Origin of the sequence: Luteimonas rhizosphaericola (assembly GCF_029888045.1) — a bacterium.
Lineage (GTDB): Bacteria > Pseudomonadota > Gammaproteobacteria > Xanthomonadales > Xanthomonadaceae > Luteimonas > Luteimonas rhizosphaericola.
In genome coordinates this window covers 1-55347 of record NZ_JARXRN010000015.1, presented here as the reverse complement: position 1 = coordinate 55347, position 55347 = coordinate 1, and the positions used below count along the sequence as shown (strand labels likewise).

Annotated in this window: 53 protein-coding genes, 7 tRNA genes and 1 pseudogene (1 of these 61 only partly in view); 27 read left to right on the top strand and 34 right to left on the bottom strand. The window is 71.6% G+C overall.

Annotation, left to right across the window (positions count from 1 at the left end):
- The 13 genes from QFW80_RS01215 to QFW80_RS01155 form a co-directional block, all read right to left on the bottom strand.
- Positions 1-285 carry the 5' end (the start) of a SurA N-terminal domain-containing protein gene (locus tag QFW80_RS01215; protein ID WP_280599139.1) on the bottom strand. Its footprint begins 1692 nt before the window's first position, so only the first 285 of its 1977 coding nucleotides appear in the window; it begins with the start codon at positions 283-285; its stop codon lies beyond the left edge, outside the window.
- A gap of 215 nt (positions 286-500) precedes the next feature.
- Positions 501-577, bottom strand: a tRNA-Asp gene (locus QFW80_RS01210).
- Positions 578-616: 39 nt separating this feature from the next.
- A tRNA-Val gene (locus QFW80_RS01205) sits at positions 617-691 on the bottom strand.
- Positions 692-712: 21 nt separating this feature from the next.
- The gene (locus QFW80_RS01200) at positions 713-985 is read right to left on the bottom strand and encodes an HU family DNA-binding protein (RefSeq protein ID WP_149104022.1); all 273 of its coding nucleotides are present in this window, start codon (positions 983-985) and stop codon (positions 713-715) included.
- A gap of 226 nt (positions 986-1211) precedes the next feature.
- The gene (gene lon / locus QFW80_RS01195) at positions 1212-3662 is read right to left on the bottom strand and encodes an endopeptidase La (RefSeq protein ID WP_280599137.1); all 2451 of its coding nucleotides are present in this window, start codon (positions 3660-3662) and stop codon (positions 1212-1214) included.
- A gap of 182 nt (positions 3663-3844) precedes the next feature.
- Positions 3845-5131, bottom strand: a complete 1287-nt coding sequence (gene clpX / locus QFW80_RS01190; protein WP_280599136.1) for an ATP-dependent Clp protease ATP-binding subunit ClpX — start codon at positions 5129-5131, stop codon at positions 3845-3847.
- Positions 5132-5236: 105 nt separating this feature from the next.
- The gene (gene clpP, locus QFW80_RS01185) at positions 5237-5866 is read right to left on the bottom strand and encodes an ATP-dependent Clp endopeptidase proteolytic subunit ClpP (RefSeq protein ID WP_280599135.1); all 630 of its coding nucleotides are present in this window, start codon (positions 5864-5866) and stop codon (positions 5237-5239) included.
- 79 nt (positions 5867-5945) lie between these two features.
- Entirely contained in the window at positions 5946-7250 is a 1305-nt protein-coding gene (gene tig / locus QFW80_RS01180; protein ID WP_280599133.1) for a trigger factor, read from the bottom strand.
- A 396-nt stretch (positions 7251-7646) separates the two neighbouring features.
- Positions 7647-7731: transfer RNA gene (locus tag QFW80_RS01175), tRNA-Leu, on the bottom strand.
- A gap of 266 nt (positions 7732-7997) precedes the next feature.
- A tRNA-Lys gene (locus QFW80_RS01170) sits at positions 7998-8073 on the bottom strand.
- Positions 8074-8147: 74 nt separating this feature from the next.
- Positions 8148-8224, bottom strand: a tRNA-His gene (locus QFW80_RS01165).
- A gap of 72 nt (positions 8225-8296) precedes the next feature.
- Positions 8297-8373 (bottom strand) — tRNA-Arg (locus QFW80_RS01160).
- Between the two features lie 35 nt (positions 8374-8408).
- Positions 8409-8485: transfer RNA gene (locus QFW80_RS01155), tRNA-Pro, on the bottom strand.
- A 179-nt stretch (positions 8486-8664) separates the two neighbouring features.
- On the opposite strand from QFW80_RS01155, the gene QFW80_RS01150 reads away from it, so the two are divergent.
- A complete protein-coding gene (locus QFW80_RS01150; RefSeq protein WP_280599132.1) occupies positions 8665-9426 on the top strand; it encodes a Bax inhibitor-1/YccA family protein in 762 nt (253 codons plus the stop codon).
- Between the two features lie 54 nt (positions 9427-9480).
- Here QFW80_RS01150 and QFW80_RS01145 read toward each other — a convergent pair whose 3' ends face one another.
- The 4 genes from QFW80_RS01145 to grxC form a co-directional block, all read right to left on the bottom strand.
- Positions 9481-10797 (bottom strand): Na+/H+ antiporter NhaC family protein, encoded by a 1317-nt coding sequence (locus QFW80_RS01145; RefSeq protein WP_280599130.1) that lies wholly within the window; start codon positions 10795-10797, stop codon positions 9481-9483.
- A gap of 325 nt (positions 10798-11122) precedes the next feature.
- Positions 11123-12130, bottom strand: a complete 1008-nt coding sequence (locus QFW80_RS01140) for an isocitrate dehydrogenase (RefSeq protein WP_280599128.1) — start codon at positions 12128-12130, stop codon at positions 11123-11125.
- A gap of 121 nt (positions 12131-12251) precedes the next feature.
- Positions 12252-12662: a carboxymuconolactone decarboxylase family protein gene (locus tag QFW80_RS01135; RefSeq protein ID WP_280599158.1), complete on the bottom strand. Its 411-nt coding sequence runs from the start codon at positions 12660-12662 to the stop codon at positions 12252-12254.
- Positions 12663-12667: 5 nt separating this feature from the next.
- Complete coding sequence (gene grxC, locus QFW80_RS01130; RefSeq protein WP_280599127.1) at positions 12668-12973, bottom strand: glutaredoxin 3; 306 nt, start codon at positions 12971-12973, stop codon at positions 12668-12670.
- 157 nt (positions 12974-13130) lie between these two features.
- Between grxC and QFW80_RS01125 the strand changes: the two genes are divergently transcribed.
- The 7 genes from QFW80_RS01125 to QFW80_RS01095 all read left to right on the top strand — a co-directional run bounded on the left by QFW80_RS01125 (position 13131) and on the right by QFW80_RS01095 (position 22554).
- Positions 13131-14795: a M48 family metalloprotease gene (locus QFW80_RS01125; RefSeq protein WP_280599125.1), complete on the top strand. Its 1665-nt coding sequence runs from the start codon at positions 13131-13133 to the stop codon at positions 14793-14795.
- Positions 14796-14904: 109 nt separating this feature from the next.
- Entirely contained in the window at positions 14905-15594 is a 690-nt protein-coding gene (gene phoB / locus QFW80_RS01120) for a phosphate regulon transcriptional regulator PhoB (protein WP_280577125.1), read from the top strand.
- A 124-nt stretch (positions 15595-15718) separates the two neighbouring features.
- Entirely contained in the window at positions 15719-17044 is a 1326-nt protein-coding gene (gene phoR / locus QFW80_RS01115) for a phosphate regulon sensor histidine kinase PhoR (protein WP_280599124.1), read from the top strand.
- A gap of 104 nt (positions 17045-17148) precedes the next feature.
- A complete protein-coding gene (gene ppk1, locus QFW80_RS01110; protein ID WP_280599157.1) occupies positions 17149-19197 on the top strand; it encodes a polyphosphate kinase 1 in 2049 nt (682 codons plus the stop codon).
- On the top strand, positions 19197-20732 hold the full coding sequence (ppx, locus tag QFW80_RS01105) for an exopolyphosphatase (RefSeq protein WP_280599122.1): 1536 nt from the start codon (positions 19197-19199) through the stop codon (positions 20730-20732). Before ppk1 ends, ppx begins: the two co-directional genes overlap by 1 nt.
- A gap of 150 nt (positions 20733-20882) precedes the next feature.
- Positions 20883-22031 carry a glycosyltransferase family 4 protein gene (locus QFW80_RS01100; protein WP_280599121.1) on the top strand — a complete coding sequence of 383 codons (1149 nt, stop codon included), beginning with the start codon at positions 20883-20885 and terminating at the stop codon, positions 22029-22031.
- Positions 22009-22554 carry a phosphatase PAP2 family protein gene (locus QFW80_RS01095; RefSeq protein WP_280599119.1) on the top strand — a complete coding sequence of 182 codons (546 nt, stop codon included), beginning with the start codon at positions 22009-22011 and terminating at the stop codon, positions 22552-22554. Before QFW80_RS01100 ends, QFW80_RS01095 begins: the two co-directional genes overlap by 23 nt.
- Before the next feature lie 161 nt (positions 22555-22715).
- On the opposite strand, the gene QFW80_RS01090 is transcribed toward QFW80_RS01095, so the two are convergent.
- The 5 genes from QFW80_RS01090 to creB form a co-directional block, all read right to left on the bottom strand.
- Positions 22716-23600, bottom strand: coding sequence for a carbon-nitrogen hydrolase family protein (locus QFW80_RS01090; RefSeq protein ID WP_280599118.1), 885 nt, complete (start codon positions 23598-23600; stop codon positions 22716-22718).
- A complete protein-coding gene (locus QFW80_RS01085; RefSeq protein ID WP_425603480.1) occupies positions 23597-24220 on the bottom strand; it encodes a GNAT family N-acetyltransferase in 624 nt (207 codons plus the stop codon). The genes QFW80_RS01090 and QFW80_RS01085 overlap by 4 nt, the downstream gene beginning before the upstream one ends.
- 230 nt (positions 24221-24450) lie before the next feature.
- A complete protein-coding gene (creD, locus tag QFW80_RS01080; RefSeq protein ID WP_280599114.1) occupies positions 24451-25815 on the bottom strand; it encodes a cell envelope integrity protein CreD in 1365 nt (454 codons plus the stop codon).
- Between the two features lie 100 nt (positions 25816-25915).
- Positions 25916-27343: a two-component system sensor histidine kinase CreC gene (gene creC / locus QFW80_RS01075; protein WP_280599112.1), complete on the bottom strand. Its 1428-nt coding sequence runs from the start codon at positions 27341-27343 to the stop codon at positions 25916-25918.
- A gap of 4 nt (positions 27344-27347) precedes the next feature.
- Positions 27348-28019, bottom strand: coding sequence for a two-component system response regulator CreB (creB, locus tag QFW80_RS01070; protein ID WP_280599110.1), 672 nt, complete (start codon positions 28017-28019; stop codon positions 27348-27350).
- Positions 28020-28171: 152 nt separating this feature from the next.
- Here creB and QFW80_RS01065 point away from each other — a divergent pair, with 152 nt between their 5' ends.
- The 6 genes from QFW80_RS01065 to QFW80_RS01040 all read left to right on the top strand — a co-directional run bounded on the left by QFW80_RS01065 (position 28172) and on the right by QFW80_RS01040 (position 35341).
- A complete protein-coding gene (locus QFW80_RS01065; RefSeq protein WP_280599108.1) occupies positions 28172-29029 on the top strand; it encodes a 23S rRNA (adenine(2030)-N(6))-methyltransferase RlmJ in 858 nt (285 codons plus the stop codon).
- Between the two features lie 120 nt (positions 29030-29149).
- A complete protein-coding gene (gene mfd / locus QFW80_RS01060) occupies positions 29150-32644 on the top strand; it encodes a transcription-repair coupling factor (protein WP_280599107.1) in 3495 nt (1164 codons plus the stop codon).
- Positions 32645-32872: 228 nt separating this feature from the next.
- Positions 32873-33106 (top strand): putative cation transport regulator ChaB, encoded by a 234-nt coding sequence (gene chaB, locus QFW80_RS01055; protein WP_280599106.1) that lies wholly within the window; start codon positions 32873-32875, stop codon positions 33104-33106.
- Between the two features lie 88 nt (positions 33107-33194).
- The gene (locus QFW80_RS01050; protein ID WP_280599105.1) at positions 33195-33737 is read left to right on the top strand and encodes a SixA phosphatase family protein; all 543 of its coding nucleotides are present in this window, start codon (positions 33195-33197) and stop codon (positions 33735-33737) included.
- 230 nt (positions 33738-33967) lie between these two features.
- On the top strand, positions 33968-34828 hold the full coding sequence (locus QFW80_RS01045) for a pirin family protein (RefSeq protein WP_280599104.1): 861 nt from the start codon (positions 33968-33970) through the stop codon (positions 34826-34828).
- A 72-nt stretch (positions 34829-34900) separates the two neighbouring features.
- Positions 34901-35341 carry a hypothetical protein gene (locus QFW80_RS01040; protein WP_280599103.1) on the top strand — a complete coding sequence of 147 codons (441 nt, stop codon included), beginning with the start codon at positions 34901-34903 and terminating at the stop codon, positions 35339-35341.
- A gap of 78 nt (positions 35342-35419) precedes the next feature.
- Here QFW80_RS01040 and QFW80_RS01035 read toward each other — a convergent pair whose 3' ends face one another.
- From QFW80_RS01035 to QFW80_RS01015, 5 genes are all read right to left on the bottom strand, one after another.
- A complete protein-coding gene (locus QFW80_RS01035; protein WP_280599101.1) occupies positions 35420-35866 on the bottom strand; it encodes a hypothetical protein in 447 nt (148 codons plus the stop codon).
- A gap of 382 nt (positions 35867-36248) precedes the next feature.
- Positions 36249-37109, bottom strand: a complete 861-nt coding sequence (locus tag QFW80_RS01030) for a pirin family protein (protein ID WP_280599099.1) — start codon at positions 37107-37109, stop codon at positions 36249-36251.
- Positions 37110-37224: 115 nt separating this feature from the next.
- On the bottom strand, positions 37225-39456 hold the full coding sequence (rlmKL, locus tag QFW80_RS01025; RefSeq protein WP_280599098.1) for a bifunctional 23S rRNA (guanine(2069)-N(7))-methyltransferase RlmK/23S rRNA (guanine(2445)-N(2))-methyltransferase RlmL: 2232 nt from the start codon (positions 39454-39456) through the stop codon (positions 37225-37227).
- A complete protein-coding gene (locus tag QFW80_RS01020; protein WP_280599097.1) occupies positions 39453-39983 on the bottom strand; it encodes an alpha/beta hydrolase in 531 nt (176 codons plus the stop codon). The genes rlmKL and QFW80_RS01020 overlap by 4 nt, the downstream gene beginning before the upstream one ends.
- 2 nt (positions 39984-39985) lie before the next feature.
- Entirely contained in the window at positions 39986-40486 is a 501-nt protein-coding gene (locus tag QFW80_RS01015; RefSeq protein ID WP_280599096.1) for an MOSC domain-containing protein, read from the bottom strand.
- Between the two features lie 22 nt (positions 40487-40508).
- Between QFW80_RS01015 and QFW80_RS01010 the strand changes: the two genes are divergently transcribed.
- The 4 genes from QFW80_RS01010 (at position 40509) to QFW80_RS00995 (ending at position 44074) form a co-directional block, all read left to right on the top strand.
- Complete coding sequence (locus QFW80_RS01010) at positions 40509-41081, top strand: N-acetylmuramoyl-L-alanine amidase (protein ID WP_280599095.1); 573 nt, start codon at positions 40509-40511, stop codon at positions 41079-41081.
- A gap of 70 nt (positions 41082-41151) precedes the next feature.
- Positions 41152-42048, top strand: a complete 897-nt coding sequence (gene tesB / locus QFW80_RS01005) for an acyl-CoA thioesterase II (protein ID WP_280599093.1) — start codon at positions 41152-41154, stop codon at positions 42046-42048.
- Between the two features lie 6 nt (positions 42049-42054).
- The gene (locus tag QFW80_RS01000; protein ID WP_280599092.1) at positions 42055-42876 is read left to right on the top strand and encodes a putative signal transducing protein; all 822 of its coding nucleotides are present in this window, start codon (positions 42055-42057) and stop codon (positions 42874-42876) included.
- 58 nt (positions 42877-42934) lie between these two features.
- A complete protein-coding gene (locus QFW80_RS00995; RefSeq protein WP_280599090.1) occupies positions 42935-44074 on the top strand; it encodes an RNA polymerase sigma factor in 1140 nt (379 codons plus the stop codon).
- A gap of 140 nt (positions 44075-44214) precedes the next feature.
- Here QFW80_RS00995 and QFW80_RS00990 read toward each other — a convergent pair whose 3' ends face one another.
- On the bottom strand, positions 44215-44868 hold the full coding sequence (locus QFW80_RS00990; protein ID WP_280599086.1) for an EF-hand domain-containing protein: 654 nt from the start codon (positions 44866-44868) through the stop codon (positions 44215-44217).
- Positions 44869-45034: 166 nt separating this feature from the next.
- On the opposite strand from QFW80_RS00990, the gene QFW80_RS00985 reads away from it, so the two are divergent.
- Positions 45035-45757, top strand: coding sequence for an arginyltransferase (locus QFW80_RS00985; protein WP_280599085.1), 723 nt, complete (start codon positions 45035-45037; stop codon positions 45755-45757).
- The gene (locus QFW80_RS00980; protein WP_425603479.1) at positions 45724-46983 is read left to right on the top strand and encodes an endonuclease/exonuclease/phosphatase family protein; all 1260 of its coding nucleotides are present in this window, start codon (positions 45724-45726) and stop codon (positions 46981-46983) included. The genes QFW80_RS00985 and QFW80_RS00980 overlap by 34 nt, the downstream gene beginning before the upstream one ends.
- Positions 46984-47004: 21 nt before the next feature.
- On the opposite strand, the gene QFW80_RS00975 is transcribed toward QFW80_RS00980, so the two are convergent.
- Together QFW80_RS00975 and purT are read right to left on the bottom strand one after the other, a co-directional pair.
- Positions 47005-47397: a hypothetical protein gene (locus QFW80_RS00975; protein WP_280599083.1), complete on the bottom strand. Its 393-nt coding sequence runs from the start codon at positions 47395-47397 to the stop codon at positions 47005-47007.
- Positions 47398-47502: 105 nt separating this feature from the next.
- Entirely contained in the window at positions 47503-48702 is a 1200-nt protein-coding gene (gene purT, locus QFW80_RS00970; protein WP_280599081.1) for a formate-dependent phosphoribosylglycinamide formyltransferase, read from the bottom strand.
- Positions 48703-48946: 244 nt separating this feature from the next.
- On the opposite strand from purT, the gene QFW80_RS00965 reads away from it, so the two are divergent.
- The 7 genes from QFW80_RS00965 to QFW80_RS00935 all read left to right on the top strand — a co-directional run bounded on the left by QFW80_RS00965 (position 48947) and on the right by QFW80_RS00935 (position 52322).
- A complete protein-coding gene (locus tag QFW80_RS00965; RefSeq protein ID WP_280599079.1) occupies positions 48947-49075 on the top strand; it encodes a hypothetical protein in 129 nt (42 codons plus the stop codon).
- Positions 49076-49089: 14 nt separating this feature from the next.
- Entirely contained in the window at positions 49090-49938 is an 849-nt protein-coding gene (locus QFW80_RS00960) for an SPFH domain-containing protein (RefSeq protein ID WP_280599077.1), read from the top strand.
- A gap of 10 nt (positions 49939-49948) precedes the next feature.
- Positions 49949-50290, top strand: coding sequence for a hypothetical protein (locus QFW80_RS00955; RefSeq protein WP_280599075.1), 342 nt, complete (start codon positions 49949-49951; stop codon positions 50288-50290).
- Positions 50290-50472 (top strand): type II toxin-antitoxin system antitoxin, encoded by a 183-nt coding sequence (locus QFW80_RS00950; protein ID WP_280599073.1) that lies wholly within the window; start codon positions 50290-50292, stop codon positions 50470-50472. Before QFW80_RS00955 ends, QFW80_RS00950 begins: the two co-directional genes overlap by 1 nt.
- A 204-nt stretch (positions 50473-50676) precedes the next feature.
- Positions 50677-50847 (top strand): DUF4177 domain-containing protein, encoded by a 171-nt coding sequence (locus tag QFW80_RS00945; protein WP_280599071.1) that lies wholly within the window; start codon positions 50677-50679, stop codon positions 50845-50847.
- Between the two features lies 1 nt (position 50848).
- On the top strand, positions 50849-51265 hold the full coding sequence (locus QFW80_RS00940; RefSeq protein ID WP_280599069.1) for a DUF3887 domain-containing protein: 417 nt from the start codon (positions 50849-50851) through the stop codon (positions 51263-51265).
- A 259-nt stretch (positions 51266-51524) separates the two neighbouring features.
- A complete protein-coding gene (locus QFW80_RS00935; protein WP_280599067.1) occupies positions 51525-52322 on the top strand; it encodes a M15 family metallopeptidase in 798 nt (265 codons plus the stop codon).
- 238 nt (positions 52323-52560) lie between these two features.
- Here the strand turns inward: QFW80_RS00935 and QFW80_RS00930 are convergent, their stop codons facing one another.
- From QFW80_RS00930 to QFW80_RS00915, 4 genes and pseudogenes are all read right to left on the bottom strand, one after another.
- Positions 52561-53235 (bottom strand): DNA-3-methyladenine glycosylase family protein, encoded by a 675-nt coding sequence (locus QFW80_RS00930; RefSeq protein WP_280599065.1) that lies wholly within the window; start codon positions 53233-53235, stop codon positions 52561-52563.
- Between the two features lie 3 nt (positions 53236-53238).
- Positions 53239-53607 carry a DUF423 domain-containing protein gene (locus QFW80_RS00925; RefSeq protein WP_280599063.1) on the bottom strand — a complete coding sequence of 123 codons (369 nt, stop codon included), beginning with the start codon at positions 53605-53607 and terminating at the stop codon, positions 53239-53241.
- Between the two features lie 76 nt (positions 53608-53683).
- Complete coding sequence (locus tag QFW80_RS00920) at positions 53684-54853, bottom strand: polyketide cyclase (protein ID WP_280599061.1); 1170 nt, start codon at positions 54851-54853, stop codon at positions 53684-53686.
- 343 nt (positions 54854-55196) lie between these two features.
- A pseudogene (locus QFW80_RS00915) lies at positions 55197-55265 on the bottom strand (DNA-binding response regulator); the annotation flags it as partial.
- Positions 55266-55347: the final 82 nt, after the last annotated feature.

Here is a 55347-nt window from a genome sequence, read left to right as displayed (position 1 = left end):
GAACCGCTCGCCCTCCACCTGCCGCCGCCGCTGGCGCTCGTTCTCGAACGCCTCGCGGAACTCCTCCGGCGTGACTTCCACCGACTCCCAGGCGAACTTGCGCACCAGCCACCAGTCCGGCGCCGAACGCCACCACGATGGCTGCACCTCGACCTTGGCCGCGTAGTTGGAGCCGCTCTGGAACAGGTACTGCTCCATGCCGAAGAAGGCGAACGGGATGGCGAGGAGCGCGACGATGACGATCGCGATCCAGCCGGACATCTTTTCTCGCAGGGTCTGCAGCATGGGCGAGGCGGCTGTGGGACGTAGCCGCACAGTTTAACCGCATGGCGGCAGGCAGGCGCGGCGGAGCGCCAGGCCAGAGCCGGGGAGCGGCCGCGGCGAATGGTCCGGACGGCGCTGCCGGAGGGGCCGTCGAAAGCCGCGACGGACGGCAAACCGGGTCGACGCCGGACAAAAAAAAGCCCCGCATTTCTGCGGGGCTTTTTGCTTTTATCCAATGGCGGAGCGGACGGGACTCGAACCCGCGACCTCCGGCGTGACAGGCCAGCATTCTAACCAGCTGAACTACCGCTCCGCGCCTTGAAACCTGTGTGCGGTTCCAGCGTCCCCCCGATGGTGGGTGCTGAGGGTTTCGAACCCCCGACCCTCTCCGTGTAAAGGAGACGCTCTACCGCTGAGCTAAGCACCCGCGAGGGAACTCAGGAGCCGATCAGTTTACAGCATCCTTCAGCGCCTTGCCAGCCTTGAACACCGGATTGTTGGAGGCCGGGATCTGCAGCGGTTCCTTGGTCCGCGGGTTCAGGCCGGTCCGCGCCGCGCGCGCCTTGACCGAGAAGGAACCGAAGCCGACCAGGTTGACGGCATCGCCGCGCTTGAGGGCCGCGGTGACCGCATCGATCATCGCGTCGAGCGCGCGGCCCGCGTCGGCCTTGGACAGTCCCGCCTTGTCGGCGACCTGGTCGATCAATTCACTCTTGTTCACTGGCATTTGGACACTCCGTGTGCGGGCGCGCGGCCCGCCTTGCTGGGAGACCGGAATCGTCCACGGGGAATCCCGCGACGTCGTCCGGCCTGAGGATGAATGCACGAATCCGCCGCATTTTACGCGCAGCGGCTTCCGAATACGACCTCGAAACGCGGAATCGCCCCGCGGCCGGCCGCCGCCGGCGCGGGAGGATTGCGTTTCGTGAGATCTGCGTGAAACGGGCTCAGTGCTTGACGTCGGTTCCCGACGGCGCCTTGTCCTTGCGACGGCGCACCACGGCGCCGCGCGTCGCCCGTGGCGCCGCGGCGGGCCGCGTCCCGTTTCCCGTCAGCGGACGCTCGAGCGCGAGATCGAGCACCTCGTCGATCCACTTCACCGGGACGATCTCGATGTGGTCGGTGACGTTGGCCGGAATGTCCGCCAGGTCCTTGCGGTTCTCTTCGGGAATGATGACCGTGGTGATGCCGCCGCGCAGCGCGGCAAGCAGCTTCTCCTTCAGCCCGCCGATCGCGGTCACCTTTCCGCGCAGGGTGATCTCGCCGGTCATCGCCACGTCGGCCCGTACCGGCACCTTGGTCAGCGTCGACACCAGGGCGGTGGTCATCGCGATGCCCGCGCTGGGGCCGTCCTTCGGCGTCGCGCCATCGGGCACGTGCACGTGCACGTCCTGCTTCTGCAGGAAGTCCACGTCGATGCCGAGGCGCTCGGTGCGCGCGCGCACCACCGACAGCGCCGCCGATGCGGATTCCTTCATCACGTCGCCGAGCTGGCCAGTCAGGATCAGGTTGCCCTTGCCCGGCACCAGGGTGGACTCGATCTGCAGCAGGTCGCCGCCGACTTCCGTCCACGCCAGCCCGGTGACCATGCCGATCTCGTTGTCCTGCTCCGCGCGACCGAAGTCGAACCGGCGCACGCCGAGGTACGCATCCAGGTTGTCGGAATCGACCTTGATCGTCTTCGGCTTGGCCTTGCCCTTGAGCGGTCCCGCAAGCGCGATCTGCTTGACCACCTTGCGGCAGATCTTCGCGATCTCGCGCTCCAGGTTGCGCACCCCGGATTCGCGCGTGTAGTAGCGCACGATGTCCTGGATCGCCCCGGCCGCGATCGCCAGTTCGCCTTCGCGCAGGCCGTTGGCCTTGACCTGCTTGGGGACGAGGTAACGCGTGGCGATGCTGATCTTCTCCTCCTCGGTGTAGCCGGGGATGCGGATCACCTCCATGCGGTCGAGCAGCGGGCCGGGGATGTTGAGCGAATTGGACGTGGCGACGAACATCACCTCGGACAGGTCGAGGTCGACCTCGAGGTAGTGGTCGTTGAAGGCGTTGTTCTGCTCGGGATCCAGTACCTCGAGCAGCGCCGAGGACGGATCGCCGCGGAAGTCCATCGACATCTTGTCGATCTCGTCCAGCACGAACAGCGGATTCTTCGTCCCGGTCTTGTTGAGGTTCTGCACGATGCGGCCAGGCATCGAACCGACGTAGGTACGGCGGTGGCCGCGGATCTCGGCCTCGTCGCGCACGCCGCCCAGGCTCATGCGCACGAACTTGCGGTTGGTGGCCTTGGCGATCGACTGGCCAAGCGAGGTCTTGCCCACGCCGGGCGGTCCGACCAGGCACAGGATCGGGCCCTTCATCTGGCGCACGCGCGACTGCACCGCGAGGTATTCCAGGATGCGGTCCTTGACCTTCTCCAGGCCGTAGTGGTCGGCGTCGAGCGTGTCCTGCGCGGCCTTGAGGTCCTTGCGCACCTTGCTGCGCTTCTTCCACGGCACGCCCAGCAGCCAGTCGAGGTAGTTGCGCACCACCGCGGCCTCGGCCGACATCGGCGACATCTGCTTGAGTTTGTTGAACTCGTTCTTCGCCTTGGTCTCGACCGCCTTGGGCATGCCGGCCTCCGCGATCCTGCGCGCGAGTTCCTCGACGTCGTTGGGCGCGTCGTCGATCTCGCCCAGCTCCTTCTGGATCGCCTTCATCTGTTCGTTGAGGTAGTACTCGCGCTGCGACTTCTCCATCTGCGACTTCACGCGGCCGCGGATGCGCTTCTCCATCTGCTGCACGTCGATCTCGCCGTCGACCAGGCCGACCAGCAGCTCCAGGCGTTCGGCGGTGTCCACGGTCTCGAGCAGGCGCTGCTTCTCGGCCAGGCGCACGCCCAGGTGCGCGGAGACGATGTCGGCCAGCCGGCCCGGTTCGTCGATGCCCGACAGCGTCTGCATCAGCTCGGGCGGCAGCTTGCGATTGGTCTTGACGTACTGCTCGAACAGCGACACCAGCGAACGCGCGATCGCCTCGGTCTCGCGCGGCTCGCGGCTCTCGACCGGGTCGACCACGTGGCCGACGCCGGCGAGGGTACCGTCGACCTCGCGCACCTGCGAGACGGTCACGCGCGACACGCCTTCCACCAGGACCTTGATCGTGCCGTCGGGCAGCTTCAGCAGCTGCAGCACCTGCGCCAGGGTGCCGATGGCGTACAGGTCCTCGGCCTCGGGATCGTCGGTCTCGGCGGACTTCTGCGCGACCAGCAGGATGCGCTTGTCGGCCTCCATGGCGATGTCGAGCGCGCGGATCGACTTGTCCCGGCCGACGAACAGCGGGATCACCATGTGCGGAAATACCACCACGTCGCGCAGCGGCAGGACGGGCAGTTCGAGCGATTCGCTACGGGGTCGGGTCATGGCAGGGGTCCAGGGCAGCAGGTGGGCGCCGCACGCCAGGCGCGGGCCGGATTGGGTCCGTTATGGGGCCCGGCAGCGGACGATGCAAGCGCCGGACCACGAACGCAGCTTTCCGGCGCCAGGCGGCGGCGGAAAGGGTTCAGCCGGGGGCTGCTGCGGGCGCCCGGGCGGGCGCCGCGGGATCACTCGGCGGACGCGACCTTGGGCGCGGGCGCCGGGGTCTGGTAGATCAGGTAGGGATCGGACTTGTGTTCAATCACCGACTCGTCCACCACCACCTTGCTCACGTTCTCGAGCGAGGGCAGTTCGTACATCGTGTCGAGCAGCACCGACTCGACGATCGTGCGCAGGCCGCGCGCGCCGGTCTTGCGCTTGATCGCCTTCTTGGCGATCGCGCTGAGCGCGTCGGGGCGGAACTCGAGCTCCACGCCTTCCATCTCGAACAGCTTGCGGAACTGCTTGCTGATCGCGTTCTTGGGCTCGGTGAGGATCTTGATCAGCGCCGCCTCGTCCAGTTCCTCGAGCGTGGCGACCACCGGCAGGCGGCCGACGAACTCGGGGATCAGGCCGAACTTGATCAGGTCCTCCGGCTCGACCTGGGCCAGCACCTTGCCGGTCTCGGTCTTGCGTTCGGAGCTCTTGAGCTTGGCGCCGAAGCCGATGCCGCTGGCATCGGTGCTGCGCTGCTGGATGATCTTGTCCAGGCCGGCGAACGCACCGCCGACGATGAACAGGATGTTGCGGGTCTCGACCTGCAGGAATTCCTGCTGCGGATGCTTGCGCCCGCCCTGCGGCGGCACGCTGGCGGTGGTGCCCTCGATCAGCTTCAGCAGCGCCTGCTGCACGCCCTCGCCGGACACGTCGCGGGTGATCGACGGGTTCTCGGACTTGCGCGAGATCTTGTCGATCTCGTCGATGTAGACGATGCCCTGCTGCGCCTTCTCGACGTCGTAGTCGCACTTCTGCAGCAGCTTCTGGATGATGTTCTCGACGTCCTCGCCCACGTAGCCGGCCTCGGTCAGCGTGGTGGCGTCGGCGATTGTGAACGGCACGTTGAGCAGGCGCGCCAGGGTCTCGGCCAGCAGCGTCTTGCCCGACCCGGTGGGGCCCACCAGCAGGATGTTCGACTTCGCCAGTTCGACGTCGTCGTTCTTGCTGCGGCTCTCGATGCGCTTGTAGTGGTTGTAGACGGCGACCGCCAGCGTGCGCTTGGCGCGCGTCTGCCCGATCACGTACTGATCGAGCACCTCGAGGATTTCCTTGGGCTTGGGCAGCGAGCTGCGCGCCGACTGGGCCTTCTCCTCGAGCTCCTCGCGGATGATGTCGTTGCACAGCTCGACGCACTCGTCGCAGATGTACACGCTCGGGCCCGCGATCAGCTTCCGAACCTCGTGCTGGCTCTTCCCGCAGAACGAGCAGTAGAGGATCTTGTTGCTGTCGCCGGTACGGCCCTGACGGTCTTCGCTCATGCCTGGATCTGTCTTGCTGCTGCGGTTACGGATCGAGAATAGCACAGCGCCCGGCGGCGCAAGCCCTGCCCCACCGGAACACCATTTTCGTTTTCAATCAATTGCTTAGGCCGGCTGGATCGACTCTTCCGGACGCCGCTCCAGGACCTGGTCGACCAGCCCGTACTCACGGGCGGCCTCCGCGCTCTTGAAGTTGTCGCGTTCGGTGTCGCTGGCGATGGTCTCGATCGACTGGCCGGTGTGGCGGGCCAAGATCTCGTTCAGGCGCTGCTTCATCGACAGGATCTCACGGGCGTGGATGTCGATGTCGGTCGCCTGGCCCTGGAAGCCGCCCAGCGGCTGGTGGATCATCACCCGCGAGTTCGGCAGCGCGTAGCGCTTGCCGGCCGCGCCGGACGCCAGCAGCAGCGCGCCCATGCTGGCCGCCTGGCCGACGCAGATCGTGCTCACGTCGGGCTTGATGAACTGCATGGTGTCGTAGATCGCCATCCCCGCGGTGACGATGCCGCCGGGCGAGTTGATGTACAGGTTGATGTCCTTCTCGGGGTTCTCCGCCTCGAGGAACAGCAGCTGGGCGACGATCACGTTGGCCATGTAGTCGTCGATGCCGCCGACCAGGAAGATCACGCGCTCCTTCAGCAGCCGCGAATAGATGTCGTAGGCGCGCTCGCCGCGGCTGGTCTGTTCGACCACCATCGGAACGAGGTTGAGGGCCTTGGTGTCGTAGCTGCTCATGGGGTCTTGGTTCCTGCTCTCGTGACGCGGGTTGGACGCCTGGACCGGGCGGGCGGTTCCCGGCGGACCGGGACCCGGCCTACGGGGAGATGGCTTCCTGGAAGCTCAGCTGCTGCCCGGTATGCTGGGCGCGTTCGGCGATCCAGTCGATCACCTGCTCCTCCATCACCCGGTTCTGCAGTCCCGACATCAGCTGGGGGTCGTTGCGGTACAAGTCAATGACCTGCTGCGGCTCCTCGTAGGTCGAGGCGATCAGGCGCAGGTGCTCGTTCAGGCGCTTGGGGTCCAGGCGCAGCTCATTGCGGCGCGCGACCTCGCCCACCAGCAGGCCGACCAGCACGCGCTTGCGCGCGGCGTCCATGAAGTTCAGGTGCGCGTCGGCCGGCACCTCGCCCGGGTTGCGCCCGGCGCGGCGGGCCTGCTCGACCTGCTGCGACAGCATCCCGCGGGCCTCGGCCTCCACCAGCTTCGGCGGCAGCTCGACGTGGGCATAGGCCGCCACCAGCTGCTCGCCGACCTCGCGGCGCAGGCGGTTCATCAGCGCCCCCTTGAGCTCGCGCTCGAGGTTGGTCCGGATGTCGGCGCGGAACTGGTCCATCTCGCCGCTCTTGACGCCGAAGCTGCGGATGAAGGTCGCATCGACCTCCGGCAGCTGCTGCTCGGACACGCGCTCGGCCTTGACGTGCACGGTCGCGGTCTTGCCGGCCAGGGCCGGTACCCGCCAGTCGGCCGGGAACGTCACCTCGACGGTCTTCTCGCCCCCGGCTTCGATCCCGACCAGGGCATCCTCGACGTCCTTGAACATGCCGCCCGACCCGAGCACGGTCGCGCCGCGCTCCACGCCCTCGGCGGGCAGGCGCTGGTCGCCGACCTGCGACCAGGTCTCCACGTCGACCGCGTCGCCGGCCTGCGCCGGGCGCGTGACCGCGCTCCAGCTGCGGCGCTGCTGGCGCAGGTTCTCGATCATCCGGTCGATGTCTTCCTCGGTGACCTCGGAGGTGTGGCGCACCACGCTGAGGCTGGAGACGTCGATCTCGCCGAAGTCAGGCACCACTTCGAAGGTGGCCACGTAGGCCAGTTCGCCCTCGTCCTTCTCCTCGCTGGGCTCGATCCGCGGCTGCCCCGCCAGGCGCAGCTCGTTGCTGCGCACGGCCTCGTCGAAGCCCTCGCGCAACAGGCCGTCGAGGACCTCCGCGCGGACCTGCTGGCCATAGCGCTGCTCGATCACCTTCGCCGGCACCTTGCCGGGACGGAACCCCTTGATGCGGGCGGTGCGCGCGATCTCGCGCAGGCGGCCGCCGACCTGGGTTTCGAGCCGCTCCGAGGGCAGGCGGAACGTCAGGCGGCGCTCGAGGCTGCCAAGGGATTCGACCGACACTTGCATTTGACTTCGACTCCTGCCGCGCGGCGCGGGCCGCGACTTGTGGTTCCGGATGGTGGGCCGGACGCGTCCCATGGCCTGCGACGCAGGCCGGGCGTGGCCGGCAGAACGGGATATTTTGGCCGAATCACGGGCGCGGTGCCAGCGCGAGCGGCCGATGCGGCCCGCGGCGGCCCCTTGGACGCCGCCATCCCGGGTCGAGCGGGCGGTGGAGGCGGCATCCCGACCCAGGCTGGGTCTTCCCATGACAGTCGCTGAAGCTGCGCCGGCACGAGGCGGACTGGCGCCCCGGCCAGCGCGAGGGCTGGCGGTCCGCCCGGTTCTGCAGCTCCCGAAGGTCCTGCGCTCGCCAGCGCTCGCGAGCTGGTCGCGCCGCTGACCCCTTTGCGCGGGCTGGGCTGGTGCGAAAGGGGGGACTCGAACCCCCACGCCTTGCGGCACTGGAACCTAAATCCAGGGCGTCTACCAATTCCGCCACTTTCGCGCGCCGCAATCTTAACGCCGCGATGCGCCGGCGGCCGCGCCGCGGGCCGCACCAACGAAAACGCCCGGCCGAAGCCGGACGTCTCGTCGAACTGGTGGGCCGTCAAGGGTGAGCCGGGGCGCTGGCGAACCGCAGGTTCGCGACCCGGGGAACGCCACGCGCCGTGCGCGTGGCCGGGCCTGCGCAGCAGGCGAACCGCAGGTTCGAATCCCGCGGCGCATCCGCATAACGAAAACGCCCGGCCGAAGCCGGGCGTCTCGTCGAACTGGTGGGCCGTCAAGGATTCGAACCTTGGACCTATTGATTAAGAGTCAACTGCTCTACCAACTGAGCTAACGGCCCGCAAAACGGGTGCACATTGTAACAAACATGTGCGCTCCGGCAAGCACCCGAAGGCAACCGCCGGAGGGGTGAAATGGGGTGGCTGAGGGGACTCGAACCCCCGACATCTGGAATCACAATCCAGGACTCTAACCAACTGAGCTACAGCCACCACAGGAACTACACAGGATACCCGAGTCCCGCCTCCGCGCCTGCCCCCGCACGCTGCTGCATGCGAAACGCCTGGCGCGCCCGGCAGGACTCGAACCTGCAACCACCGGCTTAGAAGGCCGGTGCTCTATCCGGTTGAGCTACGGGCGCCTGCGCGCATGATAGCCGTCCCGGACGGGACACGATGGTCGGGGTAGAGGGATTCGAACCCCCGACATCCTGCTCCCAAAGCAGGCGCGCTACCAGACTGCGCTATACCCCGGCCGGTGACGAGCGGTCGTTCGATCCGAACCCGCGCCGGCCCTGTGGTCCAGCGGGGTGGGCCATTGTCCGGAGGGGGTCGAGCGGTGTCAACGCGCCGCAGCGCCCCGTCCCCGGCGCCGCGGGCGTTCACGGCGGTGTATCCTGAAGTCCGGCTCCATCGTCCAGGTGCAGGCACCCATGCGCAGCGGCAATCCGGTTCTCAAAGAATCCACCTTCCTCGACCTCGGCAGCGGCGCCGTCGTCTCGCGCGACGGCGAGGCGATGACGCTCAACGGGACGGTCAACAAGACCGGCTTCCTGCTGTTGCTGACCGTCATGACCGCCGCGTTCGCCTGGACCCAGGCGCTCGGTCCGGACGGCACGCCCGCGCCGGGCTTCTCGGTGTACGTGTGGGGCGGCGCGATCGGCGGGCTGGTGCTGGCCATCGTCACCGCGTTCAAGAAGGAATGGTCGCCGGTCACCGCGCCGCTGTATGCGCTGGTGGAGGGCTTCTTCCTCGGTGCGATCTCGGCGCTGTACAACCACCTGTACGAAGGCATCGTGATGCAGGCGGTGATGCTGACCTTCGGCACCCTGTTCGCGCTGCTGTTCGCCTACCGCACCGGCCTGGTCAAGGCCACCGAGAACTTCAAGCTGGGCGTGGTGGCGGCCACCGGCGGCATCGCCCTGGTCTACCTGGCCACGATCGTGCTGGGCATGTTCGGCATCCAGATCCCGCTGATCCACGAAAGCGGCCTGGTCGGCATCGGCTTCAGCCTGTTCGTGATCGTGATCGCGGCCCTGAACCTGGTCCTGGACTTCGATTTCATCGAGAGCGGCGTCGAGCACGGCGCGCCGAAGTACATGGAGTGGTACGGCGCGTTCGGCCTCCTGGTGACCCTGGTGTGGCTGTACATCGAGTTTCTGCGCCTGCTGGCGAAGCTGCAGTCGCGCGACTGAGGCGACTTTGCGGCAGGGGTGATGGGAAGGGCGCCAATGGCGCCCTTCCCTGTTTCAGGCCTGCCCTTCCGCAGCCAGCGCCCTGCGCGGCCAGGCGATGAAGGCGATCGCGACCAGCGCCAGCAACCAGCAGTACCAGACCCGACCGGCCAGCGCGAACGACGACACGCCCGCCAGCGACGCGGCCAGCAGCAGTTGTGCGCCGTAGGGCAGCAGCCCCTGCGGCACGCAGGCGAAGATGTCGAGCACGCTCGCCGCGCGCCGCGGGCTGATGCCGTGGCGCCGGGCGATGTCGCGCGCCACGCTGCCGCCGACCAGGATCGCGACGGTGTTGTTGGCGGTGAACACGTCGGCGGTGCCCGCCAGCGCGGCGATGCTGAATTCCCCGGTGCGGCGGCCGCGGTGTCCGCGCGCGAACCGCGCGATCGCGCCCGACAGCCAGTCGAGGCCGCCGGCCGCCTTCATCAGCGCGCCGAGCCCCCCGACCAGCAGCGACAGCAGCAGGATCTCGGTCATGCCCTCGAACCCGGTCCAGATGTCGGCGGCCAGCCCGGCGGCACCGTAACCAGGCGCCAGGCCGAAGCCGAACGCGGCCGCCGTCACGATGCCGATCGACAGCACCAGCAGCACGTCCAGGCCCGCCAGCGCCAGGGCCAGCACCAGCAGGTACGGCACCGTGAGCCACGGCGTGGTCGAGCGGACCGGCTCCACCGGCGCGGGCTCGCCTGCCAGACCGAGTAGCACCATCGTCGCCAGCGCGGCCGGCAGTGCGATGCGGAAGTTCTCGCGGAATTTGTCGCGCATGCGCGCGCCCTGGGTGCGCGTGGCGGCGATGGTGGTGTCCGAGATCACCGACAGGTTGTCGCCGAACATCGCGCCGCCCACCACCGCGCCCACCACCAGCACGCGGTCGAGCCCGGCGGCGTCGGCCACGCCCACGGCGATCGGCACCACGGCCGCGATCGTGCCCATCGAGGTGCCGATGGCGAGCGACACCGCGCCCGCGACCGCGAACAGGCCGGGCAGCAGCAGCGCCGGCGGCAGCGTGTTCACGCCCAGGGCGACCACGGCGTCGACCGCGCCGATCGCGCGCGAGACCTGCGCGAACGCCCCCGCGAGCAGGAAGATCAGGCACATCAGCACGATGCCCGGATCGCCCATGCCGCGCAGCAGCGTCTCGACCGCCCCGAGCCGGCGCCGCCAGGCGATGAACGCCGCCAGCGCCAGGGCCGGCAGGATCGCGACCGGCGCGCGCAGCTGGTAAAAGCCCATGGCCTCGCCCTGACCGGTGAAGTACAGGCCCGCGCCGAAGAACAGCGCGAGGAACAGCAGCAGCGGCGTCAGCGCCAGCGCGCCGGAACGGTCGTCCATCGGGAACCCAGCGGAAAAGAGGGGCTGATTGTGCGACGCCGCGCGAAAGACGTCATGCCCGCAGCCGGCATGAGGCCAGTCCGGACGGGCATGAAGCGGGGATGCGCACCACGCGGGAGGCGCTCCCGGCAGGCGCCAGCGCGGCGGACAGCGCCCCGGCCCCGCCGGCACCACGACCGTGGCCGGCGCGACGGCCCGGCGCTTCATCGGTCCCGCGACCGCACCGCCGCAGCGGGCCCGGCTCGCGCCGCGTTCGCGTGACGCCCGACCGCAACGCGGACGGGGCGCCGAAGCGCCCCGTCCGTGTCCGATCCGGAACCGCCGGTCAGGTCCTGCCGGCGATCGCCTTGGCGAACGACATCGTGGTGCCGGTGCCACCGAGATCGGGGGTCAGGTTGTCCTGCGCCTCGAGCGTGGCCACGATCGCCTTGCGCAGGCGCGTGGCATCGTCCGGCTTGCCGATGTGGTCGAGCAGCTGCGCCGCGCCCAGCAGCAGCGCGCAGGGATTGGCCTTGCCCTGGCCGGCGATGTCCGGCGCGGTGCCGTGCACGGCCTCGAAGATCGCCGCGTCCTTGCCGATATTCGCGCCGGGCGCCAGGCCCAGGCCGCCGACCAGTCCCGCGCACAGGTCGGAAATGATGTCGCCGAACAGGTTGGTGGTGACGATGATGTCGAACTGCTCCGGGCGCATCACCAGCTGCATGCAGGTGTTGTCGACGATCATCTCGTTGCATTCGATCTCGGGGTACTGCGCGGCCACCTCGCGCGCCACCTTCAGGAACAGGCCCGACGTGGTCTTGAGGATGTTGGCCTTGTGCACCACGGTGACTTTCTTGCGGCCGGTGCTGCGGGCCAGGTCGAACGCGTAACGCACGATGCGCTCGGAGCCCTTGCGGGTGACCTTCTGCAGCAGGGTCGCGGTCTCGCCGTCCTCGGTGATCGTCTGGCCTTCGCCGATGTAGGCGCCCTCGGTGTTCTCGCGCACCGTGATCAGGTCGACCCCGCTGGGGAAGCGCGATTTCGTGTTGGGGAACGACTTGGCCGGGCGCACGTTCGCGTACAGGTCGAAACGCTTGCGCAGCTCGACGTTGATCGAGGAAAAGCCTTCGCCCACCGGCGTGGTGAGCGGGCTCTTGAGCGCGATGCGGGTGCGGCGGATCGAATCCATCGTCGCCTGCGGCAGCAGCTCGCCGTGCTTCTCCAGCGCCACCAGGCCGGCATCGGCCTCTTCGTAGGCGAGGCCCACGCCCATCGCGTCGAGCACGTACAGGGTGGCGTCCATGATCTCCGGGCCGATGCCGTCGCCGCGGATGACCGTGATTGTCTGCGTCATGTAGGGGAGTTCCCTGCGGAAAGACGCCGCGCGAGTGGCGCGGCGTGGAAATAGTTCAAACTGAAATTATGCCCGAAACCGGGCCGGCACCCCAGCCGGGCTCCGCCGGCGCGCGCCCGCGTCAGCCGCCGGCGTGGTCGTGCGGCACGGGCGCGTCGCCCTCGCCCTGCTCGAGCCGGTCGAGGAAATCGACCGCGCGCCGCAGGTGCGGGATCACGATGCTGCCGCCCACCACCAGCCCGACCGAGAACGTCTCGAAGAATTCATCGCGGCGCACGCCCGCCTCGCGGCACTGGGCCACGTGGTAGGCGATGCAGTCGTCGCAGCGCAGCACCAGGGACGCGACCAGGCCCAGCAGTTCCTTGGTCTTCACGTCCAGCGCCCCGGCCTGGTAGGTCTGGGTGTCGAGCGCGAAGAAGCGCCGCACCACCTGGTTGGGCTCGGCCAGGATGCGGTCGTTCATGCGCTTGCGGAACTCGGTGAATTCGCGCACGCGGTCGGCGTCGCCGGCATCCGGGGCATCGGAGTCCATCGCGCTCATGCGTCGCGTCCATCCGTGGCCGGCTGCAGCAGGGCGTCGAAACGGCCCGCGCGATGCAGCGCCATCATGTCGTCGTAGCCGCCCACATGAACGTCGCCGACGAAGATCTGCGGCACCGTGCTGCGTCGCGTCCGCGCGACCATGCGCTCGCGTTCGGCCGGGTCGAGGTCGATGCGGACCTCGTCCCATTCCAGCCCGCGGCTGCGCAGGAAGGTCTTGGCGGCCACGCAATAGCCGCAGATCGCGCTCGTGTACAGGGTGATGGGGGGCTGAGCGGTCCCCGGCGCGGTGTCCTGGTCCATCGTCGGGAACCTCGAGTGCGAAGATGGGTCGAATGGTGGCCGCCGCCGCGCCGCTTTTCCACCTCCACGGACGAAACGCTGCGGCCGATTAACACCGGATTCACTCGCATGCGGGGGCCGCCCTGCATGCTTGCCCGACTGCCCGCCCGAGCCGCCCATGCCCCTGCGCATCGCCCGTCACGCCCCGCTGCTGCTCACGGCCCTGCTGTTGGTGCTGGTCGCCAGCGTGAGTGCTCCCGCGCAGGAGAACCGCCTGCCCGACATCGGTTCGTCCGCCGGCAGCGTGCTCGGGCCGGCCCAGCAGTCCGAATACGGCCGCATGATGCTGGCGCAGCTTCGCCATTACGGCTACGTGCTCGAGGACCCGCTGGTGGACGGCTGGCTGCAGGCCACCGGCACCCGTCTGGGCGCAGCCAGCGACGACCCCGAACAGCGCTTCACCTTCTTCATGATGAAGGACCGCAGCATCAATGCCTTCGCCACGCTGGGCGGCTACATCGGCATGAACGCGGGGCTGGTGCTGGCGGCCGAGACCGAGGACGAAGTGGCGGCCGTGCTCGGGCACGAAGTGGCGCACGTCACCCAGGCGCATGTGCTGCGCAGCGTCGAGCGCGCCCAGCGCGACTCCATCCCGATCCTGCTGGCGATGCTGGGCGCGATCGCGGTCGCGCAGAGCGCCGGCGGCAACTCGTCCGACGACGCGGCGATGGCCGCGGTGGCCAGCGCCCAGGGCCTGATGGCCCAGCGCCAGATCAACTACACCCGCTCCAACGAATCGGAAGCCGACCGCATCGGCATCCGCACCCTCGCGCGCAGCGGCTACGAACCCATCGCCATGGCCAGCATGTTCGAGCGCATGCAGGCGGCCTCGCGCACCAACCAGGGCGGCGCACGCGAGCGCCTGCCCGACTACCTGCGCACCCACCCGGTCACCACCACCCGCATCAGCGAGGCCAAGGACCGCGCCGAGCGGCTCCCCGGCGGCTCGGTGACGGGCACGGTCTCCACGCCCGGCGCGCGACGCACCGAACGCATCCCGATTGACGGCGTGGTGGTGCCCGATGGGCTGCGCGCGGGCGACAACCCCCTCCTGCCGACGGGGCTGAGCCTCGGCGGCGGCGGATTCGACCCCGGCCAGCGCCGCGTCTTCGGCTGGGCACGCGAGCGCCTGCGCGTGCTCAGCGCGAACACGCCCGATGCGGCGATCCGCGAATACGAGCGCCTGGCTACCGCCGGCCCGCTCGACGACGCCCAGCGCTACGGCCTGGCGGTCGCGCAGGTGCGTGCCGGCCGCGGCGAGCCGGCGGCTCTCGCGCTGGCGGACCTGCTCGAGCGCCACCCGGGTGACGTCTGGCTCGAGATCGGCCTGGCCGAAGCCGAAGCGCACGCCGGGCGGCACGCCGCCGCCGACCGTCGATTCGAGGCGCTGCTCGACCGGATGCCGCGCCACCCGGCGGTGGCCCTGGGCTACGCCGACATCCTGGTGGCGCGCAACACGCCCGAGGCCGGGCGCCGGGCGCAGGAAGTGCTGCGTCCGCTGATGTCGGGCAGCGGCAGCGAACCCGCGTTCCAGCGCACCTTCGCCCGCGCCAGCGAGATCGCCGGCGACCCGGTGCGCGCCGGCGAAGCCTGGGCCGAGGCCGCCTACCTGAGCGGGCGCGAAGAACAGGCCCTGGTCCAGCTCAACACGCTCAAGAAGCGCGAGGACCTGGACTACTACGCCCGGGCGCGGATCGACGCCCGCATCGCCCAGATCACCCCGGTGGTGCTCGAACTGCGGCGCCAGGGCATCCGCGATCCGGACCTGCACCGCCGGCGCTGACCGCCGCCCAAGCGCCACGGGGCGCGCCCGGAGCGGGGTCACAAACCGGTCATAAAACTGTCGTCTAATGCGGTGAGCGGCCGACGTGGCCGGCACCGCAGGACGAAACGTGCAGAAGCGCATCCTGATCGTCGACGACGAACCCGCGATCCGCGAAATGGTGGCCTTCGCCCTGCGAAAGGGCGATTTCGAACCGGCCCACGCGGGCGACGCGCGCGAGGCCCAGTCCTCGATCGCCGACCGGGTGCCGGACCTGATCCTGCTCGACTGGATGCTGCCGGGCACCAGCGGCCTGGAGCTGGCGCGGCGCTGGCGCAAGGAGACGCTGACCCGCGAGGTGCCGATCATCATGCTCACCGCCCGCGGCGAGGAGAACGACCGCGTCGGCGGGCTTGAGGCCGGCGTCGACGACTACGTGGTCAAGCCGTTCTCGGCACGCGAGCTGCTGGCGCGGATCCGCGCGGTGATGCGGCGTTCGCGCGAGGACGACGAGGACGGCAGCGTCAGCGTCGGCCGCCTGCGCATCGACGGCGCCGCGCACCGGGTGTTCGCCGGCGACGAACCGGTCAGCATCGGTCCCACGGAGTACCGCCTGCTGCACTTCTTCATGACCCACCCCGAGCGCGTCTACAGCCGCACCCAGCTGCTGGACCACGTCTGGGGCGGCAGCGTGTACGTGGAGGAGCGCACCGTCGACGTGCACATCCGGCGCCTGCGCAAGACGCTCGAGCCCGCCGGACTCGACGGCATGGTGCAGACCGTGCGCGGGTCGGGCTACCGCTTCTCCGCTTCGGTCTGACGGGGCGCGTCCACGCCCCGCTCCGCCCCGGACCTGACGGGGCGCGCGCCGGCAGCGGATATCATCGAGCGCTTACACCCCTCCGCCACCGCCACCGGCCATTCCGATCGCCCGATTCCACGCCATGCCGCCCCGCTCCCGATCCGCGTGGACCCGCACCCTGGGCCAGCTCGCGCTGGTGCTCGCGGCGGCGCTGTTCACCGGGCTGGTGCTCGGCCAGGTCTGGCTGGCGCTGGCGCTGGCCGCGCTGGGCGTGGTCGCCTGGCACTACTGGCGCCTGCGCCGGGTGCTGGCGCGGCTGACCTCGCGCCAGCGGCAGCCGATCGCCAGCGGCGAGGGGGTGTGGAACGAACTCGAGCGCCAGCTGCGCGCCAATCAGGAGAACATGCGCGCGCGCAAGCGCCGCCTGGTGGCCATGTTGCGCGCCTACCGCGCGGTCGCCGCCGCCCTGCCCGACGCGGTGGTGGTGGTTGAACGCAACACCCAGCGGGTGCAGTGGTTCAACGCAGCGGCCACCGGGCTGCTCGGCCTGCGCTACCCGCACGACATCGGCCAGCCGCTCGGCGAGCGCCTGCGCACCCTGCAGATCTCGCATTGGCTCGCGGCCGGGCGCAACGCCGAGCCGCTGCTCGATGCCACCTCGCCCGCCTCGGCCGACATCCGCCTCAACCTGCGCCTGATCCCGTATTCCGAGGACCTGTGGCTGGTGGTCGCACGCGATGTCACCAAGATGATGCGGCTCGAGCAGGTGCGCCGCGACTTCGTCGCCAACGTCTCGCACGAACTGCGCACCCCGCTCACCGTGGTGCACGGCTACCTGGACATGCTCGATCCGCAGGAGCACCCGGAATGGGCGCCGATGCTCTCGGAGATGCAGCTGCAGTCCCAGCGCATGACCCAGCTGGTGGAGGACCTGCTGACCCTGTCGCGGCTCGAAGCCCAGGAGGGCATCGACAGCGAGACGGTGGCGATGGGCTCGATGCTGTCCACCCTGCGCCGCGAGGCCGAGGCGCTCAGCCAGGGCCGACACGTGGTGACGGTGGAGGACGCCGCCGGGGTCGACCTGCGCGGTTCGACCAAGGAGCTGCACAGCGCGTTCTCCAACCTGGTCAGCAACGCGGTGCGCTACACGCCCGCGGGAGGCACGATCACGATCCGCCTGGCGCGCGAGGGCGACAGCCTGGTGCTGTCGGTGCGCGACAGCGGCTTCGGCATCCCCGCCGCGCACCTGCCGCGGCTCACCGAGCGCTTCTACCGGGTCTCGACCAGCCGCTCGCGCGAATCCGGCGGCACCGGGCTGGGACTGGCCATCGTCAAGCACGTGCTGAACCTGCACCACGCACGGCTGGAAATCGCCAGCGAAGTGGGACGCGGCAGCCTGTTTTCCTGCCATTTCGGCGCCGAGCGGATCGAATCGCGAGACGCAGCCACATCCGGAGCCATGCCGTGAACCGACCCGCCGATGGTGCGGACACCCCCGCCACGACCCGCGGCCGCGGCGCGCGACCCGCGCGCACGGTCGCGGCGGCAGCCGACGCCGGCGACGACGACCCGTTGCGCGACCCGGCGCTGTACTTCAACCGCGAACTGTCGCAGCTGGACTTCAACTTCCGCGTGCTGGCCCAGGCGCAGGACGATGCGGTGCCGTTGCTCGAGCGGCTGCGCTACCTGTGCATCTCCTGCACCAACCTCGACGAATTCTTCGAGATCCGCGCCGCCACCGTGCGCCATGCGCAGGATTTCGGCACCGTTCCCACGCCGCCGGACGGTCTGGCACCGGCGACGGTGCTCAAGCGCATCCACGACCGCGCGGCCGAACTGGTCGATGCGCAGTACCGCTGCTGGAACGAGGTGCTGCGACCGGCGCTGACCGACAAGGGCGTGCGCGTGCTCGGCCGCGCACAGTGGACGGCGCGCCAGACCCGCTGGCTGCGCGCCTATTTCCGCGACGAGATCATGCCGGTGCTGTCGCCGCTGGGGCTCGATCCCGCGCATCCGTTCCCGAAGATCCTCAACAAGTCGCTCAACATCGTGGTGGTGCTCAAGGGCCGCGACGCGTTCGGGCGCGTGGGCAACCTGGCGATCGTGCGCGCGCCGCGCTCGCTGCCGCGCATCATCCAGCTGCCCGAGCGGATCTCCGGCGGCGAGTACGACTTCGTGTTCCTGTCCTCGGTGCTGTCGGAGTTCGTGCACGAGCTGTTCCCCGGCATGGAGGTCAAGGGCGCCTACCAGTTCCGGGTGACGCGCAACTCCGAGCTGATCGTCGACGAGGACGAGGTGGAGAACCTCGCCCTGGCGCTGCGCGACGAACTGCAGGGGCGCGGCTACCTGCGCGCGATGCGGCTGGAGATCGCGGCCACCTGCCCCAAGCCGATCGTGCGCACGCTGCTGCAGAACTTCGAGCTGCCGGAGAACGCGGTCTACCGCATCGACGGCCCCGTGAACCTCAACCGGGTGATCCAGGTCTACGACCTGGTGCAGCGGCCGGACCTGAAGTTCCCCGCGTTCCAGCCGCGGCTGCCGAAGAACAGCGACGCCATGTTCGAGCTGGTGTCCGAGGGCGACGTGCTGCTGCACCACCCGTTCGACGCGTTCGCGCCGGTGCTGGAACTGATCAAGCAGGCGGCCGAGGACCCGAACGTCCTCGCCATCAAGCAGACGCTCTACCGCACCGGCAAGGATTCGCCGATCGTCGAGCACCTGGTGCAGGCCGCCCGGAACGGCAAGGACGTGACCGTGGTGGTCGAGCTGCGCGCGCGCTTCGACGAGGAGGCCAACCTCGGCCTGGCCGACCGGCTGCAGGAGGCCGGCGTGCAGGTCGTCTACGGCGTGGTGGGCTACAAGACCCACGCGAAGATGCTGCTGGTGGTGCGGCGCGAGGGCCGCAAGCTCCGGCGCTACGTGCACCTGGGCACCGGCAACTACCACTCGGGCACCGCGCGCGTGTACACCGACTTCGGCCTGATCAGCGCCGACCCGGACATCGGCAACGACGTGCACCTGATCTTCCAGCAACTGTCCGGGCTGGCGCCGGCGATATCGCTGAGCCGCCTGCTGCAGTCGCCGTTCACCCTGCATGCCGGGATCCTGGCGCGGATCGAGCGCGAGACCCGGCACGCGCAGGCGGGCCGCCCGGGGCGCATCGTCGCCAAGATGAACGCGCTCAACGAGCCGCAGGTGATGCGCGCGCTGTACGCGGCCTCGCAGGCGGGCGTGTCGATCGACCTGATCGTGCGCGGCGCGTGCTCGCTGCGTCCAGGCGTGCCGGGCGTGTCGGAGAACATCCGCGTGCGCTCGATCATCGGCCGCTTCCTGGAGCACCACCGCGTGTACTGGTTCGGCAACGACGGCCAGCCCGAGCTCTACTGCTCGAGCGCCGACTGGCTGGAACGCAACCTGCTGCGGCGGGTGGAGACCTGCTTCCCGGTGCTGGATCCGGAGATCGCCGCGCGCGTGCGCGAGGAGGCGCTGGACAACTACCTGGCCGACAACCTCAACGCCTGGGAATTGCACGAGGATGGCGTTTACCGCAAGCTGGCGCCCCTCGGCGACACCATGCCGCATTCGGCGCAAGCCTCCCTGCTGGCCAAACTCTGCGGATGATGGATGCGCTTGCCCGTGCGGGATCCCTGACCTCGCCCCTGCGCGACGGCGACATGCTGGCCGCGATCGACCTGGGCTCGAACAGCTTCCACATGGTGGTGGCCAGCTACACGCTCGGCCAGCTGCGCATCGTCGACCGCCTGCGCGAGACCGTGCGCCTGGCCGAGGGCCTGGACGGCAAGGGTGGCCTGTCGCTGGACGTGCGCCAGCGCGCGCTCACCTGCCTGGCGCGCTTCGGCCAGCGCATCCGCGACATCCCGCCGCAGCGCGTGCGCGCGCTGGCCACCAATACCGTGCGCCTGCTGGCCGCGCCGCAGTCGTTCCTGGTGCCGGCCGAAACCGCGCTCGGCCACGGCATCGAGGTGATTTCCGGACGCGAGGAAGCGCGCCTGATCTACCTCGGTGTCGCCCATGCGCAGCCGCCCAAGGCCGGATGCCTGCGGCTCGTGGTCGACATCGGCGGCGGCTCCACCGAGTGCATCATCGGCCGCGGCTTCCAGGCGATCGAGCGCGAAAGCCTGCAGGTGGGCTGCATCGCCACCACCCGGCGGTTCTTCGGCAACGGCAAGCTCACGCGCAGGAAGTGGCGCGAGGCGGTGATCGAGGTCGGCTCGGAGTTCCAGCAGTTCGCCAACGCCTATCGCGCGCTGGGCTGGAACGAGGCCATAGGGGCATCCGGCACCTGCAAGGCGATCGGCGAGATCTGCGCGGCGATGAAGCTCACCAAGGGCGCGGTCACCGCCGAGGCCCTGCCCCAGGTGCGCGACCGGCTGCTGCAGGCCGGTTCGATCGAGGCCATCGACCTGCCCGGCCTGTCCGACGACCGCCGGCCGATCATCGCCGGCGGCGTGCTGGTGCTGGAAGCCGCGTTCGATGCGCTCGGGCTCGCGCGCATGGCGGTGAGCAAGGCGGCGATGCGCGAGGGCGTGCTGTACGACATGCTCGGCCGCGGCGGCGAAGACGACCCGCGAGAAGCCTCCATCGGCGCGCTCACCCAGCGCTACGGCATCGACGTGGCCCAGGCCGCGCGCGTGGAGGCCACTGCGATTCGGCTGTTCGAACAGGCCGCACCGGCATGGAAGCTCGATTCCGACGACCTGCTGATGCTCGCCTGGGGCGCGCGCCTGCACGAGCTCGGCCTGGCGATCGCGCACAGCCAGTACCAGGTGCACGGCGCCTACGTGATCGAGCATTCGGACATCGCCGGCTTCTCGCGCCAGGAGCAGCAGTTCCTCGCCGCGCTGGTGCGCACCCACCGCCGGCGCATCCCGAAATCGGCGTTCGACGCCCTGCCCGACCGGCTGCTCGGCGCGGCCCGGCGCACGGCGGCGCTGCTGCGGATCTCGGCCCTGCTGCACCGAGCGCGTGATGGCGACGAGATTCCGCGCCTCGAGCTGGAGGTCGAGGACAGCCGCATGACCCTGCGCCTGGCCCGCCGCTGGCTGGAAAACCGGCCACTGCTGCGCGCGGACCTCGAGGGCGAACCGGCCGACATCGCGCCGCTCGGCGTGCAGCTGGCGATCGCCGCCGACTGAACGGCCGCGCGGTCTCCGCCCAGCGGCCGGCCCGCCGGTCCGGTCTCATCCCGAGGACTCAGCCGATGCGGCCCGCGTCATCGCGCCGTCATGCGCCTGCCATGGGCACTTCATGCCTGCGCGGCAGCATGCGCCGAACGCGGAGGCCGCATGCATTACGCCATCGTCACCGAGACCTACCCGCCCGAGGTCAACGGCGTCGCGCTGACCGTCAGCTCGCTCGAGACCGGACTGCGCGACCGCGGGCATATGGTGTCGGTGATCCGGCCACGCCAGGACGACGGCGCCGCGCCCGGTGCCGGAGAACTGCTGGTGCGGGGGATCGCGCTGCCGCGATACCCCGGACTGCGCGCGGGCCTGCCCGCGACCGCCACCCTGGCGCGTGCATGGCGCGACGCGCGCCCCGACGCGGTCTACATCGCCACCGAAGGCCCGCTCGGCTGGTCGGCGCTGCGGGCCGCGCGCCGGGCCGGCATTCCCGTCGCCACCGGCTTCCACACGCGCTTCGACAGCTACATGCGCGACTACCGCCTGCCATGGCTGGAGCCGGTGGCGCTACGCTGGATGCGCCATTTCCACAATCGCGCCGACGCCACCCTGGTGCCCACGCAGGAACTCGAAACCTTCCTGCGCACGCGCGGCTTCGCACGCGCGCGGCTGCTGCGGCGTGCGGTGGACACCGGCCTGTTCGATTCCGCGCGCCGCGACGCGGCCCTGCGCGAGTCGATCGGCGTCGCGCCGGACGCCCCGCTGGTGATCCATGTCGGCCGGATCGCGCCGGAGAAGAACCTGGGCCTGGCGGTGCGTGCCTTCCGCGCCCTGCAGGCAAGGCGGCCCGGTGCGCGCTACGTGTGGGTCGGTGACGGCCCGATGCGCGGGACGCTGCAGCGTGACAACCCTGATTTCGTGTTTGCCGGCGTGCGCCGCGGCGAGGCGCTGGCGCGGCTGTTCGCCTGCGCCGACCTGTTCGCGTTCCCGAGCCTGAGCGAGACCTTCGGCAACGTCACCCTGGAAGCGATGGCCAGCGGGGTCGCCGTGGTGGCCTACGACTACGGCGCCGCGCGCGAGCACCTGCGCGACGGCCGGCACGGCGCCGCGATCCCGCCGGGCGATGCGGACGCGTTCGTGGACGCGGCCGTGCGCATCGGCACCGTTCCGGAGGCGATGCGTGCCATGGGCGCGTCCGCGCGCCAGGCGATGCTCGGCCTGTCGCCGGCGCGCGTGGCCGCCGACTTCGACCACCTGCTCTCGCACCTGTCCGGGAAGGAGCCTGTCCATGTCGACCGCGCCGCAGCCTAGCTGGTGGGCCCAGAACGATTCGGGCTGGTGCCTGCGCGCCAACCGCGCGGGATCGCGGCTGTCGATCCGGCGCTACTTCGCCGCGATCAGCCGCCTTGGCGACGGGGTGTTCTGGTACACGCTGATGGCGGCGATGGTGCTGCTCGATGGACGGGACGGCCTGCTCGCCAGCCTGCACCTCGCGGTCACCGGCGTGGCCGCGCTGAGCCTGTACAAGGCCCTCAAGCGCTGGACGCGCCGACCGCGGCCGTTCGCAGCCGACGGACGCATCCGCGCCTGGATCGCGCCGCTGGACGAATTCAGCTTCCCGTCCGGCCACACCCTGCACGCGGTCGCGTTCACCGTGGTGGCGCTGGCGCACTATCCGTCGCTGGCCTGGCTGCTGCTGCCGTTCACCGCGAGCGTGGGGATCTCGCGCGTGGTGCTCGGGCTGCACTACCCCAGCGACGTGCTCGCGGCCACGGCGATCGGCGGCGCGCTTGCGGGCGTGTCGCTGTGGGCGGGGATGCCGCTGCCCGTGTAGCCGCGGCACGGAGGACGGGCACCGGCGCACCGGTCCCCGCGCCGGCCCGGACCACTCGCCGACGCACGCGTGCGCTGGTCGAGGCGGAACGCGATCACCGGCGTGGCGCGCGCCTCGCCGACGGCGGCCGGACGCTCCGCCCCCGTGGCGGCGCATCGCGTTCAGGCGAAGGTGTCTACACGCGCCGTCGCCAGGGCCGGCAGGTTCTGTCCATGCCAGTCGCGGTCGTTGGCTACCTGGGCCGCAGCGCGGCTGGCCTCCAGCACCGCCACGTCGACGTCGGCGAACGCCCAGTCGGCATCCTCGTACGCGCCGGCCAGCACGCCGTCGTCGGGAAAGCCCACGTCCATCGGCGCGAACACCGCCGCCTGCCCGGTATTCACGTCCAGCGCCGGGCTCCACGACGCCTCGCCGGCGGTCACCGCCTGGGCGACGAAGCAGCGGTTCTCCAGCGCGCGCGCCAGGCAGCCCGTGCGCACTCGGGTGGCGCCGGCCGCGGTGTCGGTGCAGCTGGGCACCAGCAGCAGCCGCGCGCCGGCCGCGACCTGCGCGCGCACCGGCAGCGGGAACTCGATGTCGTAGCAGACCGCGACCCCCAGCCGCAGGCCTTCGAACGCGAACACCTTCAGTGCGTCGCCGCGGTCGATCACGCCGGCATGGCGCTCGAACCCCGTCAGCTGCAGCTTGTCCTGCCAGGCGTGGCCGCCATCGGGGTGGAACAGGTCGCAGCGGTTGCGGTAGCGACCGCCGCCGGTGTCCAGCAGGAACGTGCCGGCCACCACCAGCAGGCCGGTCCCGCGCGCGAGGTCGGCGAACAGGTCGACCCAGCGCGGCCGATACTGCTGGATCGCCGCGAGGGAGGCGTGCAGGTCGCCGGCGACGGGCGCATCGAACGTCGCCGCGAGTTCCAGCGACAGGTACTCGGGCAGCACCGCGATGCGCGCGCCGTTCGCCGCGGCCTCGCCGAGCATCCGCCGCTGCCGCGCCGCGAACGCGTCGAAGTCGGTCGGCTGGCCCACGGTGTAGCGCGCGACCGCGATCCTCATGCCGGCTCCAGCGCGCGCAACCACACCTGCAGCGTGTGCGCACACGGCCCGCGCCCGGGCTCGGACCATTCGAGCTCCAGCGCCAGGCCCGGCCGCGGGGCATAGCCGCGACCGCGCCAGAACGCGTCGTGGCTGCGCGGGCGGGCGGGACGGCGCGGATCGTCCGGGCTGCGCTCCACCGCCGCGAAAGCGGTCCAGGCGAACCCGCCCAAGGCGCGCGCATGCGCCTCGCGCCCGTCGAAGAACGCATGGCCGACGCCCTGGCCCCGCCATTCGGGTAGCAGCACCGACTCGCCGAAATAGAACACCTGCGCCGGGTCCGGTCCGTGTTGTTCGAAGGGCGCGCGGAAGGCGGGCGCCTCGTCCGCGAGCGGGACGCCGGTCGCCACGCCGACCACCTCATCGCCCGCCAGCGCCAGCACGAACACGCTGCGTGGCGAGGCGGCGTAGGCGGCGAGGTACTCGCGTTCGTACGCCTCGTCGCCCGCGTACAGGTACGGCCACTCGCGGAACACGGCCATGCGCAAGGCGGCGATACGCGCGAGATGGGCGGTCGCCTCCGGACCGGTCGCGATCTCGATCCGGCAGGCGTCGGCGGAGGCGGGGCGTGGATCCGGCATCGTCGGCCGCTGGACGGGGCGCTCCATGATGCCGTCGGCCGCGCCGGCGTGCACGCGCCGCAGAGGCTCCACAGGCACGCGCCGGATGAGCCCATGCCCCGCCCCGCGTGCGCCAGGCGATGCGGCGTTCCATGTCGAGGGCGACGCCGGGTTGCCATCCGCCGCGGCGGCGAAGCCTGTGCTCCGCCGCCATCGGCGCGACCGCGGCCCTGCGCCAGGGCACTCTCGCCTCACGGCGCGCGTGGCGCGGCCCCCGCGGACAGCTGGTACCAGTCCACCCGGCGCGTGACCACCATGATCGCGGCCAGGATCAGGAACAGCAGGCCCGAGCCCAGCACCAGGGCGTTGTCCTCGGAGACCAGCAGGCCGTACAGCGCGGCGTAGAGCGTGGCCAGCATCAGCGCGAAACCAACGCCGCGCGCGCGGCTGCGCAGCACGTGGGACAGATAGAAGCCGAGCAGGCCGATGCAGGCGGTCGCGGCGGCCAGGTAGGCCCAGCCGAAGGGGATGTGTTCGGACAGGCTGACCAGCAGCAGGAAGAAGATCGCCAGCGCCAGCCCCACCAGTCCGTACTGGATCGGGTGGATGCGCAACTGCTTCACCAGTTCCAGCATGAAGAAGCCCACGAAGGTCAGCAGCACGAACAGCAGCCCGTACTTGGTCGCGCGGTCGGCCTGGGCATAGCCGTCGACCGGCTCGACCAGCGAGAGCGCGATCGCGTCGAGTCCGGCATCGATGCCCTCGCCCAGCTGCACGACCGACGCCGACGAGAGCGACGCCCCGCCGCGGTACTGGGCCTGGGCGTTGGTCGCGAGCGACGAAACCTGCCAGGTGGCGCGGAAGCCGTCGGCGCCGATCTCGTGCCGGGTCGGCAGGAAGGCGCCGTTGAAGCGCGGATGCGGCCACGTCGAGGCCAGCGTGACCCGTGTCTGCTGCGCCAGTGGCGCGATCGCGAGCGATTCCGCGCCGGCCAGTTCGAACGCCAGCTGCGTGTCCAGCGCCACGCGTGCGCCGGCAGCGGGCGCGGCCAGGCGCACGTGCACGCCCGGGGCATCGCGATGCCCCAGGCCCTGCAGCAGCGGCGTCTCCGCGCCGTCGACCTGCAGCCGCGGCGCGCCGCGCAGGCCGCGCACGTCGGCCAGGCCCCAGGCCAGCCAGGGCTGGCCGATGCGCCGCGGCAGCGCGGGGTCGGCATCGCGCGGGATGCGGGCGTCGAACGTGGCCGACAACCGCCCCTCCAGCGCGTACATGCGCACTTCGTGCAGACCGAGCCGGCGCGTGTACGGCGCCAGGGTGCCGTCGAGCGCCATCGCATCGGGGAAGAACAGCCACTGCCCGCTTTCGCCGTCGCGCCGCACCCGGCGGACCACCTCGCCGCGCGCGTCCTTCTCCTCCACCTCGACCACCTCGGTCCACGGCACCACCAGCACCGGGCCGGCGATGCCCTGCGCCCCCGCCTCGCTGCGCGCGATGCTCTGCACCGCCTGCGCGCGGTGCGACTGGCGGTCGTGGATCACGCCGCGCACCATCACCAGCGGCACCAGGATCGCCAGGGTCATGCCCAGCACCATCAGGATCTTCAGCCACAGCCGCATCGCACCGCTCCTCGTGGGTTGTCGGTGCGCAGCGTGGCGCGCGCCTGCGAGGCGACGATGGCGCGATGGTGAGGCGAAGGTGAAGCGGGCGCCGGCGGGCCTAGGCGGCGGGCAGCGTCACCACCGCGACGGCGCCGCCGCCCGGCCGGTTGTCCAGCGTGGCCCCGCCCCCGTGCAGGGCGGCGACCTCGCGCACGAAGCCCAGGCCCAGGCCGCTGCTGCGCGCGCCGGTACGCGGCCGCGGGAGCGAGTAAAAGCGTTCGAACACGCGCCCGGCGGCGTAGTCGGGCAGGCCGGGGCCGCGGTCGTCGACCTCGAAGCGGACCCGGTCGCCATCACCGACCGCAGCCAGGCCGACCACGCCCCCTGCGGGGGAGAAGTCGATCGCATTGTCGACCAGGTTGCCGAGCATCTGCCGCAGCAGGAAGCGGTCGCCCCGCAGGGACGGCAGCGCGCCCCCGACCCGGCTTTCGATGCGCACGCCGGCCTCGGCCGCGCGCATCGCCGCGTCCTGCACCACTTCGTCCAGCAGCGTCGGCAGGTCGACCGGCTCGGGCTGCTCGATGCGCTGGCGGTGCTCGACCGCCGCCAGCGCCAGCAGCTTGTCGATGGTCCGGGCCAGGCGCTCGGCCTGATCGCGCACGGTGGCCGCGAAGCGGGCGCGGTCGTCCTCCGGCAGCGGGCGTTCGAGCAGTTCGGCGGCGCCGCGGATCGCGGTCAGCGGCGACTTCAGTTCGTGGGTCAGGCCGTGCACGTACTGCTCGACGTACTGCTTGCCCTCGAGCCGGTCGCGCATGGTCTCCAGCGCTTGGCCGAGCTCGCGGAACTCTCCGGCCGATCGCGGCGGCACCGCGCGCTCGCCTTCGGTCACCGCGCGCGCATAGCGCTGCAGCCCGCCCAGCTGGCGCGACAGCCACCACGCCGCCAGCAAGCCGATCGCCAGCGCCGTGCCCAGCAGCACCAGGCCCCAGTTGCGCACGATGCGCTCGCTGCGCTGGATGAACGGCTCGATCGTGCGGTTGGGCTTGGACACCGTGAGCACGCCGACGATCCGCTCGCCGTCGCGCACCGGCGCGGCGACGTACATCACCGACGAGCCGTCGTCGTCCGGGTCGCTGCGGGTCGAACGCGCGCCGTAGCGGCCGCGCAGCGTCAGGTAGACGTCGTTCCAGCGCGAGTTGTCGCGGCCCACGTCCAGCCCCGCCGAATCGAAGACCACGATGCCGGCGGCATCGGTGACGGTGATGCGGTAGCTCACCGCATCCTTGTCGAAGTCCCAGATGCGCGCGCCGAGGTCGCGCTGGCGCAGGTTGGCGATGCGCGCGGCGAAGCGGCCGTCGGCGATGCGCCCGGCGAGCAGGTCGTCGGCGGCCAGCTCGGCCAGCACGTTGGCGGTGTCGGCCAGCGTGTCCTCCATCGCCTGGCGCACGCCGGGCTTGACCTCCTGCACGAACACGCGCAGCAGCAGGAAGCCCGCCAGCGCGACGATCACGAAGTAGCCGAGCAGGATGCGCAGGCCGATCCGCATCGCGTCAGTCCGCGTCGATCGAGTAGCCGAGCCCGCGGTGGGTGCGGATCGGGTCGGTGTCCGGGGCGATCGCGTGCAGCTTGGCGCGTACCGTCTTGACGTGGGTGTCGATGGTCCGGTCGCCGGTCTCGAGCGCATCGCCCCAGACCCGGTCCATCAGCTGGGCGCGCGACAGCACCGCGCCCGGCCGCGCCAGCAGCGCGGCCAGCAGCCCGTATTCGTAGCGCGTCAGTTCCAGCAGGCGGCCGCGGTAGCGGATGCGCAGGCCGTCCGCATCGTGCTCGAAGCCGGCAGCCTGGCCGGCGCGCGCGTCGCCGCCGGCGCGGCGCAGCACCGCGCGTACCCGGGCCACCAGTTCGCGCGGCGAGAACGGCTTGGGCACGTAGTCGTCCGCGCCGAGCTCGAAGCCACGGATGCGGTCGGCCTCCTCCTGGCGCGCGGTGAGGAAGATCACCGGCAGGTCGCGTCCTTCGCGCAGCTTCGCACACAGCGCGAAGCCGCCGAGGTCGGGCAGGCCGACGTCGAGGATCGCCAGGTCGAACGCATCCGCGTCCGCGGCGCGCAGCGCGTCGCCCGCGGTCAGGCAATGGGTGGCCGCGTGGCCCTCCTCGCGCAGGGCATAGACGACGGTGTCTGCGATCGCGCGCTCGTCTTCGACCAGGAGGATGCGGGCCATGGCGGGGTGTCGGGGTGCGGGACGCGCCCGGAGCGGGCGTGGCAAGCGTACTGGTTCATCGCCGCCGGCGCAGCGCGCACGCGCCAGGGCAGATGACATTTGCCGGGCCTGCCCCCATCCTGCCGGCACTTCCGCGCCGCTGCCCGCCCACGATGAACTACCGCCACGCCTTCCACGCCGGCAACCACGCCGACGTGTTCAAGCACGCCGTGCTGCTCGCGCTGTGCGACGCGCTGGTGGCCAAGCCTTCGCCCTGCTTCGCGCTGGACACCCATGCCGGCCGCGGCCTGTATCGGCTCGACGATCCCGAGGCGCAGCGTACGGGCGAAGCCGTGGACGGTGTCGAGGCGGTGATGCGCTGCGCCCGTGTGCCGCCCGCGCTGGATCGCTACCGCGACGCGATCGCCGCCTGCCGCGCCGTGCACGGCGATACCGCCTATCCCGGTTCGCCTTGGCTGCTGGCGCACGCGCTGCGCGCGCAGGACCGCATCGCCTGCTGCGAACTGCAGGCCGACGAGGCCGCGGCCCTGAAGCGCGAACTGGGCGCCGATCCGCGCATCGGCGTGCACCAGCGCGATGGCTACGCGGCGGTCGGCGCGCTGCTGCCCCCGAGGCCCGAGGGCGTGCGGATCGGGCGCGGCCTGGTCCTGGTCGACCCGCCGTACGAGGCGCAGCGGGCGGAATTCGACCCCGCGCTTGCCGCGCTGCGCGAGGGCCTGGGGCGCTGGCCGCAGGGCATGTTCGTGCTGTGGTACCCGATCAAGCAGCGCGCGACCGTGCAGCCGTTCCTGCGCCGGGCCGCGCACCTGCCGGCGAAATCCGTGCTGTGCGCCGAACTGATGGTGGCCGAGGAATCGGCGCTGCGCATGAGCGGCAGCGGCCTGCTGCTATGCAATCCACCCTGGCGGTTCGACGCCGGGCTCGAAACACTGCTGGCGGCCCTGCGGTCCGTGCTCGCGCCGCGCGGCGGCGCCCACCGCGTGCAGTGGCTGCGCGCAGCGGACGCGTGAGGCCCCGCCGGAACGCGTGAGAACCACGTCCACGCACGCGCGGTAAAATCGCCGGCCCGCACGCGGGCGACGCAGGTTGCCGGCGCCGTCGTGCTTTTCTTCCGGACACCCCCGCCCGCCATGCCCGCAGACTCCACTGCCCCGCCGCTGCCGCGGCCCGGCCAGCCCCGCGCCTGGTGGCGCGCCCCCGCCAGCCGCAGCGCGCTGGCCTGGCACGCCGCGCAGGCGGCACGCGCGCACGGCGCGCCGGTTCTGCTGATCGCACGCGACAACCACGCCGCGCACCAGCTCGAAGCCGACCTGCACACGCTGGCGGGCACGGACGCGACACTGCCGGTGGTCGCGTTCCCGGACTGGGAAACCCTGCCATGGGACCGCTTCAGCCCGCACCCGGACATCGTCTCCCAGCGCCTGGCCGCGCTGCTGCGGCTGCCGTCGCTCGCCGGCCCGGCGCTCGTGATCGTGCCCGTGCAGACCCTGCTGCAGCGGCTGCCGCCGCTGCGCCACGCGGTCGGCAGCGCCTTCGACGTGCGCGTTGGCCAGGTGCTCGACCTCGATGCCGAGAAGCGCCGCCTCGAGGGCGCCGGCTACCGCAACGTGCCGCAGGTGTTCGATCCGGGCGAGTTCGCCGTGCGCGGCGGCCTGCTCGACGTCTATCCGATGGGCGCCACCGAGCCCTACCGGGTGGAACTGTTCGACGACAGCATCGAGTCGATCCGCGCCTTCGATCCCGAAACCCAGCGCTCGCTCGACCGGGTCGAGGCCGTGCGCATGCTGCCCGGCCGCGAGGTGCCGACCCATCCCGAGGCCCTGGCCGCGGTGCTGGACGCGCTGCGCGACCGCTTCGACGTCGACACCCGGCGCAGCGCGCTGATGCAGGACCTCAAGGCCGGCATCGTCCCGGCCGGCATCGAGTACTACCTGCCGCTGTTCTTCGCCAGCACCGCGACGCTGTTCGACTACCTGCCGCCCGGCACGCTGCCGCTGGTGGACGAAGGCGCGCTCGAGGCGGCGGACCACTTCTTCCGCCAGGCGGGCGAGCGCTTCGAGCAGCTGCGCCACGACATCGAGCGCCCGATCCTGCCGCCGGGCGAGCTGTGGATCGCGCCCGACGCCCTGCGCGAGCGGCTGAACGCCGGCGCGCGGATCGAGGTCTGCGGCGCCGCGCACGCACGCGTCGACCAGGCGCGCGCGCTCGGCGACCAGCCCGCGCCGGCGCTGCCGCTCGCCCTGCGCGACAGCGAACCCGGCCAGGCGCTGAAGACCTTCCTCGCCGGCTACGCGGGTCGCGTGCTCGTCGCCGCCGACTCCGCCGGCCGCCGCGAAGCGCTGCTGGAGATGCTCGACGCGGCGGCGCTCTCGCCGACCGTGCTGCCCGACGTCGCCGCGTTCCTGGCCGACGGCGGCGCGAGGTTCGCGATCGCCGTGGCCCCGCTCGACGACGGCTTCGCGCTCGACGCTCCGCGGATCGCGGTGCTCACCGAGCGCCAGCTGTTCCCCGAACGCGCCGCGCAGCCGCGGCGCCGCAAGCGCGCCGGCCGCGAGCCCGAGGCGATCATCCGCGACCTGGGCGAGCTCAGCGAAGGCGCGCCGATCGTGCACGAGGACCACGGCGTCGGCCGCTACCGTGGGCTGGTCACGCTGGAGGCCGGCGGCCAGGCCGGCGAGTACCTCGACATCGAATACGCCAAGGGCGACCGGCTGTACGTGCCCGTGGCGCAGCTGCACCTGGTCAGCCGCTACTCCGGCGCCTCGCCCGAGACCGCGCCGCTGCACAGCCTCGGCGGCGAGCAGTGGACCAAGGCAAAGCGCAAGGCCCAGGAGAAGGTGCGCGACGTGGCCGCCGAGCTGCTGGAGATCCAGGCCAAGCGCCAGGCGCGGGCCGGCCTGGCCCTGCCGCTGGACCGCGCGATGTACGAGCCCTTCGCCGCGGCGTTCCCGTTCGAGGAGACGCCGGACCAGCACGCGGCGATCGAGGCGGTGATCCGCGACTTGGGGTCCAGCCAGCCGATGGACCGCGTGGTCTGCGGCGACGTCGGCTTCGGCAAGACCGAGGTCGCGGTGCGCGCGGCGTTCGTGGCCGCGGCCGCCGGCCGCCAGGTGGCGGTGCTGGTGCCGACCACGCTGCTGGCCGAACAGCATTACCGCAACTTCCGCGACCGCTTCGCCGACTGGCCGCTGCGGGTGGAAGTGCTGTCGCGCTTCAAGAGCACCAAGGAGATCAAGGCCGAGATCGGCAAGATCGCCGACGGTTCGCTGGACGTGATCGTCGGCACCCACCGGCTGCTGCAGAAGGACGTGAAGTTCAAGGACCTGGGCCTGGTGATCGTGGACGAGGAGCAGCGGTTCGGCGTGCGCCAGAAGGAGGCGCTCAAGGCGCTGCGCGCCAACGTGCACCTGCTCACGCTCACCGCCACGCCCATCCCGCGCACGCTCAACATGGCCATGGCCGGCCTGCGCGACCTGTCGATCATCGCCACCCCGCCGGCGCACCGGCTGGCGGTGCAGACCTTCGTCCACGCCTGGGACGACGCGATGCTGCGCGAGGCCTTCCAGCGCGAGCTCTCGCGCGGTGGCCAGGTGTACTTCCTGCACAACGACGTCGAGAGTATCGGCCGCATGCAGCGCCAGCTGCAGGAGCTCGTCCCCGACGCACGCATCGGCATCGCCCACGGCCAGATGCCCGAGCGCGAGCTGGAACGGGTGATGCTCGACTTCCACAAGCAGCGCTTCAACGTGCTGCTGTGCTCGACGATCATCGAGTCGGGCATCGACATCCCCAACGCCAACACCATCATCATCAACCGCGCCGACCGTTTCGGCCTGGCGCAGCTGCACCAGCTGCGCGGACGCGTCGGCCGCTCGCACCATCGCGCCTACGCCTACCTGGTGGTGCCCGACCAGCGCTCGATCACCGGCGACGCGCAGAAGCGGCTGGACGCGATCGCCTCGATGGACGAGCTCGGCGCCGGCTTCACCCTGGCCACGCACGACCTGGAGATCCGCGGCGCCGGCGAGCTGCTCGGCGAGGACCAGAGCGGGCAGATGGCCGAGGTCGGCTTCAGCCTGTACACCGAACTGCTCGAGCGCGCGGTGCGCTCGATCCGCCAGGGCAAGCTGCCCGATGCGGACGAACCGCTGCACCGCGGCGCCGACGTCGAACTGCACGTTCCCGCACTGATCCCCGAGGACTACTTGCCCGACGTGCACACGCGGCTGACGCTGTACAAGCGCATCAGCTCGGCGCGCGACGCGGCGGAGCTGCGCGAGCTGCAGGTGGAGATGATCGACCGCTTCGGCCTGCTGCCGCCGGCGGCCAAGCACCTGTTCGCGATCGCCGAACTGCGGCTGGACGCGACCGCGCTGGGCATCCGCAAGCTGGACCTGGGCGAGGCCGGCGGGCGGCTGCAGTTCGTGGACAAGCCCGGCGTCGACCCGATGGCGGTGATTCGCCTGATCCAGGGCCAGCCGGCGCACTACCGCATGGACGGGCCGGACAAGCTGCGCATCACCCTGGCGCTGCCGGATTTCGAGACCCGGCACAAGGCCGCGCGCGGGCTGCTGATCGCGCTCGCGCCTTCCGGCGCGCAGCGTGCCGACGACCGGAAACGCTGAGCGCGCCGGCCGCAGAGCGCAGCGGCGCGACGGAACGGGCAGCACGCGCGGCCTCGAACTGGCGGCGTCGGGCACGCCGCCGCATCGTTCGGTGACCATCCCGCGGCGGCCGTGCCCGTCGCCTCCGGGGATGCCGGTGACACCCGCACCTTCCGCGCGTTCACATCCAAGTCACCGCATGGTGACGCGTCCGGCGCTAGGGTCGCAGGCCCGCCCGGAGCGTCTCCAATGCCCTACGACCGCATCAGCGACCTGCCCGACTCGGTCCGCGACAACACGCCCAAGCACGCGCAGGAGATCTACAAGGAAGCCTTCAACAGCGCCTGGGACCAGTACAAGGGTCCCGACGACCGCCGCGGCGATACGGGTCGCGAGGAAACCGCGCACCGGGTGGCCTGGGCGGCGGTGAAGGAAAAGTACGAAAAGGGCGACGACGACATGTGGCATCCGAAGACGTCCTGACCCGCCGGGGCCGCGCATCCGGCGTCCCCCGCCGCCGCACGGGGCCCGGGACCCGTTCGTGCTCGACCGCTTCGCGCACAATGGCGGAATGACAGCACGCCTTCGTCCGGGATTGACCGCCCTGCTCGCCTTCGTGCTGATCGGCTGCGCGGGCGCGCGCGGCGACGTGACCGCCGGCCAGGGGCCGACCTTCATCGTCGTGCGCCACGCAGAGAAGCTGGCGGCGCCGGCCGATGATCCGGACCTGGACACGCGCGGCCAGGCGCGCGCCGAGTCCCTCGCGCGCCTCCTGGCCGGCACCCGGCTCGCCGCGATCTACGCCACCGGCTACCGCCGCACCCGCGCCACCGTGGCGCCGGTGGCGGCACGCCAGGCCCTGACCCCGCGCACCTACGACGCCCGCCTGCCCGCGTCCGCCTTCGCCGCGCAGCTGCGCGGCGCGCATCCGGAGGGAACCGTGCTGGTGGCCGGCCACAGCAACACCGTGCCGGACATCGTCGCCGCGCTGTGCGGGTGCGAAACCGAGCCGATGCCGGAAACCGAGTACGACCGCGTCAGCGTGATCCGCTCCGGTCCGGACGGCCCGGTGCTCGAGGTGTCCCGCTACGAGGCAGCTGGCCCACGGCCGTAGCGCCGGGCCCGGGCAGGCGCGCGCGTCGTTGCGCCCTGGGCGGTACGCGATTGCGTTGAAGATCCTCCCGCCGGGCGGCGTGACCACCCTTCCGCGTTCCGGCACCTGCCGGTTCGACAGGCGCCGGCGCGCAGACCGGGCCGGGGACGGAACGGTGCGTTGCCGTCGGCTCCGGCTGCCGCGCGCGGGCGCATGCGATGCTGCCGGCCAGCCCACCGCCGGATCTCCGCATGACCACCATCATCGCCCCGCGCGAGCACGACATCGGCAACATGGTCGTCCGCCGCGCCGTGCCGACCCTGCAGGCGCGCAGCGTGGGCCCGTTCGTGTTCGTCGACCACATGGGCCCGGCGGTGTTCGAGCCCGACGTCGGCGTCGACGTGCGGCCCCATCCCCACATCGGCCTGGCCACGGTCACCTTCCTCTGGTCGGGCACCATCCGCCATCGCGATTCGCTGGGCTCGCTGCAGGACATCAACCCGGGCGACGTGAACTGGATGACCGCCGGTCGCGGCATCTCCCATTCCGAACGCACGCCTGGCGAACTGCGCGGCGGGGGCCAGCCGCTGCACGGCATGCAGACCTGGGTGGCGCTGCCGAAGGCGCACGAGGAGACCGCGCCGGCGTTCCACCACCACGCCGCGGCAACCCTGCCGCACCTGCGCCATCGCGGCGCGCACCTGCGCGTGATCGCCGGGCGCGCGTACGGCGAGCAGTCGCCGGTGGCGGTCTTCAGCGACACCCTCAACGTGGCGATCGACCTCGATCCGGACGCAGAAATGCGGATCGAGGCCAGCCACCCCGAGCGCGCGCTCTACATCCTCGAGGGCGAGGCGCAGCTGGACGGCCACGACCTGCCCGCCCGCCACCTGGTACTGCCCACGCCGGGCGCGCCGGCGGTGCTGCGCGCGAAGACCCCGGTACGGGCGCTGCTGTTCGGCGGCGAGCCGCTCGACGGTCCGCGGCACCTGTGGTGGAACTTCGTGTCCTCCTCGAAGGAGCGCATCGAGCAGGCCAAGCGCGACTGGGAGGCCGGGAATTTCGGCACCATCCCGGGCGAGACCGAGTTCATCCCCCTCCCGGAAAGATGACGCACTTCAAATTTTGTGCATTGCATCATGCAGCCGTCCATGGCACTGTCGGGACACATCGGGGGATCTGTCATGACCATGAAGCATTGGCTCGCAGCCGCTGCCCTGTGCCTGCCCGCAGGCGCCTTCGCCCAGTCCGCCGGCCGCTGCCCGGAGTTGCCGGCCGGGAGTGGCCTGGCCTGGGAAACCGCGGCGGGCGATGATTTCCTGTTCTGCAAGGCGATGCGCGAAGACGGCCAGCAGGCGTTTTCGGTGATGTTGCGCGCGGAATCTCCGTTCCGCGAGCGCTTCAGGCTGCGCGAAGAGGAGGCGGTGATCGACGGCCACGAGGTGCGCTGGTACCGCGGCGAACTGGCGGTGCAGAACGCGCTGGTGCGCGAAACGCTGGTCGAACTCGACGACGAGCTGACCGCGCACATCATGGTGCGGGTGGACAATGAGCAGCAGCTCGCCGACAGCCTGCGCCAGGCCGAGGGCCTGCGCTTCTCCGATACCCGGATCGGCAGCAACTGAGTCGCGACGCCGGGCGCGCGCGAGTGGCGCGCCCCGTGTTCTAGGCCCACCCGCAGGGCGTTGCCGGCAGCGCCGGAGTCAGTCGCCGCCGACCGCGCCGTCGCGGAAGCGCAGACGCTCGGCGAGCTGGCGGTTCTGCGCCAGCAGGTCTTCCGAATCGGCCCGCACCACGATGTGCGCCTGGCTGCGCCGCCCCAGCTCCACCAGCGTCTCGCGCACCAGCACGTTCTGGCGGGTGGCGACGTCGGCGCGATACCAGCGCACGTCGTGGCCGTCGATCTCGGCCTCCTCCTCGCGCAGGTTGCGGTCGGGCCGGAACGGCGAATCGCGGCCCAGCATCACCGAGAACGCCTGGGTGCCGTCGCTGGCCCGGATCGCCTTGCAGAACACGAAGTCCGGACCGTTCACCACGTCCCAGCCCAGGTCGGCGCCGGCGGGAAGTTCGGGGCAGTTTTCGGCAGCGGATTGCGCGACCGCATGGCCGGACCACAGCAGGCCGGCCAGCAGCAGGTACATCGGCTTCATTGATCTCACTCCATGTAGCGAAGGGACCACGAGGTCACAGCCCTGCATGGGGGAAGTGCTGCACCGCAACAGCGTCGTGGGCAATTCATCGATGCCGCAAGGGGGATGAATTCCGTTTCGCGGCCACTATACCCAAACCGGCCGCGTGTCCAAGCACGAGTCGTGCTGCAGCGCCGCACGACGCGACATGCGGCACGTGGGATGCGCTGCGAATGCCGCGGTCGCACGTTGCGGTACACGCGGTGCTGGCGCCCGGCGTTCGCGGTGCGCAGCCATCGCAGCATCCGGCAACTGCACGCGCGAAGGCCGCCGCATCCGTGTTGGATGCGACGGCCCCGCGCATGCGTCTGCCACGTCCCCGCGAACACGGGGACCGCCGCCGTCAGAAGCGGCCTTCCTGGAAATCGACGAAGGCCTGCATCAGCTCCTGGCGCGTGTTCATCACGAACGGCCCGTGGCGCGCGACCGGCTCGCGCAGCGGACGGCCGGCGACCACCAGCACCCGCGCGCCACCCTCGCCGGCGCGCAGCGCCAGCCACTCGCCGCCGCCGAGCACCGCCATTTCCTGCGTCGCGAGGTCGCGCGCATCCTCGCCGTCGCCGAGCGCGACCGCGCCTTCGAAGGCGTATGCGAACGCGTTGTGCCCGTCCGGCAGCGCGTGCGACCAGGCCGCCCCCGGCGCCAGGGTGACGTCGAGATAGATCGGGTCGGTCGCCGGCTGCGCGATCGGCCCGCGCACGCCGTCGACTTCGCCGGCCACGATCTTCACCGACACGCCGTCCGCCGGCTGCACCACCGGCAGGCGATCGGGCGCGAACTCCTGGTAGCGCGGCTCGACCATCTTGTCCTTCGCCGGCAGGTTCACCCACAGCTGGAAGCCGCGCATGCGGCCGGCTTCCTGCTCGGGCATTTCCGAATGCACCAGGCCGCGGCCGGCGGTCATCCACTGCACGCTGCCGGAGACCAGCAGGCCCTCGTTGCCGTGGTTGTCCTTGTGCCGCATGCGACCGTCGAGCATGTAGGTCACGGTCTCGAAGCCGCGGTGCGGATGGCTCGGGAAGCCGGCCAGGTAATCCTCCGGGCGGTCGGTTCCGAACTCGTCGAGCAGCAGGAACGGATCGAGGTCGGGCAGTTCGCCGCCGCCGATCACCCGGGTCAGGCGCACGCCGGCGCCGTCGGAGGCGGGCGTGCCGCGGACCTTGCGGGCGATGCGGGCGTAGCGGACCGGCGTGGTGGCGTTCATGGGGCACCCCTTGGTTGGACAGGCCCACAATATGCGCCCGGCCAGGCGTGGCCACAGTGGCATTTGCGGAACGCTACTTGCCAGCCGCGCACGCCTTCCGCCGCGCGGCCTCCGCTCAGGCCATCCTGCGCCGCAGGCGCCAGGTGCGATGGATGCGCGGATTGCGCGCGAAGTCCGGCGGCAGGGTGTCCGCGCTGATCTCCTCGACCTCGGCGAAGGCCGACACCGCCGCGGCGTCGAGCCGGAAGCGGCGGTAGTTGTTGGAGAAGTACAGCACGCCCGCGGGCGCCAGCCGCGCCACCGCCAGCGACAGCAGTTCCACGTGCGCGCGCTGCACGTCGAAATCGTCGGCGCGCGCGGAATTGGAGAACGTGGGCGGGTCGCAGAACACGAGGTCGTACTCGCCCCGGTCCGCGCGCAGCCAGGCCAGGGCGTCGGCCTGCGCGATCCGGTGGCGGGTGCCGCCGATGGCGTTCTCGCGCAGGTTGTCGGCCAGCCATTCGAGGTACGTGGCCGAGAGGTCGACGCTGGTGGTCTGCGCCGCGCCGCCGACCGCGGCATGCACGGTGGCCGCGCCGGTGTAGCAGAACAGGTTGAGGAAGCGCCCGCCCTGCGCCTCGCGCGCGATCCGCAGCCGAAGCGGGCGATGGTCGAGGAACAGGCCGGTATCGAGGTAGTCGAACAGGTTCACCTTCAGGCGCGCCTCGCCCTCGCGCACGGTGAGCAGTTCGCCGCGGTGCGAGAGCTGTCCGTACTTGCTGCCGCCCTTGCCGCGCGCGCGGGTCTTGGTCGCGATGCGCTCGCGCGGCACCTCCAGCGCCTCCGCGGCGCCGGCCAGCAGTTCGCCGAAGCGGCGGCGGGTGACCGCTTCGGGAATCTCCGCGGGCGCGGCGTACTCCTGCACGTGCAGCCAGCGCTCGCCGCCCAACGCGTCGGTGTAGACGTCGATCGCGGCGGCGTACTCCGGGAGGTCCGCGTCGTAGGCGCGGAAGCAGTCCACGCGCTCGCGCGCGCGCCAGGCCTTCGAGGCGCGCAGGGTCTTGCGCAGGCGGTTGGCGACCATGCGCGCGCCATCGGAAAGTTCGCGGGGTCCGGAGGGGCCGCGCGCCGCCGGCTGGATCGGGTCGCACACCAGCAGCGTGCATTCCAGCGCCCCGTTGAGCACCTGGTAGTGCCTGCGCGCGCGCAGGCCGGTGGCGAAGCCGAGCTCGCGGTCGCCGCACAGCAGGCTCGCGCGCCACTCCGGCGCGACGCGCCGCAGCGCATCGCCGAGCGCGCGGTAGAGCGCGGCATCCGCCGCGAGGCGGGCGTCGTAGGGCGGGTTGCAGACCACCAGGCCCGGCGCGGTCGGGGCCCCGCGCGCGGCGCCCGGGTCCGCGCTGCCGTCATCGTCCGGCAGCGGGCCCCCGGCCCCTGGCCCAACCGCCGGCTCCAGCCGTGCCGGCAACTGGTGCAGGCGGTCGACCGGGCACACCTCCCAGGCGATCGCGTCGCGCAGGCCGGCCGCCGTCGCGTTCTCGCGCGCGGCGGCGATCGCCCGGGGATCGGCGTCGCTGCCGGCGAATGCGGGCCGCAGCGCGGCGCGGCCGGCACGCTCGCGCGCCAGCGCCTCCTCGACCAGCGACTGCCAGCGCGCGCGATCGAAGCCATGCCAGCGACTGGGCGGCGCGTCGCCATGGCGCAGCAGGCCCGGGGCCACGTCGGCCGCCATCAGCGCGCCCTCGATCAGCAGCGTGCCGCTGCCGCACATCGGATCCAGCAGCGCGCCGCCCTGCGCGTACAGCGCCGGCCAGCCGCCGCGCGCCAGCACCGCCGCCGCCAGCGTCTCCTTCAGCGGTGCCTCGCCCTGGGCACGGCGCCATGCGCGCCGGTGCAGCGGACCGCCGCCGAGGTCGACCGACACGATCGCGCGCCCCTTGCGCACCACCAGGTTCAGGCGCAGGTCCGGCGCCTCGACGTCGACGTCCGGGCGCGTGCCACCGTGCTCGCGCAACGCATCGACCACCGCGTCCTTGACCCGCAGCGCGGCGTATCGGGCATGCGTGATCGCCTCGCCCGACACGTGGGCGTCGACCGCCAGGGTCATGCCCGCGTCCAGGTGATCCTGCCACGCCACGGCACGCGCGCCGTCGTACAGTGCGTCGACGTCCGGGCAGTCGAACTCGACCAGCGGCCACAGCACCCGGCTCGCCAGTCGGGACCACAGCACCGCGCGCTGCGCATCGGCCGCGTCGCCCTCGACATTGACGCCGGCCACCGCCGCGGTGGCGCGCGCGCAGCCGAGCGCGACCAGCTCGTCGGCCAGCAGGTATTCCAGCCCCTTCGCGCAGGAGGCGAAAAACCTCATCGCGCCAGGCTGTCGAGCAGGCGTCCGAACGCCTGCGCCGAGGCATCGACATGGTCGGCCAGCCGGTGCTCGTCGTCGACCATCAGCAGCGTGGCGCTGCGCGCGCGCGCCCATTCGACCACCGACATCGCCTGGATCAGCTCGTCGTGCCAGCCGTGCACGATCGACACCGGCACGTCTGCCGCCTGCAGCGGCGGCGCGTCGCCCATGCGCGTGGGCGGCGCCATCAGGAACAGCGCCCGCACCGGCACCCGCAGCGACACCTGCCCGGAGATCCACGCGCCCAGGCTCGAGCCCGCCAGCACCAGCGGGCGCCGGTGGGCGGCCTCCACGGCCAGCGCGTGCAGCCGCTCGACGCGTGCGTGCACGTCGCCCAGGCTGCTGACATCGGTACGCGCGTCCAGGTCGGTGTAATCGGGCCGCTCCTCGCTCCAGCCCATGCGCCGGGCGACTTCCGCCAGCGCGGCCACCTTCGTCGCCGACGGCCCGCTCTCGAAGCCGTGCGACAGGATGCAGTGCCCGCGCACGCTCACGCGTCCACCCACTGCACCGCATCGCCCACGCGCACGAGGCCGCCTTCGAGCACGCGCGCGCACAGCCCGCCCATGCCGCGCAGCGCGTTGTAGCCACCGGGACCGAGCGCGGTCTCCATGCGCGAACAGGGATCGCAGCTGTCGGTGCCTTCCAGCAGCGCCTCGCCGACGCGAAAGCGCACGCCCTTGAGCGCGATGACCGGGATGCCGGAGACCAGCAGGTTGCGCCGCAGGGTCGCCGGCGCCACGACGGCGTGGCCGGCGAGCGCCGCGATCGCCGGCAGGTGCTCGGCCTGGATCAGGGTGACGCCGCGCTTGCCGCTGCCGCCGCGATAGCGGTCCCCGGCCAGGCCGCCACCGGCGGAGGCCTGCGCGGAATCGACCTCGCGCATCGGCACGTCGCGCGCGGGCCGCAGGCCGATCCAGCGCACCTGTCCGGCGCGCGGGAAGCGGGTCATGAGCCGGTGCAGGTCGCTTCCGGGCGGCGGCAGTTTCATCGCCCAATGCTAGCATCGCCGCATGCCGCGACCGCCCGGCGACACGCCGATCCACGTCGACCACCTGCCCTACGTCGAACGCCTGGACGCACGCCCGGCCGACGCGGTGGACCTGGTCGTCATCCACTGCACCGAACTGCCCGACCTCGCCACCGCGCGCGCGTACGGCGAGCAGGTGCGGTACGCCGACAGCGGCACCGGCAACAGCGGCCACTGGTACATCGACCGCGACGGCCGCATCGTCGAATACGTGCCGGCGACGCGCATCGCCCACCACGTGCGCGGCTGCAACCCGCGTTCGGTGGGGATCGAACTGGTCAACCGCGGCCGCTACCCGCGCTGGCTCGACGCCGGCCACCAGGCGATGGACGAAGCCTATCCCGACGCCCAGATCGAGGCGCTGGTGGCGCTGCTGGCGCACCTGCAGGCTACCCTGCCGGCGCTGCGCCACATCGCCGGCCACGAGGATCTCGACACCGCGCTGGTCGCGGCGGAAGACGATCCCGCGCGCCAGGTGCGGCGCAAGCGCGATCCGGGCCCGCTGTTCCCGTGGCCGCGCGTGCTCGCCGCCACGTCGCTCGCGCGCCTGCCCTGACGCCGCGCGCCGACCGCGGCCGTCCCGTGCCGGCCCGTATAATTCCCCGCACGTTCCCGCAGCCTCCGCCATGCCCTCGCCCGTTTCCGAACTGATCGAACTGCTGTCGCTGGAACGGCTCGAGGACAACCTGTTCCGCGGCCAGAGCCGCGACATCGGCACCAAGTACGTGTTCGGCGGCCAGGTGCTGGGGCAGGCGCTGTCGGCGGCCCAGGCGACCATGCCCGAGCCGCGCGCCGCGCACTCGCTGCACGCCTACTTCCTGCGCGCCGGCGACATCGAGCATCCGATCGTCTACGACGTCGACCGCACCCGCGACGGCGGCAGCTTCTCGGTGCGCAGGGTGACGGCGATCCAGCACGGCAAGGTGATCTTCTTCTGCGCCGCCTCGTTCCAGGAGGCCGAGCGCGGCGTCGAACACCAGCCGCCGATGCCGCAGGTGCCCGACCCGGACGACATCGCGCCCGCCGACCCGATCCCGCCGGAAGTGCTGGCCACGCTGCCGACCAAGGTGCAGCGCTGGCTCGACCGCGCCGGGCCGTTCGAATTCCGCCACGTGCATCCGCGCAACGACCTGCGCCCCGCCAAGCAGCCGCCGTTCAACCAGGTCTGGTTCCGGCTCGGCGAGCGCGTAGGGGATGGCCCGGAGCTGCACCGCGCACTGCTGGCCTACGCGTCCGACTTCCACCTGCTGGGCACCACGACCTTCCCGCACGGGATCAGCTACTACCAGCCCGACGTGCAGATGGCCTCGCTCGACCACGGTCTGTGGTTCCACCGTCCATTTCGCGCCGACGAATGGCTGCTGTACGCGATCGACAGCCCCAGCGCCCAGGGCGCGCGCGGGCTGGCCCGCGGCCAGGTGTTCAGCCGCGACGGGCGACTGGTGGCGAGCACGGTGCAGGAAGGCATGATCCGCGTGGTCGACGACGCGCGCGTGGCCGGCACCGTGCCGGCGAAGGACTGAGCGGCGATGCGCCAGGTCTTCAGCAGCGCCCGCCCCGAGAACGCCGAAGCCGTGGCCCGGCTGCTGGAAGGCGAGGGCATCGAGGTGCGGATCGAGAACGGACGCACCTTCCGCAGCAGCATCCGCGGCAGCTTCAGCTATCGCGAACAGCCCGGCGCGGGCCCGCGGGCAGCGGTGTGGGTCGTGCGCTCGGACGACCAGCCGCGCGCGCGCCAGCTGCTGCGCGAGGCCGGGCTGCTGGAGGCCACCGCCGCCAATCCGGGCAATTTCCTGCCCAATGTCGGCCATGCGGCGCGCCTCAATGCCGACTCGCCCACGCGCCGCGCCCGGCTGCGGCTGGGCCTGCTGGTGGCGGCGGTGATCGCGCTGGCGCTGTGGCTCAACCAGTTCCGCAATCCCGGCTGGGACCTGCCTGAACCCGCGGCCGCGCCCGCGGCGCCGGTGACGCTGGACCCCTCGCTGCTGCCGGTCGTCACCGATACCGGCGCCACCTATCGGCTCCCCACCCCGCCCGCGCTGGCCGCGACCCTGGCCGCGCGGGAACGCGAGACCGCGCCGGACGCCCCGCTGTGCCTGTCGGTGGATGGCGACGATCCGGGCGAATCGGTGCTCGCCGCCGCGCGCGCGGCCGGCCTCGCGCCGCTGCCGGCCTCCGCCTGCCCGGCCGACGGCGCACCGCTGCGGGTGGCCGTGGCCGACTACCGCACCGACGGCTCGGGCACCGGCACCGTGTCCGTATCGACCGCCCGCGGCGACGATGCGCCGCAGCCGCGCGAGCTCGCCGTGCAGCGCGACGAGGACACCTGGCAGGTGCTCCCCGTCCCCTGACCGGTCACATCCGCCCCACCGCGCGCGTCACGTCCCGACTTCCCACGCTGGCCACCGCATGCCGAACGACGCCATCGACCTGCTGATCAAGCGCGAACTGCCCGCCGCGGTGCGCGGCGACCGGGATGCCTACGGTCGCATCATCATGGCCAGCCAGAACACGGTGACCGCGGTCGCGCTCGCGATCACCCGCGACGTGCACACCAGCGAGGACATCGCCCAGGAAGCCTTCCTGTCGGCCTGGCACCACCTGCCGCGGCTGAAGAACGCCTCGAGTTTCCTGCCCTGGCTGCGCCAGATCACCCGCAACCTCGCCCACGACCACCTGCGCGGCCGGCGCAACCGGATGCTCGACGGCGAAGCGGCGGACCTCGCGATCCAGCACGCCGCAGACCCCGACGGCTGTCCGCTGCAGCAGGCCCTGGATGCCGAGCGCGACGCGGTCGCCGCCGACCTGATTTCCGAGCTGCCCGAGGAGAGCCGCGAGGCGCTGCTGCTGTACTACCGCGAAGGCCAGAGTTCGAAGCAGGTGGCGATGCTGCTGGGGCTGTCCGACGCCGCGGTGCGCAAGCGCCTGTCGCGCGCGCGCCAGAGCGTGCGCGACGACCTGCTCAGCCGCTTCGGCGAGTTCGCGCGCAGCAGCGCGCCGTCGGCGGCGTTCGCGGTCGGCGTCACCGCCGCGCTCGGCTTCAGCAAGCCGGCGGCGGCCGCGGGCCTGGGCATCGCCACCAAGTCGATCGCCGGCGGCCTGTTCGCGCGCTTCGCGCTCGGCTTCGCGGGCGCGGCCTCGGGCGGGCTGCTCGGCGGCCTGGTCGCGGCCTGGTTCGCGCGCGGCGTCATCCTCGACTACGCCGACACGGTCGAGGAACGCGACACGCTGCTGCGTTTTTCCCGCCGCTACATCGTCCTGTCGCTGGTGCTGATCGCGGCGATCATCGGCACCCACCTGGCGTTCGGCGACGAGCGCCACACCTTCGTCGCGATCGCGGTCGCGCTGCTGGCGATGAACTGGCAGCTGCTGGTGATGCTGCCGCGGCTGATGAACCCGCTGCTGGCGCGCGACGCGAAGCGCGACCCGGTCGGCGCGCGCCAGCGCCTGCTCGCCTATCGCCTGACCTGGGGCCGCGGCGGCGTCATGATCAGCAACGTGATCGTGATCGGTTCGCTGGTCATCGCGCACTTCCATCTCGGCGGCTGAGGACGGGCGCGCGGCCAGCGATCCAGGGCCGCAGGGCCTCCGATCCGGGCCGTACGGGTCGTGCAGCGCTGCGCATGAGGCGGACGCAATACAGGAAGGCCCGCGTCCTGCGACGCGGGCCTCCGGTCTTCCGGCAGGGATCAGCGGCGCTGCGGCGGCTGCAGTTCGGCGCGGCTCAGGAAGCCGTCGCGGTTGTCGTCCATCCAGGCGAAGCGCTTGGCCAGGCGCGGCATCTTCTCGTCCACTTCCACCCGGCTCAGCTTGCGGTCGCCATTGAGGTCGGCGGCGGCGAAGCGTTCGTCGAGGCGCTTGCGCATCTGCGCCTCGCGCTGCGGACGCTGGGCCTGGTGCCAGGCGTGCAGTTCGCTGCGGACCAGGAAGCCGTCGCGGTTGGCGTCGATCGCCGCGAAATGCTCGGCCAGCCGGTTCGGGCGGCCTTCGCGGCCGGCCTTGGCCGCGTCGACCTCGGCGCGGCTCAGGCGTCCGTCGCCGTCGGTGTCCAGGCGTTCGGGATGGCCGAAACCGCCGTGCCCACGATGCTTCCCGCCGTGTCCGCGGTGCTTGCGCTGCGGGCGCTCGCTGGCGTCCAGGCGTCCGTCCGCGTTGCGGTCCAAGCCGTCGAACTTCGCCGCCAGGCGGGGGTACTTCGCCGCCTCGCTGCGATCAATGGCACCGTCGCCGTTGGCATCGAGCGTCGGCCTGGCGCGTTCGCCGGACGGCGCGGGTTCGGCGGCAGTGGCGCCCAGCGTCGCGAGCGACAGCGCGAGCGCGATGAACAGGGTCTTGTGCGTCATTCTCGGATCCTCGGATGCGGCTCCAGCGCCGCCGTGCATCCGTCAACGCCCGCCGCGCGCGCCGGTTGACCCGGTCGCGGCCGCGTTCAGCCGGCCGACACGCGGCGGTCCCAACCGCTGCGACCCGCGCGCAGTATGCGGGGAGCCACCGGAGCGTTGACACGGCATGGGCGAGAACGACAACCTGCGGCTGTTCCATACCGGCACCCACGCCTGCGGCTACTGGCCCGATCGCACGGCGCGCGACCTCGTGTTCGATCCGCGCGACGAGCGCCTGCCCGCGTTCTATCCGCAGGCGCTGGAATGGGGCTTCCGCCGCTCCGGCGACATCGTCTACCGCCCGCACTGCCCGCACTGCCGCGCCTGCGTCGCGGTGCGCATCCCGGTCGCGACGTTCCGTCCCGGCCGCAGCCAGCGGCGCTGCCTCGAACGCAATGCGCAGGTCGAATCGCGCGTGCTGCCCGCGGAGCGCAACGAGGAACGGCTGGCGCTGTACCTGCGCTACCTGCGCGCGCGCCATCCCGGCGGCGGCATGGATACCCATGGCGCGCACGAGTTCGACCAGTTTCTGGTCGGCAGCTGGGCCAACACGCGGTTCATGGAACTGCGCGAGGCCGGGCGCCTGCTGGCGGTGGCGGTGACCGACGTCGATCCGCGCGCGATGTCGGCGGTCTACACCTTCTTCGATCCCGACGCAGGCGGCCGCGGACTGGGCACGCTGGCGATCCTGCGTCAGCTCGACTGGGCCGCGCGCGAAGGACGCGACTTCCTCTACCTCGGCTACTGGATCCGCAGCCACGACAAGATGGACTACAAGCGCCGCTTCCGCCCGCTGGAAGGCTTCGACGGCCGCCGCTGGCGTCCGTTCGACACACTGGAGTCCGCGTGAAGCCCCGCCTGTCCGCCCTGGCCCTGCCGCTCGCCGCGTTCGCGCTGCTGCTGGCCGGCTGCGTCCGCGTCAACGTGCACGGCACCCCGCCTCCATCGGAACCCGAGATGCCCGACACCCTGCGCGTGGCCACCTACAACGTTTCGCTCTACGACGAGGACACCGGCGGACTGGTCCAGCGGCTGCAGCTGGGCAACGCGCAGGCGCGGCGGATCGCGGCGGTGCTGCAGAAGGTGCGGCCGGACATCGTGCTGCTCAACGAATTCGACTTCGACCCCGACGGTCGCGCCGCCGACCTGTTCCAGCGCCGCTACCTGGAACAGCCGCAGCCCGGCGGCGGCGAGGCGCTGCGCTATCCCTACCGATACCTGGCCCCGGTCAACACCGGCGAACCCAGTGGACTGGACCTCGACAACAGCGGCAGCGTCGGCGGCGACGGCCGCGAGCGCGGCAACGATGCCTGGGGCTACGGCCTGCATCCGGGCCAGTACGGGATGCTGCTGCTGTCGCGTTATCCGATCGATGCCACCGCGGCGCGCACGTTCCGGCTGCTGAAGTGGAGCGCGATGCCGGGTGCGCGGCGCCCGGTGGATCCGGCCACCGGCGCGCCGTTCCATTCCGATGCGATCTGGAGCCAGCTGCGGCTGTCGTCGAAGTCGCACTGGGACGTGCCGGTGCGGACCCCGCTCGGGCCACTGCACGTGCTGGCCTCGCACCCGACGCCGCCGACCTTCGACGGCCCCGAGAACCGCAACGGCCTGCGCAACCACGACGAGATCCGGCTCTGGAGCGAATACCTCTCGCCCGGCGACCGGCCCTGGCTGTGCGACGACGCCGGCGCCTGCGGCGGGCTGGCCGCGGACGCGCGCTTCGTGATCCTGGGCGACCTCAACAACGACCCGACCGACGGCGCCGGCGAACACGAGGCGATCGTCGAACTGCTCGAACATCCGCGCGTGCTGCGCCACGCCACCCCGCGCAGCGAGGGCGCCGCGTTGGCCGCGGCGGAGGACGGCGGCGAGAACGGCCGCCATCGCGGATCGCATGCGCACGATACCGGCCGCTTCGGCCCGCGCGTGGGCAACCTGCGGCTGGACTACGCGCTGCCGTCGGTCGGCTTTTCGCTCGCGGGCTCGGGCGTGTTCTGGCCCGCACCCGGCGATCCGGACACGGAACTCACCGCCGCCAGCGACCACCACCTGGTCTGGGTCGACCTGCAGCGCTGATCCGCCGCCAGCCCGGTCCGCTCAGCGGGCGAACGCGGACGCCGGAGCGTCGACCGGCGTCTCCGGCGCAGCCGCCGGCGCCGCCGACGCATCCGCGCCGGCGTTCGCTGCCGTAGCGGCCGCCACCACCGGCCCGTTCTGTCCGTGCGGGCGGAACCCGAAGCTGCCCGCCTGCTGGCTGGACACGATCATCCGCACCATGCTCGAGGGCACCATCAGTTCGAGGGTGACGTCCTGGCCTTCGGCGGTGCGCCCGAACATGGTCATCTCCACGAACGCGCCCGCGGTGTCGACCTCGCTGCACGAGATGTGCGGACCCGCTTCGCCGTCCTGCAGGTAGGGCTTGATCGCATCGCCCAGCGCCTCGAGCGCCTGGGGATAGAAGAAGACGGCATAGCCGCTGTTGCCGTTCATGACTGGCTCCCTGGGAAAGTGACTGCGTGGCGCCGTTGCCGCCGGCCGTGTCGCGCGGCCGTGTCTTCCACGATGCGGCGGCGGGCGACGCTCCGGCGCGGCCGGCTACTGGAGTTCGATGCTAATGGCCGCCGTCGCATCGCGCGCGACTGCGCGCGCGGCCTCGACCGATTCGGCGCGCGCAAGGGTCACGCCCACCCGCCGCTGCCCTTCCACCCGCGGCTTGCCGAACAGCCGCAGCGCGGTGTCCGGGGCGCGCAGCGCGGCGCCGAGATTGCCGAACACCGGCACGCCGCTGCCCTGCGCGAGCACCGCGCTGGATGCGGACGGACCGCGCAGCGGGATCCAGCCGTCCGCATCCTCGCCCAGCGGCAGGCCGAGGATCGCGCGCGCATGCAGCGCGAATTCGCTCAGGTCCTGCGAGACCAGGGTCACCAGGCCGGTGTCGTGCGGGCGCGGCGAGACCTCGCTGAACCACACCTCGTCGCCCTTCACGAACAGCTCGACGCCGAACACGCCCCATCCGCCCAGATCGTCGGTGATCGCACGGGCGACCTGCTGAGCACGCGCCAGCGCACGTGGCGACATCGGCTGCGGCTGCCAGCTCTCACGGTAGTCGCCGTCGCGCTGCAGGTGGCCCACCGGCGCGCAAAACGCGGTGCCGCCTGCATGGCGCACCGTGAGCAGGGTGATCTCGTAGTCGAAGTCGACGAAACCTTCCACGATGCAGCGCCCGGCGCCTGCGCGGCCGCCGGTCTGGGCGTAGTCCCATGCGGGGCCGATCTCCGCCTCGCTGCGCACCGTGCTCTGGCCCTTGCCGGAAGACGACATCACCGGCTTGACCACGCACGGCAGGCCGATGGCCGCCACCGCCGCGCGGTACTCGGCTTCGGTGTCGACGAACCGGTATGGCGAGGTCGGCAACCCCAGGGTCTCGGCCGCGAGCCGGCGGATGCCCTCGCGGTCCATCGTCAGGCGCGCCGCGCGGGCGGTGGGCACCACGCGCTGGCCATGGTCGCGTTCCAGCGCCACCAGGGTGTCGGTGTGGATCGCCTCGATCTCGGGCACCACCAGGTGCGGCCGTTCCTCGCGGATCAGGGCCGCCAGCGCGGCCGGGTCGAGCATGTCCAGCACATGGCTGCGATGCGCCACCTGCATCGCCGGGGCATCGGCATAGCGGTCGGCGGCGATCACCTCCACGCCCAGCCGCTGCAGCTCGATCGCGACCTCCTTGCCCAGCTCGCCGGAGCCCAGCAGCAGTACGCGGGTGGCCGAGGCGGACAGCGGGGTACCAAGGGTGGGCATGGGACATCCGGTTCGACGACGGGCGGCCATTCTAGCGAGCGACCACGTGGGGCCGGCGGAAGCGGCCTTGGGCCGTCGCTGGCGCCCGGGGCTGCGTGGCCCCGGCGCGAATGGGCAGCGACGCCGGCCGAAGCCGTCGCCGGGCGGGTCCAGAGTTGCGCCGAACGTCGTCGGGAAAGCCGACGCTTGACAACTTTGATATCAAATTGATATCAATCAGGTCCACCGCCCCGGGGAGCCGCCCATGCTGCACATCGTCCACCTGATCGAACGCCGCCACCCCCGCCACGCCGGGCGCATCGTCGCGCTCCTGGTCGCGCTCTCGGCCTGCGGTGCCCTCGCTGGCGCGCTCGTCCTGTCCAGCCGCCACTGACCCCGGAGATGGCCATGAAAGAGAACCCCATGCGTTCGCTGCCCGGCATCCCGGTGCTGCTCGTGCTGCTGGCCACGCTCGTCGCGTGCGGATGGCTGTTCCTGCAGGGCGGCGGCGCGATCGCGCTCGCGATCGGCCTGGCGGCGGTGGCGCTGTTCCTGATGCTCGGCGCCTACATGGTCGAACCCAACCAGGCCGCGGTGGTCAGCCTGTTCGGCAAGTACGTGGGCACGGTGAAGGAGAACGGCCTGCGCTGGAACAACCCCTTCTACAGCAAGAAGAAGGTGTCGCTGCGGGTGCGCAACTTCGAGAGCGGCAAGCTCAAGGTCAACGAACTCGACGGCTCGCCGATCGAGATCGCGGCGGTGATCGTGTGGCGCGTGGTCGACTCGGCCGAGGCGGTGTTCAACGTCGACGACTACGAGAGCTTCGTCCACATCCAGTCCGAAGCCGCGCTGCGCGCGATGGCCACCAGCTATCCCTACGACCAGCACGAGGACGACCAGATCTCGCTGCGCAGCCACCCCGCGGAAATCTCCGACCGGCTCAAGGAGCAGCTCGACGAACGCCTCACCGCCGCGGGCGTGGACGTGCTGGAAGCGCGCATCAGCCACTTGGCCTACGCGCCCGAGATCGCCCACGCGATGCTGCAGCGGCAGCAGGCGAACGCCGTGATCGCCGCGCGCACCCGAATCGTCGCCGGCGCGGTGGGCATGGTGGAAATGGCGCTGGCCGAGCTGGAGAAGAGCGGCACGGTGAAGCTCGACGAGGAACGGCGCGCGGCGATGGTGAGCAACCTGCTGGTCGTGCTGTGCGGCGACCGCGGCACCCAGCCGGTCGTCAACGCCGGCTCGCTGTACTGACCGGGCGGCCATGCAGTCGCACCACATCGCCGCCCTCGTCTTCGCGCTGATGGCCCTGCCCGCCTTCATCGCCGCCGGCTGGCTGGGCGACGGCCGGCTGCCGGTCGCCGGCGGCAGCCGCGGGATGACCGAAGGCCGCCGCCGCGCGCTCGACGGACGCCTGGCGCGGCTGATGCGGATGGTCGGCATCGCGATGCTGGCGATGGCCGCAGGCCTCGGGCTCTGGGGCGGCGACCAGGCCCGCGTGCTCGCGCTCGCCGCGGTGATGGTGGTGGTGGTCAACGGCCTGGCGGTCGCGATGCTGGTGGCGGTGTTCCGCGCGCGCCGCGACGGCGGCGGGACCGGCGGCTGATGGCCGAGAAGAAGGCCTATCCGTTGCGCATCGGCGCCGACGTGCTCGCGGCGACGCAGAAGTGGGCCGACGACGAACTGCGCAGCCTCAACGCGCAGATCGAATACGTGCTGCGCGATGCGCTGCGCAAGGCCGGTCGGCTGCCGCGGGATCCGTCCCCGGAGCACGACGCCCCGCCATGACCGTCGTCCCCGCTGCCAGGTCCGTCGCGGGCCGGCGCCATCACGGGCGGGCCCGGCTGCCACCGGCATCCTGGCAATGGGATGCGCAAGGCCGCGGTCACATGCGTCCCGGCGCCCGCGTCCCCACTGCTGCCGCATCACCGTGGTGCTCGCGCGCGGCGCCGCGTTTCCCGATTCCGCCCTTCGCCTCAAGGGAGTCCGTGCATGAGCAAGCGTTGGCAGTACAAGATCGTCGAACTGAAGCCCGCCTTCCTCGGCCTGCGGGCGTCGGTGATCGAGGAGAAGCTGGTCCAGCTCGGCGCCCAGGGCTGGGAACTCGTATCGGTCACGCCCAACGGCGTGGCCGTGCGCCTGTACCTCAAGAAGGAGCAATGACATGAACCGTTTTCGCCGCATCTCCTCCGCATTCGCCCTGGTGCTGGCCATGGCCTGGGCCGCACCCGCACTGTCGCAGGACCCGCCGACCGAGGCCGACGCCGGCGCCGTGGCACTGGCCAGCGACGTGCTCGACCGGATGGACGCCGGCGATTTCGATGGCGTCGCCGCGACGTTCAACGCCCAGATGCAGGGCGCGCTCGATGCCGGAAAGCTGGCCGACGTCCAGCGCCAGATCGAGGCCGCCGGGCCGGTCTCGGCGCGCAGCGAACCTCGGGTGGTCCGCCAGGATGGCTACACCGTGGTGATCTTCCGCATCGAGCGCGAACAGGTCGACCTGGACGCCACGGTGGCGATCGACGCCGAGGGCAAGGTCGGCGGCCTGCATTTCGTCCCGGCCGGCGGCGGCCCGCGGTAGCACCGCGCGGCCGCGTCATGGCGCGCGGCAGCAGTCCCGGCCTCGGGCGGCAAGCGGCCGCCCGCCGCCGATGCCACCCGACCGCGGTCGCCGCGACAAGATCCACTACAGGCGCGCGCCGTCGCGCTGACGGGGCGCAACGCTCGCCACGTCGCACCCGCACGTGCAGCATTCCGGTCCAGCAACCGGAGCCGGCCGCATCGACGTGCGGCAATCCCCGCCATGGCGGGCGCCGGGCCACGCCGATAAGCTGCGCCCCATGCAACCGCGTCCCCGGACCCTACTCAACAGCGCCGAGATCGAACTCTGGCCGGCCTGGCTGCTGCGCGCGCGCGCCAGTGCCGACGCCCGGGTCCTGGCGCGATCGCGCCGCGTCCTGCGGCGCAAACGCGACGGCCACTATCTCGCCGCGGTACTGGACAGTGGGCTGATGCCGCTGGTGCCGCGACTGGCGCGCGAGCCCGGCATCGACGAGGCGCTGGACCTGCTCGATGCCCCGCTGCCGCCGTCCCATGCCGACGCCCGCACACTGCCGCCATCACGGGTCGAGGCACGGCTGCAGTCGCTGGGGATCGACGCCGACGCCTACGCGCGCCGCAGCGGCCTGGCGCTGGTACCCGAGCCTGCCGCGCTGACGCTGGCCGGCGTCGACCGCTATCGACGGCCGCTGTGGCTGCGCCGCGGCGCCGGGCGCGCTTGGCAGCGCATGCGCGAGGCGGCTGCGGGCGAAGGCATCGTGCTCGAGGCCATCTCCGGCTACCGCAGCCACGACTACCAGCTGGCGATCTTCGAGCGCAAGCGCGCGCGGGGCCAGGCGGTGGACGCGATCCTCGCGGTCAATGCCGCGCCCGGTTTCAGCGAACACCACGGCGGGTTGGCGCTGGATATCGGCGCGCCCGGCGAGCCGCCGGCGGAAGAATCCTTCGAGCAGACCGACGCGTTCGCCTGGCTCACCGCGCACGCCGCGGCGCACGGCTTCGGCATGAGCTATCCGCGTGGAAATCCCCACGGCATCGTCTACGAACCCTGGCACTGGCGCTACGCCGACACCGACTGAGACGGGTCGCAGCGACTGAAGCCGCGCCGGATGCGTGCGCCGTCGTGCGGTGTTCCGGCGCGCCTGTACCAGCGGGGACCGGTTGACCATCCGGCGCGGATGGCGTCGGTCGACACACTCCCCCATCCAACCGGCTGCACTGCCGCTGGACTGAGGCCATGCCGTTCGACGCGCCTGGGGTCCGGCGCGTGCTCGACAGCACCGGGCAGGTCCGCGGCGCAGGCGCCAGGCGACCGGTCTAGTCCTGCGACCGGTTCGTCGGCTTGCCCACCTGATCCGTGGAATCCGCGATGCGCCACAGGTACAGGCCGGCGTAGGTGCGGTACGGGCCCCAGCGCTCGCCGCGCGCGGCCAGTTCCTTCGGCGTGGGCATGGCCGCCAGGCGATCGACACGCTGCGCGCCCTTGCGGAGGCCCAGGTCGTCGGCCGGCAGCACGTCCGGGCGCCCGAGCCGGAACATCAGCATCATCTCCACCGTCCAGCGACCGATGCCGCGGATCGGCACCAGCGCGGCGACGATCTCGTCGGCGTGCATGCCGGCCATCTGCCGCAGTGTCGGGATCTCGCCCCGGGCCTCACGCGCGGCCAGATCGCGCAGCGCGAGCGCCTTGTTGCCCGACACCCCGCAGGCGCGCAGCGCCGCATCGTCGATCCGGCCCAGGGTCGCGGCATGCAGGCGGCGGCTGCCGATCGCCGCCTCCACCCGGCCGACGATCGTCGACGCGGCCTTGCCGCTGAGCTGCTGGAACAGGATCGCGCGGACCAGCGCGTCCACCGGGTCGAAGGGCTTGCGCCAGCGGGGCTCCGGCCCGATCGGACCCAGCCGCCGCATCCAGCTGGCGAGCCGCCGGTCGCGACGGTGCAGGTGGTCGAACGCCACCGTCGTGTCGAATCCGCGCGCGTACCGCGGCATCGCTCAGTCCCGCAGCGCGGCGACCGCGTACAGCAGCCAGCCGACCAGTACCAGGCCACCGCCGAACGGTGCGGCCGCGGACGAGCCGCCTGCAAGCGACTTCCACGCCAGCGCACCGGCGAACAGCGCGCTGCCCGCCAGCAGCAGGACCAGGGCCACCCGCGCGAGTCGGGTGAGCGGGCCCCGGCCGAGTGCGGCCAGCGCCACGCCGTGTCCGAAGGCGTGCAGGGCGGCGGTCTGGAGCGTGGCGCGGACGGCGGCGTCCGCACCGTGCGCCGCATAGGCCGACAGCGCCACGCCCAGACCGGCAAGCAGCGCGCCAGCGGCCTGCAGCGCGGGCGCGCCGCGCATCGCCGGGGGCCCGGCGCTCACCCCGTCCCCCCGAACGCAACGCGCCGCATCCGGGGGATGCGGCGCGCGGCGGTGGACGGCGTCGGCCTAACCGGGCCTATTCCTTCAGCCTCCAGAACACCTCGAACTCGCCGTTCTCGGTGAAGGCCTGGTCGATGCCGTTGTTGTAGTACTCGAACGGACGGTCGGTGACTTCGTAGCCGTGGGTCAGCGCCCAGGCGCGGACGGCATTGCGCACGTTCTCGAGCTCGGCCATGTAGCCGCTGTACACGCCACGGGCCGCCTTGCCGGCCTCGACGCGGACGTACTCGACCGGCGCGCCGTCGGGAATCTCGACCTCCAGCTCGCCCTCGTCGACCATCGGCGCCTGCGCGACGGCCGGCGCGTTCTCTTCGCCTTCGCCCTGCTCGCCCTCGGCCTCGTCGCTGCCCGCGTCCTCGTCGGCGCCACCGGCGCCCTTGCGGCGCACCGGCTGCACCACGTCGAAGGTGTAGTTCTCGCGGCCCAGCTCGGTGGAGACGATGCGCAGGGGGCCGGCGGGCTCCAGATCGTTCGCATCCATCGTGCGCTTGATCCACTCGCTATTGGCCTTCATCGAGGCCTTGATGAGCTCGTTGTTGCGCTCGACCGCGCCGGCCGAGACCGACAGCAGGTTCTCCGCGGGCCGATCGACCACGCCCAGGTCGGTCAGGCGCACGCCGTCGGCGCGGTAGTCCACGTTCGGAACCGCGGCCAGCATGCTGGCGAGCTTGGACAGGCCCAGCTTCATGTCCTCGCCGACGTGGCCACGCACGTACAGGCCTGCATAACGGCCCAGCAGGTTCCAGCCGTAGTCGACGCTGTAGGTCTGGGTGATCTCCATGTTGCGCCCGCCCCGGCCGGTCGGGGTCAGCTGGAACTCCATGCGCTTGTTCGTGCCGCGGTCCGGGGTCTCCAGCGCGTACAGCACGCGGGTGTCCGGATCGGACTCGATGATCTCCCAGCTGCCGCTGCCCAGCGAACGCTCATCGGACTCGTAGTCCAGGCGGGCGCCCACGCCCGACTCGGGGCCGGACAGCTCCATGCTCACGGCCGGGTCGCGCATCGGCAGCGCGTTCCAGTCGCCGAAGCGGCGCAGGCTGTTGAGGGTATCGAAGACGATCGACTGGCGCCGGTTGGTCTCGATCTGTTCGGTGATCGTGCGGTTCGAGGGCAGGAACAGGGCGACGAGCACGAACAGCACGGCGACGATCGCCGTTGAAATCAGGATCTCGAGCAAACGGGTCATTCAGGGTTCTCCGGGACCATTTCCTGCCTGCGCAGGCGCAAGTGGCCAATCGTAGCAAGATTGCCGGGCGCGGGGCGAGTCGGAAATGTTGCAACCGCAGGCCGGCGACGACGGATGGACCGCGCATCGGGATGCACCGGGCCTTCACGCCAGGTATGGCGGCCCCGTGCGGGATGCGCCCGGCATCTGCCCACCCCGGGTGCGGTCCGAAGGCCTCGAACACGACCCGGGTGCGCCTGCGCGCACCGGGCTCGGACCGGGTAAGCCGGGAGCGCTTGCGAGACACCGGCTCGCGCTGCCCGGGAACGCCCGCCGTGCTCCGGCGGGACGTGCGTACTGTCCCTCAGACGAGCTGCAGCTCGAACGCCTTGAGCACGGCCCGGGTGCGGTCGCGCACGCCGAGCTTGCTGAGGGTGAGCCGCCATTGCTTGCGAGGCACCGCCTCGCATGGCGGCGAACGCCTGCCGCGCTGCGGCAGGCCGGACATCCTGGCG

What these genes read in the sequence shown, in the direction of transcription:
- lon (WP_280599137.1), bottom strand. Translation starts at nt 3,662, where the DNA reads ATGACCCGACCCCGTAGCGAATCGCTCGAACTGCCCGTCCTGCCGCTG.
- clpX (WP_280599136.1), bottom strand. Translation starts at nt 5,131, where the DNA reads ATGAGCGAAGACCGTCAGGGCCGTACCGGCGACAGCAACAAGATCCTC.
- clpP (WP_280599135.1), bottom strand. Translation starts at nt 5,866, where the DNA reads ATGAGCAGCTACGACACCAAGGCCCTCAACCTCGTTCCGATGGTGGTC.
- tig (WP_280599133.1), bottom strand. Translation starts at nt 7,250, where the DNA reads ATGCAAGTGTCGGTCGAATCCCTTGGCAGCCTCGAGCGCCGCCTGACG.
- QFW80_RS01150 (WP_280599132.1), top strand. Translation starts at nt 8,665, where the DNA reads ATGCGCAGCGGCAATCCGGTTCTCAAAGAATCCACCTTCCTCGACCTC.
- QFW80_RS01145 (WP_280599130.1), bottom strand. Translation starts at nt 10,797, where the DNA reads ATGGACGACCGTTCCGGCGCGCTGGCGCTGACGCCGCTGCTGCTGTTC.
- QFW80_RS01140 (WP_280599128.1), bottom strand. Translation starts at nt 12,130, where the DNA reads ATGACGCAGACAATCACGGTCATCCGCGGCGACGGCATCGGCCCGGAG.
- QFW80_RS01135 (WP_280599158.1), bottom strand. Translation starts at nt 12,662, where the DNA reads ATGGACTCCGATGCCCCGGATGCCGGCGACGCCGACCGCGTGCGCGAA.
- grxC (WP_280599127.1), bottom strand. Translation starts at nt 12,973, where the DNA reads ATGGACCAGGACACCGCGCCGGGGACCGCTCAGCCCCCCATCACCCTG.
- QFW80_RS01125 (WP_280599125.1), top strand. Translation starts at nt 13,131, where the DNA reads ATGCCCCTGCGCATCGCCCGTCACGCCCCGCTGCTGCTCACGGCCCTG.
- phoR (WP_280599124.1), top strand. Translation starts at nt 15,719, where the DNA reads ATGCCGCCCCGCTCCCGATCCGCGTGGACCCGCACCCTGGGCCAGCTC.
- ppx (WP_280599122.1), top strand. Translation starts at nt 19,197, where the DNA reads ATGGATGCGCTTGCCCGTGCGGGATCCCTGACCTCGCCCCTGCGCGAC.
- QFW80_RS01100 (WP_280599121.1), top strand. Translation starts at nt 20,883, where the DNA reads ATGCATTACGCCATCGTCACCGAGACCTACCCGCCCGAGGTCAACGGC.
- QFW80_RS01095 (WP_280599119.1), top strand. Translation starts at nt 22,009, where the DNA reads ATGTCGACCGCGCCGCAGCCTAGCTGGTGGGCCCAGAACGATTCGGGC.
- QFW80_RS01090 (WP_280599118.1), bottom strand. Translation starts at nt 23,600, where the DNA reads ATGAGGATCGCGGTCGCGCGCTACACCGTGGGCCAGCCGACCGACTTC.
- QFW80_RS01085 (WP_425603480.1), bottom strand. Translation starts at nt 24,220, where the DNA reads ATGCCGGATCCACGCCCCGCCTCCGCCGACGCCTGCCGGATCGAGATC.
- creD (WP_280599114.1), bottom strand. Translation starts at nt 25,815, where the DNA reads ATGCGGCTGTGGCTGAAGATCCTGATGGTGCTGGGCATGACCCTGGCG.
- creC (WP_280599112.1), bottom strand. Translation starts at nt 27,343, where the DNA reads ATGCGGATCGGCCTGCGCATCCTGCTCGGCTACTTCGTGATCGTCGCG.
- creB (WP_280599110.1), bottom strand. Translation starts at nt 28,019, where the DNA reads ATGGCCCGCATCCTCCTGGTCGAAGACGAGCGCGCGATCGCAGACACC.
- QFW80_RS01065 (WP_280599108.1), top strand. Translation starts at nt 28,172, where the DNA reads ATGAACTACCGCCACGCCTTCCACGCCGGCAACCACGCCGACGTGTTC.
- mfd (WP_280599107.1), top strand. Translation starts at nt 29,150, where the DNA reads ATGCCCGCAGACTCCACTGCCCCGCCGCTGCCGCGGCCCGGCCAGCCC.
- chaB (WP_280599106.1), top strand. Translation starts at nt 32,873, where the DNA reads ATGCCCTACGACCGCATCAGCGACCTGCCCGACTCGGTCCGCGACAAC.
- QFW80_RS01050 (WP_280599105.1), top strand. Translation starts at nt 33,195, where the DNA reads ATGACAGCACGCCTTCGTCCGGGATTGACCGCCCTGCTCGCCTTCGTG.
- QFW80_RS01045 (WP_280599104.1), top strand. Translation starts at nt 33,968, where the DNA reads ATGACCACCATCATCGCCCCGCGCGAGCACGACATCGGCAACATGGTC.
- QFW80_RS01040 (WP_280599103.1), top strand. Translation starts at nt 34,901, where the DNA reads ATGACCATGAAGCATTGGCTCGCAGCCGCTGCCCTGTGCCTGCCCGCA.
- QFW80_RS01035 (WP_280599101.1), bottom strand. Translation starts at nt 35,866, where the DNA reads ATGAAGCCGATGTACCTGCTGCTGGCCGGCCTGCTGTGGTCCGGCCAT.
- QFW80_RS01030 (WP_280599099.1), bottom strand. Translation starts at nt 37,109, where the DNA reads ATGAACGCCACCACGCCGGTCCGCTACGCCCGCATCGCCCGCAAGGTC.
- rlmKL (WP_280599098.1), bottom strand. Translation starts at nt 39,456, where the DNA reads ATGAGGTTTTTCGCCTCCTGCGCGAAGGGGCTGGAATACCTGCTGGCC.
- QFW80_RS01015 (WP_280599096.1), bottom strand. Translation starts at nt 40,486, where the DNA reads ATGAAACTGCCGCCGCCCGGAAGCGACCTGCACCGGCTCATGACCCGC.
- QFW80_RS01010 (WP_280599095.1), top strand. Translation starts at nt 40,509, where the DNA reads ATGCCGCGACCGCCCGGCGACACGCCGATCCACGTCGACCACCTGCCC.
- tesB (WP_280599093.1), top strand. Translation starts at nt 41,152, where the DNA reads ATGCCCTCGCCCGTTTCCGAACTGATCGAACTGCTGTCGCTGGAACGG.
- QFW80_RS01000 (WP_280599092.1), top strand. Translation starts at nt 42,055, where the DNA reads ATGCGCCAGGTCTTCAGCAGCGCCCGCCCCGAGAACGCCGAAGCCGTG.
- QFW80_RS00995 (WP_280599090.1), top strand. Translation starts at nt 42,935, where the DNA reads ATGCCGAACGACGCCATCGACCTGCTGATCAAGCGCGAACTGCCCGCC.
- QFW80_RS00990 (WP_280599086.1), bottom strand. Translation starts at nt 44,868, where the DNA reads ATGACGCACAAGACCCTGTTCATCGCGCTCGCGCTGTCGCTCGCGACG.
- QFW80_RS00985 (WP_280599085.1), top strand. Translation starts at nt 45,035, where the DNA reads ATGGGCGAGAACGACAACCTGCGGCTGTTCCATACCGGCACCCACGCC.
- QFW80_RS00975 (WP_280599083.1), bottom strand. Translation starts at nt 47,397, where the DNA reads ATGAACGGCAACAGCGGCTATGCCGTCTTCTTCTATCCCCAGGCGCTC.
- purT (WP_280599081.1), bottom strand. Translation starts at nt 48,702, where the DNA reads ATGCCCACCCTTGGTACCCCGCTGTCCGCCTCGGCCACCCGCGTACTG.
- QFW80_RS00965 (WP_280599079.1), top strand. Translation starts at nt 48,947, where the DNA reads ATGCTGCACATCGTCCACCTGATCGAACGCCGCCACCCCCGCCACGCC.
- QFW80_RS00960 (WP_280599077.1), top strand. Translation starts at nt 49,090, where the DNA reads ATGAAAGAGAACCCCATGCGTTCGCTGCCCGGCATCCCGGTGCTGCTC.
- QFW80_RS00955 (WP_280599075.1), top strand. Translation starts at nt 49,949, where the DNA reads ATGCAGTCGCACCACATCGCCGCCCTCGTCTTCGCGCTGATGGCCCTG.
- QFW80_RS00950 (WP_280599073.1), top strand. Translation starts at nt 50,290, where the DNA reads ATGGCCGAGAAGAAGGCCTATCCGTTGCGCATCGGCGCCGACGTGCTC.
- QFW80_RS00945 (WP_280599071.1), top strand. Translation starts at nt 50,677, where the DNA reads ATGAGCAAGCGTTGGCAGTACAAGATCGTCGAACTGAAGCCCGCCTTC.
- QFW80_RS00940 (WP_280599069.1), top strand. Translation starts at nt 50,849, where the DNA reads ATGAACCGTTTTCGCCGCATCTCCTCCGCATTCGCCCTGGTGCTGGCC.
- QFW80_RS00935 (WP_280599067.1), top strand. Translation starts at nt 51,525, where the DNA reads ATGCAACCGCGTCCCCGGACCCTACTCAACAGCGCCGAGATCGAACTC.
- QFW80_RS00930 (WP_280599065.1), bottom strand. Translation starts at nt 53,235, where the DNA reads ATGCCGCGGTACGCGCGCGGATTCGACACGACGGTGGCGTTCGACCAC.
- QFW80_RS00920 (WP_280599061.1), bottom strand. Translation starts at nt 54,853, where the DNA reads ATGACCCGTTTGCTCGAGATCCTGATTTCAACGGCGATCGTCGCCGTG.